We start from the raw sequence: 56417 nt of genomic DNA, 5'->3' as shown, positions 1-56417 counted from the left end.
GCGGCGAGTATGCGGAGACGCATGATCACTCCAAAGGGGGGATTTCACGTTACGGAATACTGGATGGTGAAGTCCGTTGCCGATGGAGTCGACCCTTTTCACGATAGCCGTCATATAGGTCGTATTGGTCGCAATCCCCCTCGCGCCCCCTCGCAACCCCCCTGTGACCTCGGCATGTTTCCATGGTGCGGTGAGACGGGTACGTGACGCCTCCCTCGGAACCCAGCTGTTCGTGCTCCAGATGGTCATCGTGCTGCTAGCCGTCGGAGGCACCGGAGGCGTGTGGGCCGAGCACACGCGCGCGCAACTGGACTCGCTGCACCAGCAGCGAGCGCTGGCGATCGCCCAGTCCGTGGCGGGTCTGCCTCAGGTCCGGGCCGCGTTCAATGTCAAGGATCCGCAAAATGTGCTGCAGCCGCTCGCGCTGAGCGTGCAGCAGTCGACCGGCGCCGATTATGTGGTCATCGCCAACCGCGAGCAGACCCGGTACGCCCACCCCAACGCCGCGCTGATCGGCAAGCGGCTGTCCACCGACGGCACCACGGTGCTGAACACCGGCAAGAGCTGGGTCGGCACCGAAACCGGCACGATCGGCACCACGGTCAGGGGCAAGGCGCCGATCTTCGACGAGTACGGCGACGTCATCGGCCTGGTCTCCGTCGGCGTGCTCCAGACCACGGTCACCGGCCAGCTGGCCGGCGCGCTGCCGCCGCTGGTGTGGACCGCGCTGGCCGTGTTGCTGTCCGGTCTGGCCGCCGCGGCGCTGATCACCGCGCGGGTGCGTCGGCAGACGTTCGGCCTGGAGCCGCGCGAGATCGCCGCGCTGCTGGAGCAGCGCGAGGGCGTGTTGCACGGAGTCAAGGAGGGCGTGCTCGCGCTCGACCTCGCGGGCCGGGTGACGCTGGTCAACGACTCCGCCCGCGAACTGCTCGGCGAGGTGGGAGAGGACCTCACCCAGATGCCGGTCTCCGAGCGGATGCGCGACGTGCTCGGCGGCGCCGACCCCGGGGAGGACCGGATCGTGCTGCACGGCGAGCGGGTGCTGGTTCTCAACCGCACCCCGGTCTCCGTACGCGGCCAGCACCGCGGCTGGGTGGTCACCCTCAGGGATCGCACCGAGCTCGTCCGGCTGGCTCGCGAGCTGGACGACACCAGCAGTGCCACCGGGGCGCTCAGGGCGCAGGCGCACGAGTTCGCCAACCGCATGCACACCGTCGTCGGCCTGCTCGAACTGGGAGAGCACGAGGCCGCGATCGGTTTCATCACCAGCACCACCCGCGGCACGTACATCACCGACCTGCGCGAGCGCGTCCAGTGCCCGACGCTGGCCGCGCTGCTGCTGGCCAAGTCGGCGGAGGCGGCCGAGCGCGGCGTCCTGCTGGTCCTGTCCGAGGATTCCGCCGTGGAGCAGGGCGCGCTGGGCGATCCGCAGGACGCGGTCCTGGTGGTCGGCAACCTGGTGGCCAACGCGATCGACGCGCTCGACGGGGCCACGGGCACGATTGAGGTGTCGGTGCTGACCGACGCCGACGGGCTGCACGTCCGGGTCGGGGACTCCGGTCCCGGGATCGCTCCGGACCTGGTCGAAGAGGTGTTCAGGGAGGGGTTCACCACCAAGGCCGCCCATTCGGGGCCACGCGGGCTCGGCCTGGCGCTGACCCGGCAGGCATGCCTGCGCAGGGGCGGCTGGGTGAAGGTGGGCAACGCGGACGGCGCGGTGTTCACGGCCCTGCTGCCGGCACCGGTTCGTGAGCGGGTGCGATGAGCGAGATCCGGGTGCTGGTCGTGGACGACGACTTCATGGTGGCGCGCATCCACAGCGGCTACGTGGCGCGGGTGCCCGGCTTCCGGGTGGTGGCCGCCGCGCACACGGGGGCCGCCGCGCTCGCCATGGCCGCCGAGCTCCGGCCCGACCTCGTCCTGCTCGACATCTACCTACCCGACATGTCGGGACTTGAGGTGCTCAAGGCGCTGCAGGACGTGGACGTCCTCATGATCAGCGCCGCACGCGACGTGTCCACGGTCAGGGAGGCGATGCGCGGCGGCGCGGTCAACTATTTGATCAAGCCGTTCACCGCCGCCGCGCTGACCGAGCGGCTCCAGCAGTACGTCGACACCCGCAAGCAGCTCACCGCCATCGGCGCGGAGGCCCGCCAGGACGACGTCGACCGGCTCTTCGGCACGCAGCCCGTCGCGGCGCCGCTGCCCAAGGGCCTGTCGTCGGCGACGTGCGCGCTGGTCGCCGACACCCTCCGGACCTGCGGTCGCGACCTGTCGGCGGCCGAGGCCGCCTCGCTCGCGGGACTGTCCCGCGTCAGTGCCCGCCGTTACCTCGAATACCTGTGCGTCGCCGGGCACGCCGAACTCAGGCCCCGGTACGGTACGGCCGGACGCCCCGAACATCGCTACCGGTGGCTAGGTTGACACACTTCCGTAGTCATTTCTCGTGACATATCCCAATGCGCGTGCCTTACTGTTGCCTGAGGATGTGGCTGCGGAGCGGGAGGAGATTGAGGCGTGCGTAACGCCGGACCGATCGAATCGCCGACCGACCCTTTCGCTTCAGTGCCTCTGCCCATGTCAGGCGGTAGCAAGAAGCCACGGGTCGAGGGCTTGCCCCCGGGAGTTTCCCGTGACATCTTCGGGCCGCCCGGTCAGCCGGAACCCCGGCCGGCGACTCCGAGCGTTGCGAACGGATCCAACGGGCAGAACGGCCAGAATGGCCAGAACGGCAGCGGCGCTCTGCCGCCGGTGGCGCCTCCGCCCCAGCCGTGGCCGGTGAACGAGGGGCGCTGGCAGGAACCGCCCGCCCCCGTGTTCGGTGTTTCCGGCTCCGAGCGGCTGCCCGCCTTCATCGACCCGGAGCCGCCCCGCCGCCGTCGCCTCCTGCCCGCGTTGGTGCTGCTCGTGGTGATCCTTGCCGTGCTGGCGTACCTGGTACCGGCCGTACTCATGTCGGGGTCCGTACTGCGAGGCACGCGCGTGGCCGGGGTGGACATCGGCGGGCTCACTGTGACGCAGGCGGCGGACAAGCTCCGCACCGAGCTCGCAGCCAAGCTGAACAAGCCCGTCGTCGTCGACATCGCCGGCCGCAAGGAGACCATCCAGGCCGACGAGGCCGGCCTTGAGCTCGACGTGGTGAGCACGATCGGGCAGGCGCCCAGCGGCTTCCCCGGCCCGGTCGAGGTGTGGAAGGGGCTCACCGGCACCACCGAGCTCCAGCCGAAGATGACCATCGACTCCTCCCAGCTGTCCAGGACCGTCGAGGGCCTGGCGGAGACCTACGACAAGAAGCCGCGCGACGGCCGGGTGGCCTTCAAGAACGGGCAGCCGGTCTCGTCGGAGCCGCGCGACGGCGTGGTGATCGATCGGCCCGACGCCGTCCGCGTGATCACCGACGCCTTCCTGCGCGGCGGCGACTCCGCCGTCCTCACGCTCAGGCCCGCCAAGCCCGACACCACGCCGACCGCCCTCAAGCAGGCCGAGGCCGCCGCCAAGCGGGCCGTCGCCGCGCCCCTCACGCTGAAGCTCGGCGCCAAGCAGGCCCAGCTGCTCCCGGCCGTGATCGCCGCCAACCTGACCTTCGTCTCCGACGACGAGGGCGGGCTGACCCCGCAGTTCAACGCCGCGGCGGCGCTCTCCTCGGTGGAGAGCAAGCTCGTCGACGCGGCGCAGGCGCCGCAGGACGCCACCTACCAGATCGTCAACGGCAAGCCAGTGCTGGTCCCCGCCCACCGCGGCAGGGGGATCGACGCCAAGCAGCTGGCCCGCGACGTGGCCAAGGTGGTCAGCGGCAACGGCGCGCGGATCATCCCCGTGACCCTGTCGGTGGTCCCGCCGAAGGTGACCACCGAAGAGGTGACGGGGCTCGGCATCAAGACGAACATCGCCGAGTTCACCACGACCTTCGACTGCTGCCTGCCCCGCGTGACGAACATCCAGCGGATGGCGGCCCAGGTCGACGGCTACCTGGTGAAGCCGGGGGAGACGTTCTCGCTCAACGAGGCCGTGGGCGAGCGCACCGTCGAGGGCGGCTACGTCCAGGCGGGGCAGATCGTCGGCGGCCGGATGGTGCCCATCGTCGGCGGCGGTGTCTCGCAGTTCGCCACCACGATGTACAACGCGGCCTTCTTCGGCGGGTTCGACGACGTCTCCCACACGCCGATGGACTACCACGCCGCCCGCTACCCGGCCGGTCGTGACGCCGCCCTGCTGTACCCGGACCTGGACCTCAAGTGGCGCAATGACTCCGACTTCGGCGTGCTGATCAAGACGGTGTCGACCGGGACCTCGGTCTCCGTGCAGCTGTGGAGCACCAAGCGGTACGACAAGATCGACGCTGTCGAGTCGGAGAAGCGGGACTTCACCCCCTTCCGCCGCGAGACCAGCTCCGCCCCCGGGTGCATGGCCACGGTCGGCGAGCAGGGGTTCACGATCGATGTGACCCGCGTGTTCATCAAGGACGGCAAGGAACTCAAGCGGGACAAGAAGCTGACCACGAAGTACCGGCCGCAGGCGCAGACCACGTGCGTCGCTGGTAACTAGCGCGGATACCCCCTTCGGGGGAGCGGATGAAGGCGGTCCGTCGTGGCTGGGTTGCCTGGGGGAACCTGGCGGCTAGGAGCGACTTGGGTTCACGGACAGGATGCGGTCGTCGCCGTCCCTGGGTTCACCCCGGCCATCCTTGTTGCTGGTGGACAGCCACAGCGTGCCGTCGGGGGCCGTGGCCAGGCCGCGGAGCCGGCCGTACGTGTCGGTGAAGTGGGCGACCGGCGTGCCGGGCGAGCCGTCCTGGCTGAGGGGGATCTGCCACAGGCGCTCCCCGCGCAGCGCGGCCACCCAGAGCGAGCCGGCCGCGTAGGCCGCGCCGGACGGTGAGGCCTCCGACGTGGGCCAGGTGATGATCGGGTTGACGAACCTCGGGTCGTCGCCCTTGCCCTCCACCTCGGGCCAGCCGTAGTTGGCGCCCGGCTTGATGAGGTTGACCTCGTCGAAGGCGTTCTGGCCGAACTCCGAGGCGTACAACCGGCCCGCCGGGTCCCAGGCCAAGCCCTGGACGTTGCGGTGGCCCAGGCTGTAGACGAGCGTGCCGAACGGGTTGCCGGGCGCGGGGGCGCCGTCCACCGTCATGCGCAGGATCTTGCCGCCGAGGGAGTCACGCCGCTGGGCGAGCTGCCGGTCGCCCGTCTCGCCCGTGGTGGCGTACAGGAAGCCGTCGGGCCCGAACGCCAGCCGGCCGCCGTTGTGGATGGCGCCCTTGGGGATGCCCCGCAGGATGACCTTCGGGTCGGACACGGTGTCGCCGGTGAAGCGGTAGCGGACGATCCGGTTGTCGTCGGCGGCGGTGAAGTAGACGAAGACCTGATCCCCCTTGACCGCCACGCCCATCAGCCCGCCCTCGCCGTCGGGGGTGACCCCGGCGATGCGGCCCACCTCGGCGACCTGGCCCGCCCGCGTCACGCGCAGCAGCCGGGCCGTGTCGCGCTCGGTCACCAGCGCGTCGCCGCCTGGGACGAAGGCGATCCCCCACGGCACCGCCAGATCACGCGCCACCGTCTTCGGCTCACCGGGCGGCGGCGCGGCGGCGACGGCCGCGTCCGGCACCGCCCCTCCGGCACTGGAGCAGGCGGTCAGCACAGCGGTCAGCAGGGCGAGCGGCATCAGGGTCATGAGCTTTCTCATGTGGTTCATACTTCCTCCCTAGCCGTAAGGTTCTCGGCATGAGGATCTGGGTCCCGTCTGATGCCGTTGCCAGGGTTTTGACCGATCTGCCCGGAGTGGAATGCGACATTTATGACGGTACGGGGCCAGTTCCCGAGGGTGTAGGCCAGGTGGAGGTGTGGATCCCGCCGCTGGTCACCGTGCCGGACGTGCCGGGCCTGCTGGCCGCGATGACCTCGCTGCGCCTCGTACAGACCGTGACCGCGGGCGTGGAACCGTACCGGCCCCACATGCCGGACGGCGCGGTGCTGTGCAACGCGCGCGGCGTGCACGACGCCGGGACTGCCGAGTGGGCGGTCGGCGCGATGATCGCGGTGCTGCGGGAGTTCCCGGGGTTCGTCGACGCGCAGCGCCAGGGGGAGTGGACCTACCACCACACGGACGTACTGGCCGATTCCACCGTGCTGATCGTGGGCTACGGCTCCATCGGGGCGGCGCTGGAGCGGCGGCTCGGCGGTTTTGAGGTCGAGGTCGTCCGGGTGGCCAGGAGCGCGCGTGACGGCGTGCATCCCCTCGACGAACTGCCCGCGCTGCTCCCGGCCGCCGACGTTGTGGTGCTCCTCGTGCCCGCCACCTCGGAGACCGCCGGGATGGTCGACGCCGGGTCCCTGGCCCGGATGAAGGACGGCGCGGTGCTGGTCAACGCGGCGCGCGGCGGCGTCGTCGACACCGACGCCCTCGTCGCGGAGCTGAAGACCGGCCGGCTGCGGGCGGCCCTGGACGTGACCGCCCCCGAACCCCTGCCGGCGGGCCATCCCCTGTGGAGCGCGCCCGGCCTCCTGATCACCCCGCACATCGCGGGCAGCACCCCCGCGTCGGGGCGGCGCATGCTGCGCCTGATGCGCTCGCAGCTCCTCCGCTACCTGTCCGGTGAGCAGCTGAACAACATCATCACCGACACGTATTGAGAGGATTCCGGAACGTGGCTGGCCCGTGACCTTCGGTGCGTACGGTTGCCTCTAATTGAGGATTCCTGACTCGCTGTCAAGTGAATCTTCGGGGCAATTGGTCTGTGTGGTTATCAGATCGGTGACGACATCGCTGTTGTCACCACCCGCACACCCGCAAACGCACACACTGGCGATGTGATCGACCGGACTTCGGCGATCACTGGACAGCGTTCGAGACGGGATGGGCTAACGACTGTGATCCGCTGGCGTGATCCACGGGCACCGCTGACCGCCGCGGCGGCGTTCGGTGCGGCGGGGTTCGCGGCTGCGCTCCTTGCGGGCGGCCCGGCTCTGCTCACCGGCGCGATCTCCGGACTCCTCGCGGCGGTGCTCGCCGCGATCTCCCTGCTCGTCGCCTCGGTCAAACTGAACGAGCACCGCTCGACCGCGATGGGCGCCCGCTGGATGGGCAGTGGCGCCATCGTCTGGGCCGCCGGAGTCGGGGTGCGTCCGATCGCCGACACCTCCAGCGTCGCGGTGAGTTTCGCGGACCTGCTCGTGCTGCTCGGCGTGGTGCTCACCGCGGGCGGCGTCCTCATCGCGGCCCGGCGCAGGCTGCCCGCCACCGTGGTGCTGCGCCACGTCACCGGCGCCTACCTGTGCGCCGCCTCACTCTTCGTGATCGCCTGGGTGGTGGCGCTGCGGCAGGTCTACGCCGAGGCCGCCGACCCGGCGATGTTCACCTTCGCCATGCTGCCACCGATGATCGCGCTGCTGGTGACCTGCGCCGTGATCCCCTCCGTGATCACCAGCAGGACCGCGGCCTGGCCGCTCGGCCTCGCGGGCACCGGCGTGCTCGCCACCACCTCGGTCGCCGGGGTGGCGGCCGCGACCGCGCGCCTCACCGGCGGTGTGCCGCCGACGTGGAGCATCATGATCGCGCCCGTCGCGTTCCTGCTCCTGGCCGCCGTGCCCTGGGGGCCGCGCCCCGCCGAGCCGCAGACCCGCGCGAGCGGCAGTGGCATCGGCAACCTGATCGCGACGGTGCCGATGGCGCTGGTCGCGGTCGCGACCTGCACGCTGCTCGTACACCTGGTGGGCGGCCAGCCACAGACGCCGGTCACCGGCGTCGTCGTGCTCATCGCCTCGGTGGTCCTGCTCCTGGTCGTACGCCTCTTCGTGCTCGCCGCCGCCAACATCCGGCTGCGCAGGAAGGTCTCGCTCGGCGACCGGCAGCTCCGGGAGCTGGCCGAGAGCACCGGCGACGTGGTGTTCATCTGCGACTACGACGGTCTCATGTACGAGATCGGCGCCGGGATGCAGGTGACCTACGGCTACCGCCCCGAAGATCTCGTCGGCGGGTCGATCTTCGACTACATCCACCCCGAAGACGTCCCCGGCATCCAGGCCGCGCTGAACGCGATGGGCCTCGACGACGAGGGCGCCACGTCCGGCGCCTGTCTGATCGCCTGCCGCGTGCGCGCGGCCGACGGCACCTGGCGGCCCACCGAGTCCGTCGCCACCCGCCATGTGGGCGGTGAGGACCAGCTGCTGGTGACCACCCGGGACGTGAGCGACGAGGAGGCCCTGCGCAACCAGGTCGCCCACCTGACCTTCCACGATGGCGTCACCGGGCTGCCCAACCGCTCCTACTTCGAGGAGCGCACGCGCGAGGTGCTGTCCGGCCGGATGTCCGGCCACGTGGCGGTGATCTTCCTCGACCTCGACGGGTTCACCTCCGTCAACGACTCCGTGGGCCATGCCAGCGGCGACTACCTGCTCGGGCAGGCCGCGCGTAGGCTGCGCGGGGCCGTACGCCCCGACGACACGCTCGCCCGGTGGGGCGGCGACGAGTTCGCGGTGCTGCTGGAGACCGGCGGTGAGGCGCAACCGGCGGTCGACCTGGCCGAGCGGTTGGTCAGGGCGGTCTCGCAGGAGCCGTTCCGGGTGGCCGACCGTGACGTGGCGCTGACCGCGAGCGTAGGGGTGGCCTTCGTCGAGGAGGACATGCCCTCCGGCGATCTCATCCGCAACGCCGACGTGGCCATGGCCAGGGCCAAGGAGCTGGGCGGGCGCCGGGTGGAGGTGTTCGCCGCGCAGATGCACGCCGACGTGGTGCGCAGGCTGGAGCTGGCGGCCGACCTGCAGCGGGCGCTGATCGAGCACCAGTTCGCCATCGAATACCAGCCGGTCGTCGACCTGGCCACCTCCCGGGTGACCGCGGTGGAGGCGCTGGTGCGGTGGTGGCGCGGCTCGGAGTTCGTCCCGCCGGACCAGTTCCTCGGCCCGGCCGAGGACACCGGCCTGATCGTGCCGCTGGGCGAGTGGATCCTGCACGAGGCGTGCCGCGAGGTGGCCGCCTGGCGGGCCTCCTCCTGGGACATCGGGCTGTCGCTCAACCTGTCGGCCCGCCAGATCACCGCGCCGCGCTTCGTCGAGACGGTCGAGGAGGCGCTCGCCGAGAGCGGGCTGCCCGCCTCCGCCCTCACCCTTGAGGTGATCGAGGAGATGCTCGTCGAGGACGCCGAGGAGACGGTCAAGCGGCTGTCCGAGCTGCGCGCTCTGGGCGTACGCCTGGCCATCGACGACTTCGGCACCGGCTACGCCTCGCTGGCGTTCCTCAGGCAGCTCCCGGTCGACATGATCAAGATCGACCCGTCGTTCGTGTCCGGGCTGGGCCGCGACGAGACCCTGACCCTGCTCACCCGCACGATCGTCCGGCTCGGCCACGACCTGGGCCTCATCGTGGTGGCCGAGGGCATCGAACGCCCCGAGCAGCTCGAACTCCTGCGGGAAATGGGCTGCACCAGGGGCCAGGGTTTCCTGGTGGCGCGCCCGATGGCGGCTCGCGGAGTGGACTCGCTGATGAGGACCAGTCTCACGGTTTGAGACATCTGTCCCAAGAAGTTGACATCAGGGCCCGCACAGGGGCTAAGGTGTGGCCATGCTTCGCAGTGAGATCCTCGTAGTACTTCGCCGGCGCGCAGGCCGATAGCGAAGCACTACAGCCTGCGCGCCGCCCCACTCCCACCCTCGGGTGGATGGGGCATTTTTTATGTCCTTAAGGTGTAGCCACGCAAGGAACGAGCCGATGACCGAACGGATGACAGGTGCACAGGCCCTGGTCAGGGCGCTGGAGCACGTGGGAGTCGACACTGTGTTCGGGATCCCCGGCGGCGCCATCCTGCCCGCCTACGATCCCCTGTACGACTCGACCAAGGTCCGGCACGTGCTCGTACGGCACGAGCAGGGCGCGGGCCACGCGGCCGAGGGATACGCTCAGGCCACGGGCAGGGTCGGGGTCTGCATGGCGACCAGCGGACCGGGTGCGACGAACCTGGTCACGCCCATCGCCGACGCCTACATGGACTCGGTGCCGATCGTGGCGATCACCGGCCAGGTGGCCAGCGCGGCCATCGGCACGGACGCCTTCCAGGAAGCCGACATCTCCGGCATCACCATGCCGATCACCAAGCACAACTTCCTGGTCACCGATCCGCTGGACATCCCCCGCACGATCATGGAGGCCTTCCACATCGCCTCCACGGGCCGTCCCGGTCCGGTGCTGGTCGACATCTCCAAGGACGCGCTGCAGGCCGACACCACCTTCAGCTGGCCGCCGACCATGCAGTTGCCCGGCTATCGCCCCGTGACCAGGCCGCACTCCAAGCAGATCCGCGAGGCCGCGAAGCTGATCGCCGAGGCCAGGCGCCCGGTGCTCTACGTGGGCGGCGGCGTGCACAAGGCGGGCGCCTCGCCCGAACTCCTCAGGCTGGCCGAGCTCGCCAACATTCCGGTCGTCACCACGCTGATGGCGCGCGGAACGTTCCCCGACAGCCATCCCCAGCACATGGGCATGCCGGGCATGCACGGCAGCGTCACGGCCGTCGGCGCGCTGCAGAAGTCCGACCTGCTCATCGGCCTGGGCGTGCGCTTCGACGACCGGGTGACCGGCCAGCTCTCGACGTTCGCGCCGCACGCGAAGGTCGTCCACGCCGACATCGACCCGGCGGAGATCTCCAAGAACCGCCACGCGGACGTGCCGATCGTGGGCGACTGCAAGGAGGTCATCGCCGACCTGATCGCCGCCGTCGAGGCCAGTGGCCAGCAGGGCGACTACGCCGACTGGTGGAAGCTGCTCAACGGCATGAAGGAGACCTACCCGCTCGGCTACGAGGAGTTCGAGGACGGGTCGCTGGCCCCCCAGTACGTCATGGAGCGGCTCAGCGCCATCGCCGGGCCCGACACCTACTACGTGGCGGGCGTGGGACAGCACCAGATGTGGGCCTCGCAGTTCATCGACTACGAGAACCCCGGCACATTCATCAACTCCGGCGGCCTCGGCACGATGGGTTTCGCCGTGCCGGCCGCGATGGGCGCCAAGATGGGGCAGCCGGGCAGCACGGTGTGGGCCATCGACGGCGACGGCTGCTTCCAGATGACCAACCAGGAGCTCGCCACCTGCGCCCTGGAGGGGGTGCCGATCAAGGTCGCGGTCATCAACAACGGTAATCTCGGCATGGTCCGCCAATGGCAGACGCTCTTCTACGACGAGCGCTACTCCAACACCAACCTCCAGTCGAAGCGCCGCATCCCTGACTTCGTCAAGCTGGCGGAAGCCTATGGTTGTGTCGGTCTGCGCTGCGAGCGGCCGGAAGACGTCGACGAGACCATCAAGAAGGCCATGGAGATCAACGACGTGCCCGTCGTGGTCGACTTCGTGGTCCACCAGGACGCGATGGTCTGGCCGATGGTCGCGGCGGGCACGAGCAACGACAGCATCAAGATCGCCCGTGACATGGCGCCGAAGTGGGAGAGCGAAGAATGAGCAGGCATACGCTTTCTGTGCTTGTCGAGAACAAGCCGGGCGTCCTCGCGCGGGTGTCCGCGCTGTTCAGCAGGCGCGGCTTCAACATCGACTCGCTGGCCGTCGGGCAGACCGAGCACGACGACATCTCACGCATGACCATCGTCGTGAGTGTCGAGGAGCTGCCGCTGGAGCAGGTCACCAAGCAGCTCAACAAGCTGGTGAACGTCCTCAAGATCGTCGAGCTCGACCCGACCCAGTCCGTGCAGCGCGAGCTCATGCTGGTGAAGGTCAAGGCCGACGCCGACAGCCGCTCGCACGTGCTGGAGCTCGTCCAGCTCTTCCGCGCCCGCTGCATCGACGTGGCGGCCGACGCCGTGACCATCGAGGTCACCGGCACTCCCGACAAGCTCGAGGCCTTCGTCAAGGTGCTCGAACCGTTCGGGATCAAGGAGCTCGTCCAATCGGGCATGGTGGCCATCGGCCGCGGCGCCCGTTCCATCACCGACCGGTCCCTCAGGGCACTGGACCGTACCGCCTGAAAGGTTTATGCAAGTGACCGAGATTTACTACGACGACCAGGCCGACCTCTCGATCATCCAGGGGCGTCACGTGGCCGTGCTGGGGTACGGCAGCCAGGGCCACGCCCACGCGCTCTCCCTGCGTGACTCGGGTGTCGACGTGCGCGTCGGCCTGCCGGAAGGTTCCAAGAGCCGGGAGAAGGCCGAGAACGACGGTCTGCGCGTCCTGACGCCTTCGGAGGCGGTCGAGGAGGCGAACCTCACGATGATCCTGGCGCCGGACCACATCCAGCGTCACCTGTACGCCGAGCACGTCGCGCCGAACCTGGTCGAGGGTGACGCGCTGTTCTTCGGCCACGGCCTGAACATCCGCTACGGCCTCATCGAGGCTCCTGAGGGTGTCGATGTGTGCATGGTCGCGCCCAAGGGTCCGGGTCATCTGGTGCGGCGGCAGTTCGAGGCCGGGCGCGGTGTGCCGGTTCTGGTGGCGGTGGAGAAGGACGCCTCGGGCAAGGCGCTGGATCTGGCTCTGTCGTACGCCAAGGGCATCGGTGGCACCCGGGCCGGGGCGCTGCGCACCACGTTCACCGAGGAGACCGAGACCGACCTGTTCGGTGAGCAGGCCGTGCTGTGCGGCGGCGTGTCGGAGCTGATCAAGGCCGGGTTCGAGACGCTCATCGAGGCCGGCTACCAGCCCGAGGTGGCCTACTTCGAGTGCCTGCACGAGATGAAGCTGATCGTCGACCTCATGTACGAGGGCGGCATCTCGAAGATGTACTGGTCGGTGTCGGACACGGCGGAGTACGGCGGCTACACCCGCGGCCCGCGCGTCATCACCGACGAGACCCGCGCCGAGATGCGCCGCATCCTGGGCGAGATCCAGGACGGCACGTTCGCCCGGCAGCTGGTGGAGGAGTTCGACGGCGGCCAGAAGGAGTTCACGCGTCACCGCGAGGAGCTGGCCGAGAACCCGATCGAGAAGACCGGCGCCAAGCTGCGCCCGATGATGAGCTGGCTCAAGGCCTGACAAGCTCGCTTTCCGAGCCCGTGGCGCTTCGCGCCACGGGCTCGGCCTGTGCTTGGCCGGAAGTTGCTGAGAAGAGTTACGGAAGCCTCCGGTGCGACGCTCTTCGCGTAACCAAGCGAAGGCAGGTTCTCCATGCGGAACAAGGTCATGAGCGTGGTGGTGTCAGCGGCCACCCTGACGATGGCGGCGACACTCGGCACCAGCGTGTCCGCGAGCGCGGATGTCGGCTACATCAGGAGCATCCACAGGAACCTCGCGGAGTGCGAGGAAGCAGGCTACGACTACTCCGGGGACCACGAATACTGGGACTGCGATTGGGACAGCCCGTTCTGGGCGCTCTGGGTCCTGAAGTAACGCGGCGGACCTTCCTTTGTGTCATGCGGGAGAGGGCGGCCGCAAGGGCGATAGCTGCCGAGATTGACTAGATCACTTGATATGTCTTGCCGCTCACTCGGCTCGTTCGCCCCTGGGATGATCTTCGTGCATTGCCCCAGTGGTGAAAGGGAGTCAAGAATGCGTGTACGGACTGCAATAGCGGGCGCGGGAATCGCCGTCCTGGCGGTCGTCGGACTCGGCTTGCCCGCACAAGCGGCCGACTGGGTGTCCTACGGGCAGTTCCCCACTAAGAAGAAGTGTGTCGACGCAGGCCAGCAGTATGTGCGTGAGAACTTCAACGCGTACAAGTGCACCGAGATACCCGGCGCCTGGGTCCTCTGGCTCAAGTAGGCCCGAGTGCCGGTCCCCTGCTCGCCGGGGACCGGCACTCGTTCGCCGCCGGTTGGCAAGGCAGGCGCCGGTCGGCGAGGCAGGCGCCTGTCAGCGAGGCAGGCGCAGGTCAATAGGGTAGGCACATGTCGCCGCTCCGGACCCGCATGGCCGCTCGCGATCTGACAGAGCCGCATCGTGTCTCGAGCCCGCTCGAGCTGCTCTTCGATCTCACCTTCGTCGCCGCCGCGTCCCAGATCGTGGGCCGGCTCGCCCACGCCACCGAGCAGGGGCACGGCCTCGAAGCGGTCGGGCCCTTCCTGATGGTCTTCTTCGCCATCTGGTGGGCGTGGATGAACTTCACCTGGTTCGCCTCCGCGTACGACACCGACGACGTCCCGTACCGCGTCATGACGCTCCTGCAGATGGCCGGCGTGCTGGTGCTCGCCGCCGGGGTGCCCACGGCGTTCGAGGGTGACTTCACCGTCGTGACGATCGGCTACCTCGTCATGCGCGTCGGGCTCGTGAGCCTGTGGCTGCGCGCGGCGGTCGCCCACCCCGAGGGACGGGCGACGGCGCTGCGCTACGCGATCGGCATCTCGTTCGTTCAGGTGCTCTGGGTGTCCAAGCTCGCGCTGCCGGGGGGCGGGCCGGTCTGGTTGTTCATCGTGTGCGCGGTCCTTGACCTCGCGGTGCCGCCGATCGCGGAGCGTACGGGCTCGACGAGCTGGCACCCGCACCACATCGCCGAGCGCTACGGGCTGTTCACGATCATCCTGCTCGGCGAGAGCGTGCTCGCGGCGACGAACGCGGTGCAGGGCGCGGTCGCCCACGGGCTGAGCGTCGATCTCGTCGTCATCGCGATGACCGGCCTGGTCATCCTTTTCGCACTGTGGTGGATCTACTTCTCCGAGCCCGCCGGCGACGGACTTGAAGAGCGACGGGAACAGTCCTTCGTCTGGGGATACGGGCATTATTTGATCTTCGCGGCGCTGGCCGCGCTCGGTGCCGGGCTCGAGGTCGCGGTGGCGTCGGCAGGGGAGGGGGAGCATCACATCGCGGCGGATGCGCGGGCCGTGGTGGCCTCGGTCGCCATTCCGGTCGTCGTCATGCTCGTCCTGCTGTGGGCGCTGCATGCCCCCTTGGTGAGCAGGACCGTCGTGCGGCCGGAGGCGATTGGTGTGGCGGCGGTGCTCGTGGTGCTCACCGTGTTCGCGGCGCCCAGCGTGGGGGTGGCCGCGGGACTCACCGTCATCGCCGCGGTGCTCGTACTCCTGCTCGTGACGACACTCGCGCGCGAGGGGCGCAGGCCGCTCCCCTAGCGCATGTGCGTGCCCCCGCCCAGGCCGCGCAGCAGGAGGGCGAGCCCGCCCCGGAACTCCTCGTCCGTGGTGACGTCGTGGGCGTGCCTGGCGGTCTCGGACAGGTAGGGGAGCTCGGCCCGGTCCGCGATGACCTGGGTGCCCGCTCCGGCCAGCGGTCCGAGCTGTTCGAGCTGGATCGCCCCCACCACGTACGCGAGCAGGGAGCGCAGCGCGATCACCCGCTCGCGCCCGTCCAGCCCGGCCTCGGCAAGGATGGCGGCCAAGGGCTCTGACCAGCGCAGTATGGCCACCGACCGGTGCCGATGGGCGATGATCAGCGGCACGAGCCACGGGTGGGAGCTCACCACGTCGCGCAGTCGCTCGACCATGACCTCGATCCGCTCGTACCAGGTCCGGTCCTTGTCGGGCGGCATGGTGTCGACGGTGTCGAGGACGCGGTCGATGACGAGTTGTTCGAGCTCGCCGCGGTCGTCGACGTAGCGGTAGAGGCCCATGGTGCTCATGCCGATCTCCTGCGCGACCGCGCGCATCGACAGCCCGGGGAGTCCGTCGCGGTCGATGACGGCGAGGGCGGCCGTGGCCAGCTGGTCGGGAGTGAGTGAACGGGGTCGCGGCATGACAGTTGACAGCGTACGGCATACGCCTATCATCGTAAGCGTATGCCGTACGCCTAAAGGGGGTTCACATGCGTGTCGTCGATGCCAGAGAGCTGAGCGCGGTGTCCGGTGAGGCCGTCGCCATCCCTGACCCGGAGCGGCTGGTCCACCTGCAGTTCCGGCGGTTCGCCGGGTGCCCGGTCTGCAACCTGCACCTGCGCTCCATCGTGCGCAGGTATGACGAGATCGAGGCGGCGGGCGTCCGCGAGGTCGTGGTCTTCCACTCACCGGCAGAAGAGCTGGCCGAGCACACGCCCGGCCTGCCGTTCCCGGTGATCGCCGACCCGGACAAGCTGCTGTACGTCGAGTTCGGTGTGGAGTCGGCGGCCCGCTCGCTGCTCGACCCGCGCGTGTGGGGGACGATCCTCCGCGTGGTCGCCGTGACCACGTGGCGGGTCCTGCGGGGTCGCGAACGCGGCCCGGCGACCAAGCCGCACGGCGGCCGGTTGGGCCTGCCCGCCGACTTCCTGATCGGGCGGGACGGCCGGGTGCTCGCCGCCAAGTACGGCGAGCACGCCTACGACCAGTGGTCGGTCGACGAGGTCCTCGACCTGGCGTCCCACGCGCCGAAACCCGTCCAGAAATAGCCTGGTCAAGGCGCCCCCGTCCAGCAGTAGCTCGGTCAAGGCGCCACGGCTTGCTACAGCCCCACCACCGTGAGCACCCCGTCGCCGACCTCGTGCAGCTGTACGGCGAACCGCCCGTCCGCCGTCACCAGGTCGCGAAAGGCCGCCACCTGTTCCTGATGGCTGAGCGCGTTGTCCACGGCGATCACACCCCGAGGGGTGAGCACCCGCTGCAACTGCGGCCAGTAACCCACGTACGCGGGCCGTTCCGCGTCGAGCACCACCAGGTCGACCGACCCGTCCGGGCTGGCCGCCAGCACCTCCCCGCCATCGGCATGGATCACGGTCACCTGGTCGGCCACTTCGGCCGCCGCGATGTTGGCCCGAGCTTGGGCGACCCGTGAGGCGTCGATTTCCACGGTCTCCAGGTGGCCGCCGGTGTCCCGTACGGCGTCGCCGAACCAGATGGCCGAATAGCCGTTGGACGTACCGATCTCCAGCACCCGCCGGCTCCCCTGGACGCGGATCAGCAGCGCGACGAGACCCGCCGCGCCCGGGGTCATGTTGCGCAGCCGCAGCAGCCGGTCGGCCAGGGGCGCGTCGTGGTCGCGGCCCAGCTGGTAGAGGCTGTCGAGGTAGTCGGCCAAGGATGTGTTCACCTGCTCACCTTCCTTCTCCTACCGAACCTAGAGTCAGCTCATCCGGCGCCGTCATCCGCCCCGCGGTTTCGGGTCCCCGATCACATCAGCTCGTCCAGCGAGGCGAGGCCCTTGCGGATGCGCAGTTCGCCTTATTGGCCGGCTGACGGAACCTCGACGAACGACGCCGCGAAGGAGTTGCGGGCGATCTCATCCAGCTGCGTCTCCGTCATGCCCAGCTCGTCGCGCAGCGCCCGGTAGTTGTCCTCGACATACCCGCCGAAGTACGCCGGATCATCGGAGTTGACCGTCACCATTAGGCCCTCGTCCAGCATCGCGGGCAGGATGTGGTCCCGCAGCGACGGTACCGTGCGCAGCCGGACGTTCGACAGCGGGCACACCGTCAGCGGGATCCGCTCCTCCCGCAGGCGGGCGACCAGCGAGGGGTCCTCCATGGCGCGGATGCCGTGGTCCACCCGCTCCACCTTGAGCACGTCCAGGGCCTCCCACACGTAGTCGGGGCCGCCCTCCTCGCCGGCGTGCGCGACCCGGCGCAGGCCCTCCGCGGCCGCCATGTCGAACACCCGGCGGAACAGCGCCGGCGGATGACCGACCTCCGCCGAGTCCAGCCCGACGCCGATGAAGTGGTCCCGGTACGGCAGCGCGGCCCGCAGCACCTGCTCGGCCTCCTCGGCCCCCCGGTCACGCAGGAAGCACATGATCAGGGCCGCTGAGACGTCGCTGTCCTTGAGGGCGGCCGACAGCCCGCCGAACACCGCCTCCAGTGACACGCCCCTGCTCAGATGCGCCTGCGGGTCGAAGAAGATCTCGGCATGCCGTACGCCCTGTGCCTGGGCCCGCCCCAGGTAGGCGGTGGCGAGGTCGTAGAAGTCCCGATCGGTGCGGAGGACCGCCATGTTCTCGTAGTAGATGTCCAGGAACGACTGGAGATCGGCGAAGTCGTAGCGCGCCCTGATGGCCTCCGCGTCGAAGGTCGGCAGGTCGATCCCGTTGCGCCTGGCCAGCTCGACGACGAGCTCGGGTTCGAGGGTGCCTTCGATGTGCAGATGGAGTTCGGCTTTGGGACGCATGTGATCGAGTAAACCTGACAAGACGCCGGCCACGGTATCGTGCGAACCTCCGAACTCTCGCCCGATGACCTGGCATAACATCACATTCATGAGGCTGGCGGATCTGGTGGCGCGCGAAGACCTGAGTCTCGTGCCGGTGACCGGACATGACGGGCTCGGCAGGGAGGTGGGGCGAGCCTATCCGACGGATCTGCCCGACCCGCGACGCTACCTGCGCCCCGGCGACCTCGTCCTGACCAGCGGGGTCTGGTACACCCAGCCGTCCGACTGCGAGACGTTCGCCGACGCGCTGTGGACGAGCGACGCCGCCGGGTTGATCGTCGGGCTTGTCGTGCTGGGGGAGCTGCCGGAAGCACTGGTCAAGGCGTGCGAACGCCGGCGGTTGCCGCTGCTCCTGGCCGCGCCCGATCAGTCGTTCGGCGCGATCACCGAGGTGGTGATCGAGGAGGCGTTCGCGGCCGAGCGGCGCCGGGACGAGCGGGCTCGGGCGCAGACGCTGCTCGACCTCTTGGGCACGCAGCGGATCGCGCCCGGTGAGGTGTCGGCCCACCTGCGGCTGCTCGGGGCCGATCCGGGGCTGCCGACCACGGCCATGGTGGTGGCCAGGACGGGCGGGTCGGACGACGACGACGTGCCCGCGATCATGTACGCGCTGGCCAGGAGAGGGCGGCAGCTGGTCGTCGGCGGACGGTCCGACGAGGGGATCGTGCTGGTCAACGGTAAGGTGTCGCGCCAGGCGCTGACCGACGAGTTGCGCGCGCTGGTGGCCAACCGGCCGGGGATGCGGGTGGCGGTCGGGATCAGCGATGCGACCGCCAGTGTGTCGCAGCTCGGCGAGGCGCTGGAGTCCGCGCGGCGGGGCATGGAGTCGGCCCGCTACGGCGAGGGGCCGGTGTCGGTCATGTCGGTCGCCGACGTGGACAGCCACGAACTCCTGCTGGCCCAGCTGCCCGTGAGCGTGCGGCGCTCGTTCAGGGAGCACCTGCTCGGACCGATCATCGAGTACGACGCGCGGCACGGCTCCGAGCTGCTGCGCACGCTCGGCGTCTTCCTGGAGACGTGCGGCTCCTGGCAGCGGACGGCCGACGAGCTGTATGTGCACGTCAACACGTTGCGCTACCGCATGCAGCGGATCGAGGAGCTGACCGGGCGGCGGATGTCGTCGATGCGCGACCGTACGGACCTCTATCTGGCCCTCAGGTCAGCTCAGCCGTCCGAAGGGGAGGGGCCGGGGTAGCGTCGACCGAAGGGTCAGCTCCGTCGTCCGAAGGGTCAGGGCAGCTCGCCCGCGACGAGACGTCCTCGTGAGACCACGGCGACGATGTTCTCCACGGCCAGGTCCGCGATCCGCTCCCACGGGCGCCCGCGCAGCACGATGAAGTCCGCCCCGAGTCCGGGCTGGATCCGGCCCACCGGCACGCCGATCGAGTCGGCGGCGTCCGAGGTGGCCGCGCGCAGCGCCTCCGAGGCGGACATGCCCAGGATCTCGGTCATGTGGACCACCTCGGCGAGCTGGTCGCCGAACTGGACGTGGTGCCCGTTGGCATCGGTACCCAGGACGAAGCGGACACCCAGCCGCGCCGCCTCGGCGAGCAGCACGTTGCGCGTGGCCACGAGCTCGGCGGCCTTGGCCATCGACTCCGCGGTGACCGGGACCCGGCCTTCGGCGATGGCCTCGTTGATCAGCAGGGTCGGCGCGACGGGCGTGCGGCGGGCCGCGAGCACCTCGGCGAGATCCGCGCTCAGCAGCGTGCCGTGCTCGATCGAGTCGACGCGCTCCTCGACGGCGACGCGGATGCCCTCCTCGGAGTGGGCGTGGGAGGCCACCAGCATGCCGAGCGCGTGCGCCTCGTCGACGACGGCCCTGATCTCCTCGCGCGTGTAGTTGCGCCAGCCGTTCTTGTCGCCGATCGACAGCACGCCGCCGCTGGTGGTGAGCTTGATGCCGTCCATCCCGGCGCGGGCCCAGGTGCGTACCAGCTTGCGGCACTCGTCGGGCCCGTCGGCGGTGGGCTTGCGCTGCGGGATCGCCGGCGGCACGAACAGGTCGTTGTGCCCGGCGGTCATGCCGACCACGCCGTGGACCTGGACGCGCGGGCCGGGCAGCACGCCCGCGTCGAAGGCGCGGCGCAGTGCGATCTGTGCCTCGTCCCCGGCCAGGTCGCGCAGGGTCGTCACGCCGTGGCGCATGGCCCGCTGGGCGTGGGCGACGCCGTGCAGCACCTGCTCGTCGCGGGTCGTGACGAGCGGCCAGGTGGCGAAGTCGGGCATCGGGCCCGAACCGGCGTAGCCGATCAGGTGCACGTGCGTGTCGACCAGGCCGGGCAGCACGCACAGCTCGTCATACCGCTGCGTGGCGGGCCGCACCTCGCCGATCCGGTCCGGTTCCCAGCTCAGCTCGACCGGGCCGCGGAATTCGGTGCCGTCCCAAAGGGGGATTCCGTCCAGTTTCATGTCAGCCAAAACGCTACCGGACGCCTTCTCTCGCTGGAGGGATCTACGGACCTCGCCGAGCGCTCTCGTAGGGACCTACAGGGTCTGAAGCGCCGGTGCTGGGCTTTTCCACATCCGGGCCCTGCACCCCATGCGATGTCCGATTTTTCGTCACACGATGGTAATAATCAGTGTATAGCTTCCTGACCTGCAGGTTCACGGCTCTTCCAAGGAGAATTATGGCTACCCTCGACCGTCGCGCGTTCCTGCGGACGACGGGAATGGCCGGACTGGCGCTCGGCCTGGCCGCCTGTGGCGACAGCGGGACGTCCGGCGCGGGCGGAAGCGGGTTCGGCGCGGTCAAGATCCAGCTCTCCTGGAAGAAGAACGTCGAGTTCGCCGGCGAGTACTTCGCCGACAGCAAGGGCTACTACAAGGCCGCCGGGTTCTCGCAGGTGGAGCTGCTGTCGGGCGGCGGCTCCGGAACCTCGGTCGAGTCGGGCCTGACCACCGGCCGCTGCTGGATCGGCCTGTCGACGCCGACGATCACCGCGCCCGCCGTGCTCCAGGGCGCGCCGCTCAAGATCGTGGGCGCGACCTTCCAGAAGAACCCCTTCGCCATCGTCTCCCTCGGCAAGAACCCGATCAAGGACCCCAAGGACCTGGCCGGTAAGAAGATCGGCGTCCAGGACTCCAACGAGCTGGTCTGGAACGCGCTGCTCAAGTCCAACGGCATCGACCCGTCGAGCGTGACGCGGGTGCCGTTCCAGTCCGACCCGTCGATGCTGACCTCCGGCCAGCTCGATGGCTATGTCGGCTTCGTCACCAGCGGCCCGGTGCGGCTGAAGATGCAGGGCGTGGACGCGGCGCACATGCTGTTCGCCGACCACGGCCTGCCGCTGGTCGCCGAGACGTTCACGGTGACGCAGGAGACGATCGACAAGGAACGCGACAAGCTCAAGGCGTTCCTCACGGCGGAGATCAAGGGCTGGAGGGACGCCGTCGCGGACCCGGCCAAGGCGGCCGAGCTGGCCGCGAAGACGTACGGCAAGGATCAGAACCTCGACGTCGCCGAGCAGACCGAGGAGGCCAAGATGCAGAACGAACTCGTCGTCACCCCCGACGCCAAGGCCAACGGCCTGTTCACGATGACCTCCGAGCTGATCGAGCAGAACATCGCCTCCCTCGCCAAGGCCGGGCTGACCGTCAAGGCCGAGAACCTCTTCGACCTGTCGATCCTGGACGAGATCTACAAGGCCGACGCGAGCCTCAAGCTCTCATGACCGGCATCGGCATCACGGGGCTGAGCAAGACGTTCGGCAGCGGGCTGACCGCGGTCGAGCACGTCGACCTGGAGACGCCGAAGGGCTCCTTCCTATCCCTGCTCGGCCCCTCGGGCTGCGGCAAGTCGACCGTGCTGCGCATCCTGGCCGGGCTCGAAAAGCCCACCACCGGCGAGATCCGGGTGAACGGCGAGACCCCCGAGGAGCTCCGCAGGAGCCACCACCTCGGCATCGCCTTCCAGGACTCGGCGCTGCTGGCCTGGCGCAGCGTCGCGGCCAACATCCGGCTGCCGCTGGAGGTCGCCGGGATCAAGCCGGAGCCCGGCGTGATCGACGACCTGATCAAGCTGGTCGGCCTGCAGGGCTTCGAGAAGGCGCGGCCCGCCGAGCTGTCGGGCGGCATGCGGCAGCGCGTGTCGATCGCCCGCGCGCTGGTGGTCAAGCCCAGCGTGCTGCTGCTCGACGAGCCGTTCGGCGCGCTGGACGACATGACCCGCCAGCGGCTCAACCTGGAACTTCTGCGCATCTGGACCGAGAAGCCCGCCACCACGCTGATGGTCACCCACGGCATCGGCGAGGCGATCTTCCTGTCGGACGTGGTGGCCGTCATGAGCCCGCGTCCTGGCCGCATCGAAGAGATGGTCCCGATCGACCTGCCGCGCCCCCGGGTGCCCGAGATGATGCGTACACCGGAGTTCCATGCCATCCACGACCACCTCAGCGACCTGCTGTTCGGGCACGGCTCGTGAAGCGGATCCACGGCCTGCTCGGCGTCGTCGCCCTGATCGCCCTGTGGTGGCTGCTCGCCGTGACGGTCTTCGCGGACGGCGGCGCGGTCCCGACGCCGTGGGCGGTCCTGGCCGGGATGGGCCACGACGGCTGGGGCTTCTACGGCCCCAACACGACCGCCACCGTCAGCGCCGCGCTCCAGGGCTTCCTCTGGGGCAACGGCCTGGCCATCGGGGTGGCGCTGGTCGTCCTGCTCGTCCCGCGCCTGGAGGCCGTGGCGACCCAGCTCGCGGTGATCAGCTACTGCATCCCGCTGCTGGCCATCGGCCCGATCGTCCTGGTCGTCTTCGGCGGTGAGGCCGCCGTGGTGTTCCTGGCCGCCGTCTCCGTCTTCTTCACCACGCTCATCGGCGCGCTGCTCGGGCTGCGCTCCGCCGACCGGACCAGCCTCGACCTCATCGCGGTGTACGGCGGCGGCCGCCTGGCCAAACTGCGGCACGTCCAGGTCATCGCGGCGCTGCCGAGCACGTTCGCCGGGCTGAAGATCTCGGCCCCCGGCGCACTGCTGGGCGCGATCATCGGCGAATACCTCGGCAGCAACGACCAGGGCCTCGGCGTCTCCCTGATGATCTCCCAGCAGCAGTTCCAGGTCCCGCGCACGTGGGGGCTGGCGCTCGTGGCCGGCCTGGTCGCGGGCCTCGGCTACGCGATCGTCGCGCTGGTCGCCCGCGTGGTGACACCCTGGTCGTACGGCAGAGCGAGGTCCTCCTCATGATCGGCCGCATCGTGTCGCGCGTCGTCGGCCCGCTGCTGCCCTCCGTGGTCATCGTGGTGGCCCTCTGGTGGCTGTCCCTGGAGGCGTTCGGCATCAGCCCGCTGGTGGGCAAGCGGCCCCCGCAGGTCTGGGAGTACCTGTTCGGCTCGTCCCCGGCCCATCGCGACGCGGTCTTCGCCGCCCTGGGCATCACGATCAGGGACGCGGCCATCGGCTTCGTCAGCGGGATGGTCGCGGCGGTGGTCGTGGCGATGGCGTTCGTGCTGTTCAGGACCGTCGAGCAGACGTTCATGCCGGTCGCGATGCTGCTGCGCTCGGTGCCGCTCGTGGTGATGACGCCGCTGATCACGCTCGTCTTCGGCCGCGAGCTCCTCGGCGTCGCGGTCATCGGCGGCATCGTGGTGTTCTTCCCCGCCCTGGTCAACGTCGCCTTCGGGCTGCGCTCCGCCTCACCGCAGGCCACCGACCTGATCATGGCGTACGGGGGCGGGCGGCTGACCGTGCTGCGCAAGGTGGCCGTGCCGACGGCGATGCCCTCGGTGTTCGCCTCCATGCGGATCTCCGTGCCCGCCTCGATCATCGGCGCGCTCATCGCCGAATGGCTGGCGACCGGGCAGGGGATCGGCGCCGGGATCCTGCGGGCCATCGGCGGGTTCCGGTATGACGAGGTGTGGGCGGACATCGTGGTGGTCACCGCCGTGTCGATCCTGGCGTACGCGGTCGTGGGCGTCGTCGAGTCCCTGGTCCTGGCCCGCTTCTCGGACAACCGCCCCTGACCCGCGCCCGCGAGTCAGGGGCGGCGGAAGCTGGCGCGGATCCGGGAGGCCGGTCGGGCCAGCCAGTCGCCGGTGCGCATCGGCGGAAGGAGTGAACCGGCGAAGTCGGGCGAACCCGGACGCCGCTCGTCCTCCCTTTCCCGCTCCTCGCCGCTGCCCATCCACGTGTACGCGTGCCAATGCATGAGATCCCCACAGTTCGGTTGCCCCGTACAGGGTCATTCCCGGAAAAGGGTGCGGGCCCGGTCGCGGTCCGCTGTGCGGGGGGAGGCGCGACCGGGCCCGCCGGATGGGAGCGCCGTGGCGTTGCGGTGGGAACCGGCGCGGTGGCGCGCCTGGTGGAGGCCCGACGCTCCCTGGCTGGGTGGGGTTCTGTGGTCTAGTGGGCGGCGAAGTCCTGGGTCCAGTAGGGGCCCTTCGTGGACTGGCCGACGCCGATATGGGTGAAGGAGCAGTTCATGATGTTGGCCCGGTGTCCGGGGCTGTCGAGCCAGGCTCGTACGACCGCGGCGGCCGTCGGCTGGCCCATGGCGATGTTCTCGCCCCAGGTGCTGACCGGCGCGAAGCCGGCCGTCGATATGCGGTCACCCGGAGTCCGGCCGTCCTTGGAGTCGTGGTCGAAGTAGTCGCGCGCGGCCATGTCGGCGGAGTGCCGCTCGGCCGCCGCGTGGAGCTTGGGATCGTGGGTGAGCGGGCGGCAGCCCTTCTTGGCCCGCGCCTGGTTGGTGAGGCTGACGACCTGGTCCTCGGCGGCCGAGGCGGTGCCGGTCTTCGCCGGCGTCCGGGTCCCGCAGGACAGGGCCACCGGCCGTGACCGGCTCGGCTTGCCCTGATAGTCCATGGCCAGGACGTAGTAGCGCCCGGGAGCCGCGCAGCCGGCGCGGACGCTGATCCGGCCGTTCAGCACGGGCTTGGCGCCGCTCTTCAGCGTACGGTCGGGACGACCGGCCACGTCCCGGACGATCCGGACCCTGAGCGTGGCCTTGGTGTCGCAGCCGATCCTGCTTGCCGAGCCGACGATCACGCCCTTGGACAGGGACGGCTTGGCGGCCACGACCCGGCACGGAGCCTTCGTGGTCGCCGCCTGGGCGGCGGGCGTGGGGATGCTCAGTGCGGCCAGACTTCCGAGGCAAACGAGTGCCTGGAGTTGCCTGCGCATCCTGTCCCTCCGCTGCTGCTAGATACGGCGTCGATCCCGCATTCTGGTGTGCCCGCAACGGCCATGTCCCGAAAAACACCGCTATATCTGGAGTACCAGGTGACCCAATCGTAACGATTGCCCCATCGACCTCGGTAAACCTTCTCTGTCACCTGCGCGTCTTGTGCGAAAAAAATAGGGCCGTGCGGCGAAATGCCGCACGGCCAGGGGTGGAACTCGGAGCGGATGGGTGGGAGCCGTCAGCTCCCAAGCGGACCGGAAGGCGTCAGCACGCGGTAGGCGTCAGCACGTGGCGGGCTTGAGCCAGGAGCACTCGAGGTCACCGGTCGCGCTGTCATCCGCCGCGCGGAGCTGCGACACGGCGTCCACCGGCGCGGTCCGCGAGAACTGGGCGAGTCGGATGGCGATCTTGTCCTCGATGTCCTTCGGCGAGCCCGACAGGAACTGGTTGAGCATGATGGAGAACACCAGCGGCTCGCCCTCGGCGCTGTTCACGTAGCCCGACAGCGACGTGACGCCGGTCAGCGACCCGGTCTTGGCGTGCACGTTGTTGGCGGCGGCGGTGTTGCGCATCCGGCTGCGCAGCGTGCCACCGGTGAACCGGTCGGCGTTGCCCGCGATGGGCAGCGCGTCGTACCAGGTCTTGAACCACGGCTTGGCGCGTACGGCGCTGAGCAACTGGACGATCGAGCCCGGGGCGAAGCCGTCGCGGCGCGAGAGTCCGGAGCCGTCCCGCATGTTGAGCACCTGCACGCCGTTGGCCTTGGCGAAGTCGGTGCTCACCTTGAGCCCGGCCGCCCAGGTGCCCTGGCCGGAGACCTTGCGGCCCATCGCCTTGGTCAGGATCTCGGCGTGGATGTTGTTGCTCAGCTTGAGGAAGGGCACCAGCAGCTCGCTCAGCGGCATCGACTGGTGTTCGGCCAGCGTGGTCGCGCCGGCCGGGGCCGCGCCGGTGACGGTCGGGCCCGCCACGCGGACGCCGTGCTTGGCCAGCGACTTGCGGAACAGCGACGCCACATAGCGGGTGGGGTCGTCCACGGCCACCCACTCCTGGTACGGGTCGGCCACGGTGCCGGTGATGACCACGGTGTTCGTGGAGTGCTGCCGTTCGATGAGCACGTCGGTCGTGGTGCCCACGGTGGCCTTGTTGACGATCTTCAGGTAGTCGGTCTCGGGCGTCGTCGACACCTTGACCTCGTTGCCGGCGGCCGCCACGGAGACGATCACCGAACCGGCGTCGTAGTCCCGGTCCGGGGAGGCGGTCAGCGCGGAGATCTGCGCCGCGTAGTAGGCCGTCTCGTCGTCCCAGGCCCAGTCGTTGCCGAGCCGTACGGAGTCGAACCACGTGTCGTCGGCGACCAGCTTGCCCGCGACCAGCTTGACGCCCGCGGCGGCGACCTTGGCGGCCAGCGCGTCGTAGTCCTCGGCCAGCATCGTCGGGTCGCCGGTGCCGCGCAGGACCAGGTCGCCGGTCAGCACGGAGCCGAGCTTGCGCCCGCCGCTCAGCACGGTGGTGGGGAAGCGGTAGTCCAGGCCGAGCGTGTCGACGGCGGCGGCGGAGGTGAACAGCTTGGTGTTGGAGGCCGGGATCATCAGCTTGCCGGCGTCCGTGGCGTACAGCTCGTCGCCGTTGGCCACGCTCTTGACGACCACGCCGGCCCGCCCGACCGTGAGCCGCGAGTCGGCGAGTATCTGGTTGATGTCCTGGGTCAGGTCCGCGACGCCCGCCGTGGGTTCGAGCGCGACGGCGGGGGAGGAGGGGCTGGATGCCCACGCGAGGGCCGCGACGAGCGCGCCCGCGACGAGGGATGCTGAGGTGCGCCGCATGGGGTCTCCAATGAGGACTGGGGGTCTCGCCTGGGATCATGCGGCAGCGCACGCAGCCTGTAATCCGCAAATATCCGTATTTCTTGGGTCAGTCGTACGGCGGGCACGCCGTTACGAAGGCGAGCCCGTACCCAGGAAAGTACTCAGGAGAGCTGGCCGGCGCTCACCATGAAGCCGCAGTCGCCGAAAGAGACCTCGTCGCCCGATTTGATCTTGGCGGGTCCCACCAGTCGCCAGCCGTTCAGCCGTGTGCCGTTGAGCGAGCCCAGGTCGACCAGCATCCATCCGCCGTCGTCCTCGCGCCGCAGCTCGGCGTGCACCCGCGAGACCGTCAGATCGGACAGCACTAGGTCGCAGGCCGACCCGCGACCGACCACGTAGCGCACGCGGTGGTCGTCGGGCAGGGCCAGCCTGGGCAGGCGCGGCCGGCGCCAGGCCGCCTGGAGGCGGGTGGTGAAGTCGGAGACGTTCGACACCGCGTCGGTCACCCGCTGGCGGAACGTCCGGCGGCGGGGCAGATCGGCGACCAGCTCGTCGAGCTCGTGGCGGTTGCGCGCCCGCAGGGCCTGATCCACCCGGCCGACGAAGGTGTCGTGGGAGATCCGGCCTTCGACGGCGCGGTCGCGGAGCTCGTCGATCGCGCGATCGCGTTCCCCGTCGGACGCGCGGAACGGTGGATGCGTCGAGCTCATGCCCCGAGTATCGGCCTGAACGGCGTTCCCTGTCCAGAATATGCGAATCAGTTGCGTTGAGCATACTCAGTATGCATACTCAGTATCCATGTCGATCAGACACGGACTGCTCGCGTTGCTGAGCAGGGGGCCGCGTTACGGCTACCAGCTCCGGGTGGAATTCGAGGCGTCGACGGGGGCGACCTGGCCGCTCAATATCGGCCAGGTCTACACGACGCTCGCCCGGATGGAACGTGACGGCCTTGTCGAGCCCGGAGGGGCCGACGAACAGGGGAGGGCCGTCTACACGGTCACCGAGGCCGGTCGGGCCGAACTGGAGCGATGGTTCAGCACCCCCGTCGACCAGACCGACCGGCCTCGGGACGAACTGGTCATCAAACTCGCCATGGCCGTCGCCGCCGGGGACGTCGACGTGTCAGCGGTGATCCTGGCCCAGCGCACCGCCACCATGCGGGCGCTGCAGGAGCTGACCAAGGCGAAACGGGCGAACACGGATGGGCTCGCGCAGCGGCTCGTCCTCGATTCATTGATCTTTCAGGCCGAGGCGGAACAGCGCTGGCTGGACCACTGCGAGGCCGTACTCAAGGAGAAGAACACATCAACTACCACTGGCTGAAGCTGATCGTGGTTTGCTCTCGCGGTCCCGTCTGGCTGAAAGGAGGCCGGTAGCGTGTGGCTGGTTGATGACAGCCCAGCCCGCGACGCCGCGTGTGGCGATGTTGCGGGCCGCGATGTGGTCGGCGTGCCCAGCGAGGCCGCACCGGGTGCAGACGAAGCGACCCCGTGCCGGCCGGTTCGCCCTGGACACGCACCCGCACTCCGGACACTCCTGCGACGTATACGCAGGGTCGACCAGCAGGAAGGCGACCCCGGCTCGGGCGGCCTTGTAGCGGGTGAACGCGATTTGCTGGGCGAAGGCCCAGGTGTGCAGGGTGCGTCGCTGGAGCCGATGAGCCCTTACCCGGCCGCGGATGCCCTGCAGATCCTCCAGGGCGATGCCGCGGCCGGTGCGTTCGGCTTCGCGCACCACGTACGTGCTGATTTGGTGGTTGAGGTCGGTCATCATCCGGTGCTCACGACCGGACAGGCGGCGCAGCACCCGCCGCGCCGCAGGCGTGCCCTTCTGCTGCAGCCGCCGGCGTTGACGGTGCCGCCGCTGCCGCAGGGTGCGGACGTGGCCGTTGCCGCCGATCGGCCCCGGCAGGGCGGGGCCGGGCAGCACCGCGCCGTCGGAGGTGACTGCCAGGTTCGCCACTCCTTGATCCACCCCCACGAAGCCGTGAACCGGCTCACGCACCACCGGCTTGGGCAGGGTGAGAGCGACCTGCAGCAGCCACACGCCGCGCCGGCAGATCAGGTCGGCCTCGCCGAGCGGCAGTGCCTCGATGGCTTTGAGGTCTTCTGGTCGGCCGGTGTAGGGGACGGTGACGCGGCCGGTGGGGGTCCACAAAGATACGGTCCGGGCGTCACGGTTGAAGCTCATCAGCCGGGCGTCGTAGGGGACGGCGCCGTGCGGGCGGAAGATGTGGGCGCGTTTCTTGCCGGCGCGCCGGTTGGCGTAGGCGCCGGCGACCCGGGCGATCGCCCGCACGGCCGCTTGCGCGCCGAGCCCGGCCACCTGCGCCCGCACCTCGTAATAGGCCAGCCGGTGCAACTCCACCACAGCGAACGTGCGGTGTTGCCAGGCCAGGCGGGAGACGACGGTGGCCGCCTGATTACACAACAGCACCGCCGCCGCCAGCGCCTCGGCCTGGGCCGGGGCGGGCGCGAGCCGCAGTTGCACGATCGAGGGCAGACCGTGCCGCTTGGTGGCCGAGCGGCGAATCGCCATCGGACACACCTCCTGTCACAGCGCCCTCACCCACCGCACACATTACCGAACGTGACCGAGCTTTTCCATGCTGTTTTCGAAAGGAGGGGTGGCGCTTCCTCCCGGCCCTGAAGGACCGGATTTCCGCGCCACCATACAGATGACTGTGATGAGACTGGACAAGGTGACGCGCGCGCACGGCCAGGTGCACGCGCTCAAAGGGGTGAGCCTCGAGGTCTCCAGCGGCGAGCTGGTCGCCGTCATGGGCCCGTCGGGCTCCGGCAAGTCGACCCTGCTCAACTTAGCGGGCGGCCTCGACCGGCCGACCTCGGGCAGCGTGACGATCGAGGGCACGGACCTGGCCGGCGTGACGGACCTGGCGGCGCTGCGGCGCGGCAGCGTCGGGTACGTCTTCCAGGACCTGAACCTGATCCCGTCACTCACGGCCGCCGAGAACGTGATGCTGCCGAGGGAGCTCGACGGCGTCCGCTCCCGGCAGGCCCGTGAGGAGGCGCTGGCCGTACTGGCCTCGGTGGGGGTGGACCATGTCGCCGACCGCTTTCCCGGGGAGCTGTCCGGCGGGCAGCGGCAGCGCGCGGCGATCGCCAGGGCGCTGGTCGGCGAGCGGCGTCTGGTGCTGGCCGACGAGCCCACGGGGGCGCTCGACACGGCGAGCGGCGACGAGATCCTGCGACTGCTGCGCGAGCGCTGCGACGAGGGCGCGGCGGTGCTGCTGGTCACCCACGAGCCCCGCTACGCCGGATGGGCCGACCGCGTGGTGTTCCTGCGCGACGGGGAGATCGCCGACTCGACGGCCGTGCCTCTGGAGAGCGCCCGATGAGCGCCTTCGCCGCCGCGCTGCGGATCTCCCGCAGGGACGCGCTGCGGTTCAAGGGACGTACGGCGCTGATCATGGTGATGATCGGCCTGCCGGTGCTGCTCATCACCGGCGTGCTCACGGGGTACGCCACGCTCCACGTGGACATGCGGGAGGGACTGACCGCCGAGCTGGGCAGCGCGGACGCGCGGATCGCCACTTCGTCGGCGGGGCAGAGCCGGATCGAGCAGGACGTCTCGGGCAGGGGCTGGACTGGCCGGGGAAACCCGTCCGAGGCCCCGCCGTGGACGACCGCGAGGGTGGCCGCGCTGGTCGACGGCCGGCTCATCCCGTACGACAAAGGCACCGTGGTGTTCGTGGGCAAGGACGGCTACCAGGTGGGGGACGCCAGTGAGGTGGATCTGCGGGACCCGATGACGCGGGGGATGCGGCGCCTGATGGGGGGCAGGCTCCCGGCCGCTCCCGGCGAGGTCGTGGTGACACCCGCGGTCGTAGAGCAGGGAGTCAAGGTCGGCGACACCGTCAATGTGATCCGGGCGAACAAGCGGGTGCGTGTGGTCGGCGTGATCGAGTTTCCGAACTGGCCGGGTATATCGGAGTTCGTCGGACTCCAAGGCGCGCTCCTGGCGGACAAGAACGACGGCAACGGCACCGGCTGGCTCGCCGACACCGCCGCGCCGTTCGGCTGGTCGCGGGTGGAGGCGCTGAACGCCCAAGGGCTGCTGGTCCAGTCCAGAGCCGTCATCGAGGATCCGCCCGCCGATGTCCCCCAAGGTGCCCCGGACAGAGACCAGCTGATCGCGATCGCGCTCGCCGTCGTCTTCATCGTCATGGAGACGGTCCTGCTGGCCGGACCCGCGTTCGCCGTGGGACTGCGGCGCCGCCGGCGGGAACTGGCCGTGATCGCGGCGCAGGGCGGCTCGGGGGCGCACCTGCGGACCATCGTGCTCGCCGACGGGCTGGTGCTCGGCGGCGCGGCGGCGCTGGCCGGGACGGCCCTTGGCGTCGGAGGCGCCTTGGCGGCGGTGCCGTTGGCCGAGCGGCTGATCGGTTCGCTCGGCCCGCGCGAGGTGCCGTGGGCGAGTGTCGCGGGCGTAGCCGCGCTGGGCGTGGTGAGCGGGCTGATCGCCGCCCTGGTGCCCGCCGTGCAGGCCGCGCGGCAGAGCCCTGCCCAGGTGCTGGCGGGCCGTGAAGGCGAACTCCGTGACCGCGCGGGTCGTCCGGTGCTCGGTCTGCTGCTGGTGGTGGCCGGACTGGTCCTCCTCTGGCTGGCCCTGGTCAGGCTGAGCACGCGTGGCCAGGAGTTGCCGCTCGTCGCGGCCTTGGGGCTGGTCGTGCTGGGGCTGGTCGCGTTGATGCCGTGGCTGGTGCGCCGGACGAGCCGGTTCGCCGCCCGGCTGCCGCTCCCGCTGCGCCTGTCGGTCCGCGACGCCTCGCGCCACCGGTCCCGTACGGCCTCCGCGACGGCCGCCGTCATGGCGGCCACCACGGCGGCGGTCGCGTTCGGCACCGGGCTCGCCAGCTCCGATGCGGCCTATGACGCCGCCTACCATCCCTACGCCCCGACGGGCAGCATCAAGATCGAAGCCGTCAAGCTGGACGACAGCGGCTGGGCCAGGCTGCGGGCGGCGGTCGAGCGCGAGTTGCCGAAGACCCAGCTGCTTCCGGCTTCGAGCCCGGTGGACTCACAGGGCCGTAAGGCGTGGATCGACCTCGACCGGCGCTGCGGAGGGCGGTGCGAGGACTCCTCTTACGGAGGTGATCTTCCGGTCGGTGACGCGCAATTGCTCGCGTTCATCCAGGGACGTCAGGATCCGCAGGCCGCCGCGGCTCTGGCCGCGGGCAAGATCGTGGTGTTCGATCCGGTGCTGATCAAGGACGGCCTGGCCACCCTGAAGTCCTACGGGGAGAATGGCAAGATCGGCCGCAAGCAGGTTCCCGCCGTGCTGGCGAGCGCCGCCGATCCGCGGGTCGGTGGCGGGGTCGTTCCACAGGCGGTGCTGCGGGCCGTCGGACTGCAGGTGAAGGAGCGGCGGCTGTACGCCATGCACCAGCCGGCGAATCAGGACCGCTTGAGACAGTACCTCTCGGTGGTCGGGAACGAGACCGACCTCTACGTCGAGAACCCCAGGGAAGGCTCGTTCTCGCAGGTGTTCTGGATCCTGCTGGGCGCCGCCATGGTGCTGGTGCTCGGCGGTACGTTCGCGGCCACCGGGCTCGCCGCGGCCGACATGCGCCACGACCTGAACACCATGTCGGCGGTCGGCGCGCCGCCGCGCGTCCGGCGGCTGGTGGTGGCCGGCCAGGCGGGTTACATAGCCGGGCTGGGCGCGCTGGTCGGCGTCGTGGCCGGGGTTGTGGGCGGAATCGCGCTGTCGTGGCCGATGAGCCGCCACAACGGGGTCCAGGGGGCGAGTTGGTTCACTCCCGGGCCCACGACGATCTCCATCCCCTGGCTGTTCCTCGTCGCGTTCGCGGTGGGACTGCCGCTGCTGGCGGCGCTGGTGGCCTGGGCGTTCGCCAGGACGCGGCTGGAGCTGACCCGCCGCCTGGCGTAAGCCGTACCCGCGTGCTCGTGACCGCGGTCCGCTCGATGCGGGCCGCGGTCACAAGCGCGGCTAGTCGATCACGTCGGCGCAGACCACATGCGCGCCGATCTCGATCATCCGGCGTTCGCTGCGCGAGTCCGCCACCCTGGCCATCAGGATGGGCGCCCCGCTCGCCGCGAACTGCGGCAGCCGGGCGCGGGCCCCGCGGTGCAGGTCGCGGACCACGTCCTCGGCGGCCGACATGTGCACCTTCACGTGCAGCATGATCCCCGGCGCCCCCGAGGCGGTGCGCGCCTCGGAGATCCAGACGTGGTGCACGAGCGGGTAGTCCATGAGCAGGTTCCCGATGGCCCGCCGCAGGGCGGGCAGGATCGGGTGGGCGCACCGGCGGTAGCCGGGGTCGACCTGCTGCATGGGCCCCGACAGGTGCGGTCGCGGCGCCGGTATCCACGGCAGCGCGGGCGCGTCCGGCGAGGGCGGCGCCACCTGGGCGAGCGCGGCTCCCCGTGACACCGTGGCCATCGCGCCCGTCGCGTACGCGGCGGGGACGGCGCCCGACAGCACTGGATGAGGCCCCGATCGCGTCGAGGCGAGGAAGCGCTGGAGGTCGTCGATGGGCACGGCCGCCGCTGCGGGCCCCGCCGCGTCGATCACGATCTCCCGCACACCCGTGACGCGCTGGATGTCGAGGATCGTGTCCGGATCGCAGGCGGAGAGGGAGTGACTGCCGCGGTGCCGGGCGTACGTTGCCGCGCCCGTGTATCCGAGCAGCACTCTGTCGCCGGCCTGGGTCGTACCCAGGACGACTGATCGGTCTGGTCGCACTGCCACCAGAACCCCACCGTCAGCGAGCGCCGCCAGCAGGCGATGTGGGCTGCCATGCTGGGCGAGCACGTCGGCAAGCGCAGGATTCCCGATGCTCATATGACGAACCATAGGTAGTCGGTCACGGCTTATCAGGCTAATAGCCAAGAAATCCCCCCAGCAAGACAAAGATGAGAGCAGTGTGGATGAGTTTGCGGGAGCCGGGGTACGGAGGCGCTGTCTCAGATCCTGGGTCACTCGTGAACACGTTCACAAGCGCGGATAGACTCGGGGGGTCCGAGGGGCCCTCTGAGGTGTCCCTCAACGCCCGCCCGCATGCCCCTAAGGATTCACTTCCATGAGCAAGCCCGTCGTACTGGTCGCAGAGGAGCTGTCCGAGGCAGGCCTCGCCGTACTCGCCAACGATTTCGAGGTCCGCCACACCGACGGCGCCGACCGCTCGCAGCTGCTGCCCGCGCTCGCCGACGTGGACGCGCTCATCGTCCGCTCCGCCACGCAGGTCGATGCCGAGGCCATCGCCGCGGCGCCGAAGCTGCGCGTGGTCGCACGGGCCGGCGTCGGGCTCGACAACGTCGACGTCGAGGCGGCCACCAAGGCCGGTGTGATGGTGGTCAACGCCCCGACCTCCAACATCACCAGCGCCGCCGAGCAGACCGTCGCGCTCATCCTGGCCAGCGCCCGCAACACGGCCCAGGCGCACGCCGCGCTGAAGAACGGCGAGTGGAAGCGGTCCAAGTACACCGGTGTCGAGCTCGACGAGAAGGTCGTCGGCATCCTCGGCCTGGGCAAGATCGGTCAGCTCGTGGCGCAGCGCCTGCAGCCGTTCGGCGTCGAGCTGATCGCCTACGACCCCTACCTGCCGCCGGCCCGCGCCGACCAGATGGGCGTCAAGCTGGTCAGCCTCGAAGAGGTCATCAAGCAGGCCGACTTCATCACCGTGCACCTGCCCAAGTCCAAGGAGACGCTCGGGCTGATCGGTGACAAGGAGCTGCACGAGGTCAAGCCGTCGGTGCGGATCGTCAACGTGGCCCGCGGCGGCATCGTCGACGAGGCCGCGCTCTACTCGGCGATCAAGGAGGGCCGCGTCGCCGGGGCGGGCATCGACGTGTTCTCCAAGGAGCCCTGCACCGACAGCCCGCTGTTCGAGCTCGACCAGGTCGTCGTCACGCCGCACCTGGGCGCCTCCACGCACGAGGCCCAGGAGAAGGCCGGCACCCAGGTCGCGCGGAGCGTCAAGCTCGCCCTCGCCGGTGAGTTCGTGCCCGACGCGGTCAACGTCCAGGGCGGAGCGGTCGCCGAGGACGTCAAGCCGGGCCTGCCGCTGGCCGAGAAGCTGGGCCGCGTCTTCACCGCGCTGGCGGGCGAGGTCGCCACGAAGCTCGACGTCGAGGTGCGCGGCGAGATCGCCTCGCAGGACGTCCGGGTGATCGAACTGGCCGCGCTCAAGGGCATCTTCGCCGACGTGGTCGAGGACTCGGTCACGTACGTGAACGCGCCGCTCCTGGCCAAGGACCGCGGGATCTCCGTCAACCTGGTGACCAGCTCCGACAGCCCCGACTGGCGCAACGTGGTCACCGTACGCGGCGTGCTCGCCGACGGCCGCCGCGTCTCGGTCTCGGGCACGCTGTCGGGCCCGCGCCAGATCACGAAGATCGTCGAGGTCAACGGCTACGAGATGGAGATCGAGCCGACCGCGCACCTGTCGTTCTTCACCTACACCGACCGGCCCGGCATCGTCGGCGTCGTCGGCCGCCTGCTCGGCGAGCACGGCGTCAACATCGCCTCGATGCAGGTGGCCCGTGACGCCAAGGGTGGCAAGGCGCTGATCGCGCTGACGGTCGACTCCGCCATCCCGGCCGACGTGGTCGAGCAGATCGGCACCGAGATCGGCGCCGAGAGCGGCCGCTCGGTCGACCTGGAGGACTGACCCCTTCTTCAGAGCGTTCCAGGATCAACGGCTGTCGCGTCCGCGGCAGCCGTTTTTCTGTCTCAGGATGCGAGATAGTAGGACGTCCAACGAGACAGCCAAACTACCGCCAGGTATTCTTTCGGAAGATGCGCCAGGTTCTCGTACTTATTACCTGCCGCGGCGGGGCCTGTTAGGGCAGGTCGACGACCCGCCGTGGTGTGCGGCGTTGCGTCGACCGGTAAGCCCCATCGTTCCGGTCCGCGATCCGGACCCCACGAGCTCAGGCCCGGTCGGATTCGTGACCGGAGTCCGACCGCACAGCACACGACGCCCCGCGAAATGAGATGAGACACATGTACGAGATGTATGCCTGGAACTCCACCGACGAGACCGCTGACGAGGCGACCGAGGCCCTGCAGACCGCCCTGGACCGCAGGGACAACGGCGGCGCCCCGCAGAACACCAGCCGGTAACGCTTAGAACTCCAACCGGTAGAAGGCCGCCATCCTCCTGAATCCGGGCACGGCCTTGGCGAGCCCGACCGAGATCCGGTGCGACGCCGACAGGCGGCCGTAGCCGGGCAGGTCGAAGGCGCTCATCGCGGTGACCAGGCGTAGCTTCGGACTGATCGACAGCAGGTCGGCCGGGCCGTCCATGCCCCAGTGCATCGTGGCCTCGGCCTTCCTGACCGGTTTGTTGAGCTTCTGCAGGCGCAGCCCGAAGGGGCTCAGCGCGTCGAAGACGAACTGGCCGCCGGGGAACCGGTCGACGATCGCCCTGACCAGCGCGCGGCCCTCCGCCGGGTCGAGGTAGTAGAACAGGCCCTCGGCGATGACCAGCACCGGCTTGCCCGCGGTCACTTGGTCCAGCCAGCCGAGGTCGGTGACCGAGGTGCCGATCGTCCGGTGCTCTTCCGGATACAGCCGCCGCCGTAGGTCGATGACGTCTGGATAGTCCACGTCGTACCAGTCGACGCTCGGCGGCGGGTCCAGGCGGTGGGCCCGCGTGTCGAGACCGCAGCCCAGGTGCAGCACGGTCGCCTCGGCGTGCCGGGCGAGGAACTCCCTGGCCCAGCCGTCCAGGAAGCGGGCCCGGATCGCGACCGAGCCGGCCATGCGCTGGTCCATACCGGTGTCGCTGAAGTCGTGGTCGATGCGCTCGACGGTCGCGGCCGCCAGGCGGTCGTCGAGTATGGGGTGTGGTGAGCGGGCGTCCAGTGCCCTGCCGTACAGGGTGGCGAGGAGCGTGGCCTTCTCGGCGGCCAGCCGCACCTTTTCAGGAGCCATGCCGTCGAAGCTACACCCGTTTCACGAACTTATGAAGTCTGTGAAGCGGCGTGGGCGAGAGCCAGCGCGCCGAGCAGCGGGGCGTCGTCGGCGAACCGCGCCGGGCGTACCTCGGGCGGGAAGGGTACGGACCGCCGCAGCTCGGCTGTCAGGCGAGGCATGATCAGGTCGGCCGCGCCCATCATGCCGCCGCCGACCACCAGGCACTCGGGGTCGAAGGTCGCGCACAGGTTCGCCGCGTTCATGGCCAGCAGCCCGAGCGCCTCGTCCACCAGCTCCGCGACCGCCGAGCCGGGGGCAGAGACGGACAGGGCGAACAGGTCGGCCGCCGTGGTCTCGCGGCCCAGCAGGGCCGTGCCCCGGGCCGCGAGCGCGCCGCCCGAGACCCGCTCCTCCAGGGGAACGTGCCCGTCGGCGAAGGCGGGCTCTCCCGGAACGGCCTGCAGGTAGCCGATCTCGCCGGCCGCGCCGTGCGCCCCGGACACCACCTGGCCGTTCACCACCAGCGCCGCCGCCAGCCCGGTGCCCAGGTTCAGGTAGACACCCGCCGACACACCGCGCAGCGCTCCCCAGCGCAGCTCGGCCGCGGCAGCAGCCTTCACGTCGTTGTCGATCGCCACCGGGATCGCGCCGTACTCCTCCCGCAGCAGCCGGGGCAGCTCCAACCCCTCCCAGCCGGGCACATTGGGGGCCAGCCAGATCCGGCCGTCGCGGATGACGCCGCAGGTCGAGAAGCCCACGGCGGCCGGCGCGCCGTCCAGGTCCCGGGCCGCCGCCAGGGCCCGTTCCAGGGTGCCGGCGCCGGTGTCGAGCCGGATCCGCTCGACGATCTCCGGCCCGTCGGAGCTGGACACGCCGACGGCGACCTTCGTGCCGCCCACATCGATGCCCAGCACGCGGCTCACTGGGCGGCTCCCCGGCGGGCCAGCGAGTCGATCGCCACGGCCAGGGCCAGCACCGCGGCCGTCACCATGAAACGTACGGAGGAGTCGACGCTGAGCAGGTACATGCCGCTGGTGATCGACTGGATCACCAGCACCCCGAGCAGCGCGTCATAGGCCCGCCCCCGGCCGCCGAACAGCGAGGTGCCGCCGATGACCGCCGCGGCGATCGCCATGAGCAGGATGTCGCTGCCACCCGACTGCTGGTTGACCGCCGACAGCCGGCTGGCCGCCAGGATGCCCCCGGCCGCCGCCAGCGTGGAGGCCAGCATGAACGCCAGGATCCTGATGCGCGTCACGTTGATCCCGGCCCGCCTGGCCGCCTCCGCGTTGCCCCCCACGGCGTACACATGCCTGCCGAACGCGGTATGCCTGAGCACGAGATCGAACACCACCACCAGCGCCCCGAAGATGATCAGCAGCAGCGGCACGCCCCGGTCGGCCGACATGATGACCACGCCCGCCGCGAGCAGCACGGCCAGGCCGCCCGTTCTGACCAGCAGCCACCACAGCGGGGTGACGGGCAGCCCGGCGGCCAGCCTGAGACGCCGGGTGAGCAGCGCCGCGCCGCCCGAGACGAGCACCAGAGCCGCCACCAGCAGCCACGACAGCCAGGACGGCAACCAGGTGTCGCTCAGCTTCGAGATGAACCCGGTGAACGGCAGGTTGATCGTGCCGCCCTGCCGCAGCAGGAAGAGCAGCAGCCCGAGCCAGCCCATCAGCCCGGCCAGCGTGACCACGAACGACGGCATCCGCAGCTTGGTGAACATCAGCCCGTGGATCAGCCCGATCCCCGCCCCCGCGGCGAGGGCGATCAAGATGGCCGCCAGCGGGTTCCAGCCCTGCTTGACGTGCATGATGGTCATGATCGTCGCGCACAGGCCGCTGACCGAGCCGGCAGACAGGTCGATCTCGCCGAGCAACAGCACCATGATGATGCCCAGCGAGATCGTGCCCGTCGCGGCCATCTGCAGGGCCAGGTTCGTGAGGTTCTCCGGCGCGAGGAAGCGGTCGTTGAGCGCGCTGAAGACGATCGCGATCGCCACCAGCCCGCCGACGACCGGCCACGCGCCGACGTCGCCCTGTCTCAGCCGCTCGACGGCGACCTTCGGCGTGTACGGCTTGCGCGCCAGCGTGTCGGTCATCGCCCTGCCCCCGTGATCGCGGCCACGATCTCCTCCTGCGTGGTGTCGGCTGTACCGAAGTCGCCGGCGTTGCGTCCCAGACGCAGCACCACCACGCGGTCGCTCACCTCCCGGACGTCGGCCAGGTTGTGCGAGATGACCAGGACCGCGAGCCCGCGGTCGCGCAGCCGCCCGATCAGCGCGAGCACCTGGGCGGTCTGCTCCACGCCCAGCGCGGCGGTGGGCTCGTCCAGGATGACCAGGCGCGGCTCGCCGATCAGCGCCCTGGCGATCGCCACGGACTGGCGCTGTCCGCCCGACAGCATGGCGACGGGCACCCTGATGTCCCTGATACGTACGTCGAGCTGCTGGAGCAGATCACGGGTGGCGCGTTCCATCGCGATGTGGCGCAGCAGCGACCAGCGGCGGCGTTCCGTACCGAGGAACAGGTTGGCCACCACGTCCAGGTTCTCGCAGAGCGCGAGGTCCTGGTAGACGGTCGAGACGCCGAGCGCCTGCGCGTCGTGCGGGTTGGCGATTTTGACCGGCGTGCCGTCGAGCGTGATCGTGCCCTCGTCCGGGACGACCACCCCCGAGATGGCCTTGACCAGCGTGGACTTGCCCGCGCCGTTGTCGCCCATGAGGGCGGTGACCTCGCCGGGACGCAGGTGGAGGCTCGCGCCGTCGAGAGCCTGGACCGCGCCGTAGCGCTTGGAGATGCCTGTCGCGGAGAGCACTACTGGATGCCCGCCTTCGCGCAGGCTGCCTTGACCTCGGCGGTGCAGATCTGGTCGGCCGTGTAGAACTTGTCCTTCACGATCGTGTCCTTGACCTTGTCCGCGGTGACGGCGATGGGGTCGAGGAGGAAAGCCGGGATGTCCACGGTGCCGTTGTTGACCTTGCTGGTCGCGGCGGGCTGCTCGCCCTTGGCCACGGCCACGGCCAGCTCGGCGGACTTCTCCGCCTCAGCCCTGATGTCCAGATATATGGTCATGTACTGCTCGCCGGTGAGGATGCGCTGCACGGCGGCCAGTTCGGCGTCCTGCCCGGTGATCGGCGGCAGCTGCTTGTAGCCCGCGCGCTTCATGGCCGCGATCGCGCCGCCCGCCATGCCGTCGTTGGCCGACAGCACGCCCACGATGTTGTCCCGGCCGATGGCGGTGATTGCCTGCTCCATCTGCTGCTGGGCCTTGTCGGGACTCCAGTCGGGCGTGTCGAACTCCCTGCCGACCTTGACCTTGCCGTCCAGGACGCTCTTGGCGCCCTTCTTGTAGTCGGCCGAGCTGGGGTCGGTCGGGGCGCCGTGGATCTCCACGATCTGTCCTTTGGCCGTCGTACCCTTGGCGTTCATCGCGTCGAGCAGGGCCTGGCCCTGCATCTCGCCGACCCGGACGTTGTTGAACGAGACGTAGTACGCGTAGTCGATGCCGGAGATCAGCCGGTCGTAGGCGATCACCGGGATCTTCTTCTGCTTGGCCTGGTTGACCAGCGGCGCGACCGCGTTGGCGTCGACGGCGTCCAGCACGAGGACGTTCGCGCCCTGGGTGAGGGCCGCCTCGACCTGTTGCTGCTGCTTGGCCGCGTCCTGCTCGGCGTTGCTGTAGAGGATCTTGCAGTCGGCGCAGAGCGACTTCACCTTCGCCTCGAACAGCGGGCGGTCGAACGCCTCATACCGCGTGGTCTTGGACTCGGGCAGGAAGAGGGCGATCGTCTTGGATGCCGCCCCGGCGCTCGCGCTCGCGCTCGCCGTGCTGCCGCCGGTGCCGGCGGAGTTTCCGCAGGCGGCGGCGGTCAGCAAGAGCGCTGCGGCCGGAATCAGTCGCCATGCTCGGTCCATCGCACATCGTCCTCTCGAGTGGCCCCGCCCGGCTGTTCGTTGTTTGGTAAGAAAGCTAGTTTACTACCAGGGTCGTTGGCTAGAGTTTGGCGCGAGGAGGGCTGAAGATGCGAGGTGGGCTGGGAAATCCGCGGCTGCTGCGGGTGCTGAACGAGCGTCGGTTGCTCGACCAGCTGCACGCGAACGGTCCGGCGTCACGGGCCGATCTGGCCAAGATCACCGGGCTGTCGAAGCCGACGGTCTCGGCGGCGCTCGCCGGGCTGGAGGAAGACGGGCTGGTGCACCTGGTCGGCGAGGTGTCGGGCCGGCCGGGCCCGGTGACCTCGCTCTACGACATGAACGCGGCCTCCACCCACGTGGCGGGCATCGACATCGGCCGCGACTGGATCCGCGTCGCCGTGGCCGACCTGCGCGGCACGTTCGCGGGCCGGACCGACGGGCGCAACACCGCCCGCGACTCCGCCGAGCTCGCGGTCCTCGTGGGCGACCTCTGCCGCGCCGCGGCCAGGGAGGCCGAGCTCGACTGGTCGGTGATCGCCTGCGCGGTGGTCGGCTCGCCCGGCGTCTACGACCCGGCCCAGGGCCGCCTGGACTTCGCGCCCAACCTGCCGGGCCCGCCCGACCTGGCGGGTCGCCTCCGGTCGGCGCTCGACGTGGAGCTGACCATCGAGAACGACATCAACCTGGCGGCGGTCGGCGAGCACACGTACGGGGAGGGGCGCGGCAAGGCCAACTTCGCCCTGGTCTCCATCGGTACGGGCGTCGGGATGGGCATCGTCATCAACGGCGAGCTGTATGTCGGAGCCAGGGGAGCGGCGGGAGAGGTCTCCTATGTCCCCACGGACTCGCCCCCTTACGTCCCACCCTTTACGGACGAAGCCCTGGCCCACGGCGCCACGGAGACGGTGACCTCGGCTCCCGGCGTGGTCAGGGCGGCCAGGGCGGCCGGGCTGGACCTTGAGACGGCCAAGGAGGTCTTCGCGGTGGCGGCGGCCGGTGACCCGGCGGCCCGCTCGGTGGTGGAGGCCGAAGGGCGCCGCATCGGCGGTCTTCTGGTGGCGGTGGCGGCGGTCCTGGATCCGGAGATCATCGTCCTGAGCGGCGGGGTGGGCCGCAACCTGGACCTGCTGGGCGCGGCGATAGAGGATCGAATCGCGGAGCTGGGCCCCCTGCGGCCGATGGTGGTCGCCAGCGCTTTGGGGGACAGTGGAGTATTGCTGGGCGCGGTCGCCCACGCCCGAACCAGGGCATGGGACCTGATCTTCGACGCCAGACAGGGCTGAAAGGTCTTGTCCAAGACGTGAGATGTCGTGCTCGTCAGACGAGACAAGCGGGTAAGGTACGCACATGGAGTCGCGGAATATTCGCCTGGCCGTCATCCCCGGAGACGGCATCGGCGCCGAGGTCGTCGCCGAAGGGCTGAAGGTCCTGGAGGCCGTCGGGACCAAGATCGAGGCCACCCACTACGACCTGGGTGCCGCCCGCTATCACCGTACCGGTGAGACGCTGCCCGACGCCGTGCTCGAAGAGCTGCGCGGCTATGACGCGATTCTGCTCGGCGCCGTGGGCGATCCCAGCGTGCCGCCCGGCATCCTGGAGCGCGACCTGCTGCTCCGCCTCCGCTTCGTCTTCGACCACTACGTCAACCTGCGCCCGGTCAAGCTCTTCCCCGGCGTCGAGACCCGGCTGGCCGACACCCCCACCGAGAACATCGACATGGTCGTCGTCCGCGAGGGCACCGAGGGCCTCTACGCGGGCACCGGTGGCGTGATGCGCCGTGGCACGCCGTACGAGATCGCCACCCAGGAGTCGCTCAACACCGCCTACGGCGTGGAGCGGGTCGTCCGCTACGCGTTCGAGAAGGCCAAGTCCCGCCCGCGCAAGAAGCTGACGCTCGTCCACAAGACCAACGTCCTGACCTACGCCGGCGACCTCTGGCAGCGCACGGTCAACCGCGTCGGGGAGGAATACCCCGAGGTCACCACCGACTACTGCCACATCGACGCGGCCTCGATGTTCTTCGTGAGCCAGCCCGAGCGGTTCGACGTGATCGTCACCGACAACCTCTTCGGCGACATCATCACCGACCTCGGCGCGGCGATCGCGGGCGGCATCGGCCTGGCGGCCAGCGGCAACATCAACCCGGAGCGCACCGCGCCCAGCATGTTCGAGCCGGTGCACGGCAGCGCCCCCGACATCGCCGGGCAGGGCAAGGCCGACCCGACCGCCACGATCCTTTCGGTCGCCATGCTCCTGGAGCACCTCGGCCTGACCGCCGAGGCGGCCAGGGTCGAGCAGGCCGTCGCCGACGACATCGTCGAGCGCCTGGCCGGCTGGGCGGGCCGCACCACAAACGAGATCGGTGACGACATCACCGCGCGAGTATCGAGCTAGGGCCGCCCAGCTCCCCAAGCGCCTGGCGGTCCACATAAGGACCGCCAGGCGCTTTTTCGCGTCTAAAGGGCCAAAGCACCCCATTGGCCGCTTGCAATCCCAAATAGCGAGACAATAGGAAGTACAGGCTGCTCTAAGCAGTGGCTGCCCCGAACCGTAGAGTTTGTCCAGAACCGTAGAGAGAAGGACCTCCGTCATGACCATCGCTCAGAAGCTCAGCTTCGACGTGCAGCTATCCGACCACGCTCGCACTGCGGCCGAGCGGGAGCAGGTACTGGCGAACCCCGGGTTCGGACAGACCTTCACCGACCACATGATCTCGATCGACTACACCGAGGGCGAGGGCTGGCACGACGCCCGGCTTGAGCCGTACGGGCCGCTGTCGCTCGACCCGGCAACCTCGGTGTTCCACTACGCGCAGGAGCTGTTCGAGGGGCTCAAGGCGTACCGCCAGGCCAACGGCTCGATCGCGACCTTCCGCCCGTACGCCAACGCGGCCCGCTTCAACACCTCGGCCGAGCGCATGGCGATGCCGTCGCTTCCGGAAGAGGTGTTCGTCGAATCGCTCGAACTCCTCGTCCAGACCGACAAGGACTGGGTCCCCACGACCGAGGGCCACAGCCTCTACCTGCGCCCGTTCATCATCGCGACCCAGGTCGGCCTCGGCGTCAACTACCCGTCCCGCACCTACCGGTACATGGTCATCGCCTCCCCGGCGGCCTCCTACTTCACCGGCGGCGTCAAGCCCGTCTCCGTCTGGCTCTCCACCGAGTACACCCGCGCCGCCCCCGGCGGCACCGGCTTCGCCAAGTGCGGCGGCAACTACGCGGCCGCCTTCGTCGCCCAGCGGCAGGCCGTCGAGCAGGGCTGCGACCAGGTGGTGTGGCTGGATGCGCACGAGCACCGGTACGTGGAGGAGATGGGCGGGATGAACCTGTTCTTCGTCTTCGGCGACAAACTGGTCACCCCCGCGCTGACCGGCACCCTGCTGCCCGGCATCACCCGCGACTCCATCCTGTCCCTGGCCGCCGACCTGGGCCTGGAGGCGTCGGAACGCCTCATCTCGACGGAGGAGTGGCAGGCAGGCTGCGAGTCGGGCGAGCTCACGGAGGTGTTCGCCTGCGGGACGGCGGCAGTGGTGACCCCGGTGGGCTCGGTCAAGGGCACGGACCGCGCGTGGACCGTGGGCGACGGCACCCCTGGGGAAGTGACGATGCGCATCCGGGAGGAACTGGTGGGCATCCAGTACGGCTCCCGCCCCGACACCCACAGCTGGGTCCACAAGATCAGCTAACACGCCTTCACCGGGCGTCTTTCGCCATCCCACCCGTTACCCGTTTGGGTGGTTGGCCGTTTGACGCCCACCCTTCCACAAAGGGCTCACAATCGGCGCTTCGCACTCTGGAAGCCCGGCGCTCTTCCTTTGGCGCTTACGCGCACTGCAAGGGCCTCCGCTTCGCTCCGGACGTTCTCCCAGGCGGGCTACCACCCGCCCCCCGAAGGACCTCGCTCTGCTCGGACGGCCTTCCCTGCGCTTCGCCGGGTTGGCCGGTTGGACTATGCGAGATGCCTGGTCGGAGGCCCATTGCGCGGTGATGCCGGACCTACCGTGCCTCGCCGCACAGCAGCGCGGCCCACACGTCGTGGGCCTGGCGTAGCCGGCCAGCGAAAGGTCTCCTTGATCTCATGCTGGGGCTCGCATTGCAGCGTTCGGCGGATGAAGGACTGGCCGCCTGCCTGGCACAGCTCGTAGAACGTCGCGCGGCATTCACAGGTCCAGGCCAGGACGCGGACCCGGCTCACCCCGCAGAACGGCGGGTGCCAGACCAACTGCATGTGGTCTTGTTGCGGCAGAGGGGGGTGCGGACTCAGGCATGCTGAGTCGATCACGATGGGTGGCCCATCAACAGCGCGGACAGTGGATGATTCTGGCGGAGGTCTTTGTAGCGAAGAGCGACTCGGCGAGCAGTGGTTACCGGGTCGTCGACCGGAGCCAGCGCGTAGACCCATCGCCCACTGCGCGCAGATTTCCGCCCACACCACCAGCGGTAGCACCAGCCGTCGGTCCAGACAACCAGATCGACCCATACGGACACCAGAGCAAGCCCGTGTCCTTCCTGGATATCGGTTCGGATTCCCAGTGCCGCCAATTCATCGCTCAATCGCTCAGCGGCGCGCGACGGCGTGACCGGTGATTTCCCGTGTGCGTTGATGGGACGGGAACCCATGGAGGCCGGATGCATACTGCCAACGCTATGAGCAGGACAAATAGGCTCGGAAGTGCGATTTCGTGTCACTTCCTGATGGCCTCCAACGGAAGTGACACGAGCGGTGCCATAACTCAGTATTCAAGTCGCACAAAGTCTGCGAGATCACACATTTCATCGGTGAGAGTGCGCCGCCTGCCGATGATCCCCTTCAGGATGTCTCTGGCATAGCTCTGGTTCGTCATCCACTCCGGGGCATCGTGCCGAACACCCTGCAAGATCTCAAAGGCCTCACTCTGCCGATGCATGCGGCGGTGTGCCTCGGCCACGTCGAGGAGATGCCGGTTCCGGTTGTTCGAGGTGGGACGCAGGTCGGTGAGGGGGATCGTCTGGGAGAGCTGGAGGACCTTGTCCGGCCGGTCCTCGATCATGGCGTTCTCCACCCGCTTCATCGCGACGGTCACTGGCCCAAAGGTGCGAAGGAAGTCATCGCCCGGCGTCAGGTCACGGCCCATGGCCACGGCCGCGGTGCGCGCGAGGCGGATCGTGTCGTCCGCCTCCCCGGGCCGGTTGTCGCGGATGGCAGCGGCAGAGGCCCGCAGCAGCAGCCAGCCCCAGGCGGACAGCTGGTGCGGGGTCGCGCGGGAGATGCGAGGTTCCACGTCATCGGACCAGCGCGTCGCCATCTGGCGGGCTTCGTCGAGGCGGCCCTGACGCAGAAGAAGCCAGCAATGCGTGCTGATCGTCGCCGCCGCGTCCAGGGAGTCGTTCATGTCGTCCATGGCCCGGGACAGTGCGAACTCTGCCTGGTCGAACTCGCGTGTCTGCGTCATCAGCCAGCCGACGAGGTGTAGCAACCTGCCTCGTACGTGACGCTGTGACAGGTCCACCTCTACCAGCGCGTCCGCGTCCCTGATCATCACGGGCAGCATGGCGGCGATCTGCGAGTAGCGGTCCTGTTTCCACAGCGGCATGGACGCTTCCAGGGCGTCGCCCAGGCCCTCTCGCGTCGGCGCCTCTGTGGGCTGACCGTCGAGTCTGTGGAGTGCCCGCCGTACCGGCGCCCACAGGTCGAGTGTCTCTTCGTGCGCCGACTCGGCGTCCAGTCGGGTCATGAGTGACGTCGTCGGCACCTTGAGGGCCACCGCGACCTTGCGCAGCGTCTCCAGTCGCACGTTTTTTCGTGCGTCCTGTTCCAGCTTGCGGATAAGCGAGGCGGATACGCCGGCGAGGTCGGCCAGGCCCTGCTGAGTCAGGCCCTGGCGCTTCCGGACACTGCGAATGCGTTCGCCTATCGTGGCCATGAATCCATGCTAAAGACGGGCCGCCGAGCGGTGGGCTAACAATGACGAGGAGATGCCGAGTGACAGCTCTGCTGGATGACAGTTGGCTTCTCAACATCAGTCCTCAGCCTACGCCGGTCACCGCCGAGGAGTATGACGCGCTCCCGGAGGAGATCGCCAACACCATCGAGATCGTCGACGGCTACGTGGCCCACCGCGCGACACCTACGCCGGATCATCAGACCGCCGGTCGGCGGCTGGCCAACATGCTCGAACGCCATGCTCGCGAGGCGATGAGCAAAGGCCACGAGTGTGTCACCGTGAACACCAGCGTGGATCTGCGCCTGGTAGATCGGCCGTTGCTCAACCGGCGACCCGATGTCGCCCTCTATCGGTGCCTGGACCGCGAGCGGGGCGAACGGCTCCGCGCCGAGCACGCGCTGCTCGTCGTGGAGATCGTTTCTCCGGGATCCGAGACACAGGACACGACCGATAAGCTCGGGGAGTACGCCAAGGCTGGCATTCCGCACTACTGGATCGTCTGGCTTGACCGCTCTGGTGTGTCGATCATCGAACGCTACCGGCTGGACCGGGCGGCCATGCTTTACAAGCACATCGGTACGTTCATGAAGGACGAATCGGGTGGCGCTCCCAGTGTCAGCAACCCGATCCCCATGGTGATCGACTGGTCAGAACTGCAGTTCTGAGCAAAGCCGCCAACCTGATCCTTGCCGGGGTCCAGCCTTCCCGATGCATCGCCGGTTGGACTGCGCGAGATGCCTGGCCGGAGGCCATGGCGCGGTGAAGCCGGACCTACCGTGCCTCGCCGCACAGCAGCGCGGCCCACACATACTCCGTGTAGTACGCCACGAGCCGATCGAGTTCGGTCGTGGAACCGGCGGCCATGGCTGTCGTGATGGACCGTGAATAAGAATCGGGGGTTCGCCGAACTATGGGTGTTGCGCCGTAACCGACTGAAAGGCCGACATACATGACAGCGCCCCCCAAAGATTCGGCACCGCCCAGCGAGGATACCGACGCACAGGTGATAGAGGCGTCGCGGAGTCATCCTGATCGCTTCGGCGCCGTCTACGATCGCTATTTCGCCTCCATCCACCGCTATGTTCACCTGCGCTTGGGTGAGACGGCCGCGGATGACCTCGCCGCGGAGACCTTACTCCGCGCCTTCCGCGACCGGGACCGCTTTGACCCCGCCTGTCCCAGCGCCCGCCCCTGGCTGTACGGCATCGCCTCCAACCTGGTCGCCGAGCATCGTCGCAGCGAGGCGCGCAGGTACAGGGCGCTGGCGAGAAGCGCCGACGCCGCGGAGATCGCCAGTCACGACGAGCGCGTGGTGCAACGAGTCTCGGCGGCGGTCATGCAGCCGCGGTTGGCCGCTGGCCTCGTCCGACTTTCTGCCGGGGACAGGGAAGTCCTGCTGCTGGTCGCCTGTGCCCAGCTCAGCTACGAGGAGGTGGCCGAGGCCCTCGGCATACCTCGGGGAACGGTGGGATCGCGTCTCAACCGCGCCCGCAAGAAGCTCCGCAAGATCATCGGCTCCGCCGAGGAGGGACTGTGATGAACGAACTCGACGCGATCAAGGACTACCACGACAGCCTGCCCGGACCCGCACCCCAGGTGAGCGCGCGTGCATGGGTGCTGCTGGTCGAAGAGGTCGAGGCCGAGCGGGCCGGGAACGGCCACCCTCGGCCGACGCGGTCACGTCGGCTGCCTCTTCGCGCTTTCCCCGGCGGCCGGTGGGGGATGAGGGCCGGCGTGGCGGTGGGCCTCGCGGCCGCGGTGACTGCGGGACTGGTCCTGGTGCGTGGCGGTCACGACTCCGCTCCATTCGGGACGCCGCCGGCAAGCGCCGCCGAGTTGCTCCGGCATGCGGCCTCTGCCGCGGCGCGGGAGAACCTACGACCTGGGCCGGGGCAGTTCGTCTACATCGACCAGAAGAACGTCACATTCGCCATCGGTTCCGAGGGCGAGTACACCCAGGACGTGCGCCGCGAGGTATGGATGCCCGCCGGGGATTCCAGCAAGTCCCTGACACGCTCGACGTACGGGCAGACACACATCACCAGCGGACGAAGCCCGGAGCACGTCCAATCCCCCGGAACGGTGGAGTACCAGCGTGCGGGACAGTGCCACGACAACCGCTTGGGCCTGCCCACCCAGGCCACCGATCTTCCCGCCGATCCTGACCAGGTTCTAGCGAGGATCCGCCGCGACGCGACGGCGTTCGTCCAGTCGGACCAGCGCAGACGAGGAGAGACGAACCTGAGCCAGAACGAGATCAACATGCGGGTCGAGAAGGTCGTCGCGAGCTCGTTGCTCAGACTGGCGCAGGACCCGCTCACCCCCTCCCAGACCAGGGCCACGGTCTTCGGCTCACTGTCCAAGATGCCGATCGCGACCATCATCGCGGACCTCATCGACCCTGCCGGACGACACGGCATGGGCGCCTCGCTCAGGTTCGAGACCCCTGACGGCGGATGGGAACGCGGGGAACTCATCTTCGAGCCGACAACGTACCGGTTCCTCGGCTACCAGAGCTGGATCGGACGGCCAGAGGGCGGACAGGTCAAGGAGACTCCGAGCGCCAGTATGGCGGTGATGACAGTGAAGGTCGTCGACTCCATGCCGGAGGTTCCCAAGGACACCGGCAAGCCGATGTTCTGCTAACTCGATCATCAAGTTGCGGTTTGTGGAGTAACCCCATGCGATCGACGAGATAGCCCTTGGCTGCGGCCCTTCTCGTCGAAGGAAGAAGATCGGCCAAGGGCTGTCTGAATGACCGGGGTCCGCTATAGCGGCGTTGGGAGGCATTTCAGCTGATCCCGCACGTTCTGCGTCAACAGCGTTTCCTTGTCGGCCATACCGGCCGGTGAACCGCGCAGGGGGCACACCACGATCTTGGGCGAGCGCCGTCCTGTGCTCAGCCACCCTCGACTAATCAGCGACCGCCGAACCCTTCGTCAGCAGGCCCTTGGCGGCGCGCGACGGCGTGACCGGTGATTTCCCATGTGCGTTGATGGGACGGGAACCCATGGAGGCCGGATGCGTACTGCAGCGCTATGATCAGGCCAAATGGGCTCGGAAGTGCGATTTCGTGTCACTTCCTGATGGCCTCCAACGGAAGTGACACGAGCGGTGCCATAACTCAGTATTCAAGTCGCACAAAGTCTGCGAGCCTGCTCGACACCGCCCGTCTCATCCGGCACCTTCGGCCGGGCATCAAGCGCTGGAACCTGACTACCTTGCTCGACGAGCTCGGGCTGAACGATGAGGCCAAAGCGCTCGTCCCGCACGGGCAGCCCCACCGCGCGCTATGGGACGCGGTCAGTGCTGCGCTGCTCCTGGGCGAACTTGTCAGCCATCTTCCCGACAAGGCAGACACGACGCTGGCCACGCTCATTCGCGTGGCAGGGCGCCCCCTCAGGCCCGAGCCGGATGGCGCTGATCAGCTCACCCTCGACCCATAACCCGACAGCGGAGGCACCTGATGGTGCTGCCACGCGATCACGCCACCATCGGTTCGACGTCGATCGCCCGCGCTCAGCCGTTCATGCCTTGACCAGGCCCTCAGACCTCTGCTGAGCGTTACATCCGTCGTCAAACGTCGGTAGGTGGCCCGTGGTCTGTCGGTTTTTCGCCCCGTCAAATGTCGGTTGGCCGCCTGCAGTCTGTCGGTTTTTTACACCGTCAAATGTCGGTTGGGCTTCACACTGATGTCGATCATCGCAGGTCGGAGCCGCCATGTCCGAGTTGGTCTCACGCCGGGTGACCGGCCATGCCGAGGAGTTCCTCGGCGCCTTCAGGATCGTGATCGTCAATGGACCGACGCCCGCGCCGAGCACTCAACGTCTCGCGCGGGCTTGGCCGATCGTCACGGCAGTACCCAGCAGCGGCTAGAACGAGGTCGTATGGTGGCGGGCCCGGAACTCCGCCAAGAGCTCATCGGTCACGTCCGCACCGCCCGCCACGGCCGCATGCACCTCGCGGAAGTAATCCTCGTACCCGGCCGGCGTGTACAGGCACAATGCCTGGACCGGCTCGGTGCCGGCGTTGCGGAAGCCGCGCGGCGCGGCGAGCAGGTGCCCGGGGCCGACCGTCACCTCCCCGTCGCCGTGGTGCAGAGTCAGGTCGCCCCGCAGGACGTAGAAATATTCGTCGTGCTCTTCATGTACGTGCGGGCGGGCCCCCATCGCGCCTCCCGCCAGGGTGAACTCCTCGAACGCGAAGCGGCCGCCCGTGTGCTCACCCGTCAGCCGGAAGAAGTGCGCCACTCCAGCCACGTCGATCAGCTCGCCGTCCTCGGGGCGGCGCAGTAGAGGGCGCGGCCCCGGCATCTGCTTATCGATCATCTCAGCATTATCGGCTGATGGCATCGGAGCGGCCCGCACGCGCCGATGAGTTTCCTGTGGGGGAGTGGTCTCACTCTCGAAGCGACGACGGGAAGGAGCGGCTCCGGTGGACTTGTACAGCGTGGTGTGCGTGCGTGACCTGGCGACATCGCAGAAGTGGTTCGAGGTGTTCTTCGGGCGGCTGGCGGACGAGGCCATCGGCGAGGAGCTCCTGTGGCAGGTTGGTGAGAACGCGTGGGTGGTCATCGACGACCGGCACATGCGGGCGGCGCGGGTGGGCGGCACCATGATCACGTTCGGCGTGACCGACCTCGACGACATCCTGGCCCGGCTGGCCGCGCACGGCATCACGCACGAGCCCGTGGAGACCTACGTCAACGGCGTGCGCCATGTGGATGTCCTCGACCCGGACGGCAACAGCCTGTCGCTCGCGCAGGCACCCGCCCAGACCCTCCCCTCCAGCACTGGGACGTGATCGCGCCGTTGCCGACCGGCGCACACCGGGTCATCGCCATGGACCTGCGCGGCCACGGGCCCTCACCACCGACCGGCCGCACCTGCGCGTGCTCGAACGGACGCCAGCCACAACATGGTCGCCGAGCAGCCCGAGAAGCTTGTGACGTGACACGGATAATGTCGCTGTCTCTGCCGCGCTCTTGTCGTGTTGGTTCGGCAGTTGGTTGATGCGCTGGCGGCGTTGTGCGGGTGCCACACTGGCAGAAACGGGCCGCGTAGCTAGATAATCGCTGGTCAGCGCTGTGTGAGTACTGCGTAGGCGGTGGATCTTGAGATCTTCTGCGTGCGGGCCGCCTCGGTGCGGCCAGGACCGCGAACATGAAGCGGCCTTCCTTGGTGTCCAGGTCGAAGTCTTATATGCGCAGCTTTGTCAGCCGGTCGGCGGCCTCGTGTGGTGTCATGTCGGCACCGCGTCGGTAGGCGGTGTCGTAGCCGTTACGGCCGAGCCGTTCCACGAGTGCCTGCGCCAGGGAGCGCAGTTCGGTGTCGCCGTGGTCGAAGGTGCCGCGGATGGCCTGGCTCAGGCCGAGCGCGGTGGCGGCGCCGGTTGGGTCGTTTTCCAGGAGCAGCAGCCGTGCCAGGAGTTGGGCGGCCGAGTGGGCGTCCATGTTCGCTTGGGCCGCGTGGATGGCGCGGGGTAGCAGTTCGCGGGCTCGTACGGTGTCCCCAGCGGCGAGAAGATTGGCCATCCGGGCGGGGAGCAGCCGGCTCTGCATCGTCTCGGCCGGAAGGGGTAGCTTCCGGGCGATCGCTTCCATGCGGTCGAGTTCTTGCTCGGAGCGTTCGATGTCGCCGGAGCGGCGACGCAGCTCCGCCAGACAGCCGAGAACGTCGATCTCGAGCATGGGCTGGCCGCGCTGCCAGGCCGCTCGTTCGGCGGTTTCGACGTCGTGCCGGGCGCCGGTCAGGTCGCCGCCGCGCATGCGTGCGGTGGCGAGTGCGAGCCAGGTGGAGACCTCGTCTTGGGAGCCGAGGTCGGCGGCGATCGCGATGGCGCGCTTGTAGACGATGATCGCCCGCTCGTGGTCACCGCCGAGAGCGTGGATCTGCGCCAGGCCGTTCAGTGTCTTGGCCGTCCACCAGCGATCGCCCGCTTCCTCGAAGGCGCGCATGGCCTGCATCATCGCGGCCACCCCGCCCTCGCCATCGACCCGGTCGCGGTAGCGCATGGCTTCGATCACGTAGGTGCAGGCGATCGCCCAGCGGTCCGAGCCGCCGCGCACCCGTGCGATCTCTCGATCGACCAGCTCGTCCAGCCCGAGGATCGCGGCCACCAGAAGCGCCGTCGGCAGCAGCATTGGGTAACGCCGCAGTGCGCCGGTGTGTGTGCACTCGTCGATGAGCGCGCGCAACCGCTCGGGGTCTATGCCCGATCCTTCCTCGCCGGCCACCACGCGGATCGTGGTGAACGCGGCCCGGGCATCGGCGGGCAGCGCACTGCCGAACTCCGCGACCCTGGTCACGTACACGTCAGCGCGTGCGTCGTAGCGGACCATGACCCAGTACCAATACAGCGGGGCCAGGATCGCTGCTGCCGTCTGGGCGTCGCCGCCGTCGATGGCCGATTGAAGGGCGAAGACCAGGTTGTCGTACTCGGCGTCGAACAGCTGCAGCGATTGTGCCTGTTCCTTGGCGCGCAGCAGCGGCTCGTGCTGCTCGGCCAGGTCGGCGAAATGCCGCGTGAGCCTGCCCAGCACGGCTTCGCCTTCGCCTTCGCGGTGGAGCTTGTCCGCTGCGTAGGTTCGGATGGTCTCCAGCATCCGGTAGCCGTCGCCGGTCCGCTCCACGATCGACTTGTCGACCAGAGACTCCAGCACGTACAGGATCTCGAGTGTGGGGAGCGTCTCATCAGCGCAGGCGGCCTCGATCGCGTCGATGCTCGTTCTGGCCGGAAAGATCGCGATGCGGCGGGCCAGCATCCGCTCCTGGTCGGTGAGCAGGTCCCAGCTCCATTCGATGACCGCAAGGAGGGTCTGCTGGCGGGGCTGGGCGGCCCGGTTGCCGGTGCTGAGCAGCCGGAAGCGGTCATCCAGGCGCTGGGCGACCTGGTCGACGCTCATGGTGCGCAGCCGTGCCGCGGCCAGTTCTAGCGCGAGCGGTAGCCCGTCGAGCCGGCGTGCGATGTCCACGACCGCGCCTGTCGTCGCCGCGTCGAGGGCGAAGCCGGGCCGCACGGCTGCCGCCCGATCGGCAAACAGGCGCACCGCCGCCGACTCACCGGCCCGAGCCCAGTGCGCGTGCGCCGGCGGCAGCTCAAGCGGGCCCAGCCGGCACAGCGCTTCGCCCATGACCTCCAGCGGCTCGCGGCTGGTGGCCAGGATGGTCAGGTACGGCTGGCGCTCCAGCAGTTGCCCGGCGAACTCCGCCACCGGGCCGGAGATCTGCTCGCAGTTGTCCATGACCAGCACGCCTTCGCCCCCGGCCAGCAGCGTGGCCGCCCGCTCCAGCGGCGTACCCGACGGCGGCGCGTCTGCGACGCAGAGCGTGCCCAGCACCGCCTCGGTCAACCCCTCCGGTGTGGTCACGCCGGCCAGGGAGACCAGCCACGCCCGGCCGCGCCGGTGGGCCCGGTGCCGGCTCACCGCCTCGACGGCCAGCCGGGTCTTGCCCACGCCCCCCGGACCCACGACGGTGACCAGCCTGGAGCTCTCCAGCAGCCGGGCCAGCAGCCGCAGTCCGTCTTGCCGGCCGACGAAGCTGGTCAGCTGGGCCGGCAGACGTCCCGGTGCCGCCTGCGGCCGAGCCGGTGCAGCCTCGGGGCGGCTGTCCAACTCGCCCCGCAGCATGGCCAGGTGCGTCTTGCGCAGTTCCTCGGACGGGTCGACGCCCAGTTCCTCGGCGAGCATGCCGCGGACCTGCTCGAACAGGGCCAGCGCGTCGGACTGGCGGCCGGCCGCGTACAAGGCCCGCATGCGCAGCCCGGCCAGCCGTTCGCGCAACGGGTGGCCAGCGGCCACCGCTGTCATGTCGGCCAGGATCTCGTCATGGTGGCCCAGACGCAGCTCCGCCTCGAAGCGGTCTTCGATGGCTGCGACGCGCAGCTCCTCCAGACGCGCGGCAGCCGTACCAGCAAAAGGAGCGTCGCGCACGTCGGCCAGCGCGTCGGCCCGCCATAGCGCCAGCGCGTCCCCCAGCAGCGCGGCCGCCCTCCTCGCAGCGCCCGCGGCCAGTTCGCGGCCGCCGCGTTTGGCCAGCTCCTCGAACCGATAGGCATCGATGTTCCCGGCGTGCACGTGTAGGCGGTACCCGGCGGCGGTCCTCTCCACGACCCCGGCCTCGCCCAGAGCCTTGCGTAGCCGATGCACCAGCCCGTGCAGCGTGTTGACGGTGCCCCCGCGCGGATTTTCTGCCCACAGGCCGTCGACGAGCGCGTTGGCCGAGACCATCTCGCCTCCGGCCAGTGCCAGCCGGGCCAGCAGCGCGCGCACCATGACACCGCCCACTTCGATCGGCACGCCATCGCCGGCATAGGCCCGGACCGGCCCCAGCACCTCAACCCGCATGCTCACCAGGCTATGAGGACCAGGACTCGATGAGCGCCGGCTCAAAGCGCGTTCGAAGAGGTTTGTAAGGGCTGCTGGACAGGGTGGAGAGCGTACCGAAAAGACACCCGAAAGGCAGTGCAATGGCAGCGCAGGAGAACGTGCAGCAGGTACTCGACTGGGCCGTGGCCGAGGTCGGCGTCCCGGGGATCGTCGCTGACGTCAAGGACGGGAACCGAACCTGGTTCGCCACCGCCGGCGTGGCCGACATCGAGACCGGCACCCCGCGTCAGCCGTGGGAATACCTGCACACTGGCAGCAGCGGCAAGGCCTTCACAGCCGCCGTACTTCTGGCCCTGGAGGCCGAGGGCCGGCTGAGCCTTGACGACACGGTGAACACGTGGCTGCCCGGTGTGCTGGACGCGGGCGGCTACGACGGCAACAAGATCACCATCAGGCACCTGCTCAGCAACACCAGCGGCCTGTTTTCCACCGGGCTGGCGCCGGAGGTGGCCCAGCGCTACGCCACCCGCGCCGGGTTCCTGCAGCATCGCTTCGACACCTACACTCTCGAAGACATGCTGAGCCTGGCGGTCTCCCAGCCGCCGGTCGGTGCGCCCGGCGAACGCTTCGAGTACTCCAACGGCGGCTTCCACGTCGCCGGCGCGATCATCGAGAAGATCACCGGCAACAGCTACGCCGATGAGGTCGAGCGCAGGGTCATCCAGCCGCTCGGCTTGGCCGACACCTACGTGCGCCCCGTCCAGGACCTGGCATACCCCGATCCGTACCCGCGGGCGTACTCCAAGATGTTCTTCAAGGACGGCACCGACCTGGCGACGCTCACCCCGGAGAACTGGGAATCGCTGATGGAAGACCCCAGTATGCCGCCCCTGGACGTGACCCAGGTCAACTCGTCCGGCGCCTGGTCGGCCGGCAACGTCGTCTCCACCACCGGCGACATGATCCGCTTCGTCAGCGCGTTGGCCAGCGGCACACTGCTGCCGCCCGCTCAGCACCGCCAGATGTGGACCACGGTCTCCACCGAGGGCAGTTACTGGATGCCGCACGCCCGCTACGGCCTGGGCATGTTCGAGTTCGACAAGCAGGTCACCGGCGGCCGGCCGCTGCGCGGCGTGGGCGGCAGCCTGTGGGGATCGTGGCTCTTCACGGTCGGCACCCCCGACGGCGGGCACACCATCGCCGTCCACACCAACACCGAGTGGAAATCCTGGGACGTCCTGTTCAAGGTCATCGAAGCGGAGTTCGGCATCTCCGTCGGCGCCTAAGCGCCCGCTCCATCGCCACAGCGACCATGATGGTCGGTCGATCGCACAGCGGGCGATGCTACCCCCCGGCGGGCCCCCCCCCGACACCCCCCCCCACCACCCCCCACCCAACCCCCCCCACCGGGACCGGGCGGCC

At 69.3% G+C, this 56417-nt stretch carries 51 protein-coding genes (1 of these 51 running past the window's edge); 31 read left to right on the top strand and 20 right to left on the bottom strand.

Annotation, left to right across the window (positions count from 1 at the left end; genetic code table 11):
• Positions 1-23, bottom strand: the 5' portion of a protein-coding gene (locus AB0L53_RS19990; RefSeq protein WP_363995624.1) for a tripartite tricarboxylate transporter substrate binding protein. 952 nt of this gene lie to the left of the window's left edge; only the first 23 of its 975 coding nucleotides appear in the window; it begins with the start codon at positions 21-23; its stop codon lies off the left edge, out of view.
• A gap of 167 nt (positions 24-190) precedes the next feature.
• On the opposite strand from AB0L53_RS19990, the gene AB0L53_RS19985 reads away from it, so the two are divergent.
• The 3 genes from AB0L53_RS19985 (at position 191) to AB0L53_RS19975 (ending at position 4545) form a co-directional block, all read left to right on the top strand.
• Positions 191-1765, top strand: coding sequence for a sensor histidine kinase (locus AB0L53_RS19985; protein ID WP_363995621.1), 1575 nt, complete (start codon positions 191-193; stop codon positions 1763-1765).
• Positions 1762-2424: a response regulator gene (locus AB0L53_RS19980; protein ID WP_358178501.1), complete on the top strand. Its 663-nt coding sequence runs from the start codon at positions 1762-1764 to the stop codon at positions 2422-2424. Before AB0L53_RS19985 ends, AB0L53_RS19980 begins: the two co-directional genes overlap by 4 nt.
• Positions 2425-2778: 354 nt before the next feature.
• Positions 2779-4545, top strand: coding sequence for a VanW family protein (locus AB0L53_RS19975; RefSeq protein WP_363995617.1), 1767 nt, complete (start codon positions 2779-2781; stop codon positions 4543-4545).
• A gap of 72 nt (positions 4546-4617) precedes the next feature.
• On the opposite strand, the gene AB0L53_RS19970 is transcribed toward AB0L53_RS19975, so the two are convergent.
• Entirely contained in the window at positions 4618-5691 is a 1074-nt protein-coding gene (locus tag AB0L53_RS19970; protein WP_363995614.1) for a PQQ-dependent sugar dehydrogenase, read from the bottom strand.
• Between the two features lie 140 nt (positions 5692-5831).
• Between AB0L53_RS19970 and AB0L53_RS19965 the strand changes: the two genes are divergently transcribed.
• The 8 genes from AB0L53_RS19965 to AB0L53_RS19930 all read left to right on the top strand — a co-directional run bounded on the left by AB0L53_RS19965 (position 5832) and on the right by AB0L53_RS19930 (position 14993).
• Positions 5832-6629: a 2-hydroxyacid dehydrogenase gene (locus AB0L53_RS19965; protein ID WP_363995611.1), complete on the top strand. Its 798-nt coding sequence runs from the start codon at positions 5832-5834 to the stop codon at positions 6627-6629.
• A gap of 237 nt (positions 6630-6866) precedes the next feature.
• Complete coding sequence (locus tag AB0L53_RS19960; RefSeq protein ID WP_363995608.1) at positions 6867-9500, top strand: EAL domain-containing protein; 2634 nt, start codon at positions 6867-6869, stop codon at positions 9498-9500.
• 202 nt (positions 9501-9702) lie between these two features.
• Positions 9703-11439 (top strand): acetolactate synthase large subunit, encoded by a 1737-nt coding sequence (locus AB0L53_RS19955; protein ID WP_363995605.1) that lies wholly within the window; start codon positions 9703-9705, stop codon positions 11437-11439.
• A complete protein-coding gene (gene ilvN / locus AB0L53_RS19950) occupies positions 11436-11960 on the top strand; it encodes an acetolactate synthase small subunit (protein ID WP_225292071.1) in 525 nt (174 codons plus the stop codon). The genes AB0L53_RS19955 and ilvN overlap by 4 nt, the downstream gene beginning before the upstream one ends.
• Positions 11961-11982: 22 nt before the next feature.
• The gene (gene ilvC, locus AB0L53_RS19945) at positions 11983-12966 is read left to right on the top strand and encodes a ketol-acid reductoisomerase (RefSeq protein WP_357950756.1); all 984 of its coding nucleotides are present in this window, start codon (positions 11983-11985) and stop codon (positions 12964-12966) included.
• Between the two features lie 132 nt (positions 12967-13098).
• Positions 13099-13320, top strand: coding sequence for a hypothetical protein (locus AB0L53_RS19940; RefSeq protein ID WP_363995602.1), 222 nt, complete (start codon positions 13099-13101; stop codon positions 13318-13320).
• A 159-nt stretch (positions 13321-13479) separates the two neighbouring features.
• On the top strand, positions 13480-13692 hold the full coding sequence (locus AB0L53_RS19935) for a hypothetical protein (protein ID WP_358539403.1): 213 nt from the start codon (positions 13480-13482) through the stop codon (positions 13690-13692).
• A gap of 125 nt (positions 13693-13817) precedes the next feature.
• Positions 13818-14993 (top strand): low temperature requirement protein A, encoded by a 1176-nt coding sequence (locus AB0L53_RS19930; RefSeq protein ID WP_363995599.1) that lies wholly within the window; start codon positions 13818-13820, stop codon positions 14991-14993.
• On the opposite strand, the gene AB0L53_RS19925 is transcribed toward AB0L53_RS19930, so the two are convergent.
• On the bottom strand, positions 14990-15613 hold the full coding sequence (locus tag AB0L53_RS19925; RefSeq protein WP_363995596.1) for a TetR/AcrR family transcriptional regulator C-terminal domain-containing protein: 624 nt from the start codon (positions 15611-15613) through the stop codon (positions 14990-14992). The two genes, AB0L53_RS19930 and AB0L53_RS19925, sit on opposite strands and share 4 nt — an antisense overlap.
• Positions 15614-15681: 68 nt before the next feature.
• Here AB0L53_RS19925 and AB0L53_RS19920 point away from each other — a divergent pair, with 68 nt between their 5' ends.
• Positions 15682-16239, top strand: a complete 558-nt coding sequence (locus AB0L53_RS19920) for a peroxiredoxin-like family protein (protein WP_363995593.1) — start codon at positions 15682-15684, stop codon at positions 16237-16239.
• Positions 16240-16292: 53 nt separating this feature from the next.
• On the opposite strand, the gene AB0L53_RS19915 is transcribed toward AB0L53_RS19920, so the two are convergent.
• Together AB0L53_RS19915 and AB0L53_RS19910 are read right to left on the bottom strand one after the other, a co-directional pair.
• Entirely contained in the window at positions 16293-16877 is a 585-nt protein-coding gene (locus AB0L53_RS19915) for a class I SAM-dependent methyltransferase (protein ID WP_363995590.1), read from the bottom strand.
• A gap of 131 nt (positions 16878-17008) precedes the next feature.
• Entirely contained in the window at positions 17009-17947 is a 939-nt protein-coding gene (locus AB0L53_RS19910) for an adenosine deaminase (RefSeq protein WP_363995587.1), read from the bottom strand.
• Between the two features lie 88 nt (positions 17948-18035).
• On the opposite strand from AB0L53_RS19910, the gene AB0L53_RS19905 reads away from it, so the two are divergent.
• The gene (locus AB0L53_RS19905) at positions 18036-19184 is read left to right on the top strand and encodes a helix-turn-helix domain-containing protein (RefSeq protein ID WP_363995584.1); all 1149 of its coding nucleotides are present in this window, start codon (positions 18036-18038) and stop codon (positions 19182-19184) included.
• Between the two features lie 35 nt (positions 19185-19219).
• Here AB0L53_RS19905 and AB0L53_RS19900 read toward each other — a convergent pair whose 3' ends face one another.
• Entirely contained in the window at positions 19220-20401 is a 1182-nt protein-coding gene (locus AB0L53_RS19900; RefSeq protein WP_363995581.1) for an amidohydrolase family protein, read from the bottom strand.
• A 218-nt stretch (positions 20402-20619) separates the two neighbouring features.
• Between AB0L53_RS19900 and AB0L53_RS19895 the strand changes: the two genes are divergently transcribed.
• From AB0L53_RS19895 to AB0L53_RS19880, 4 genes are read left to right on the top strand one after another with little or no spacing between them, the layout of a single operon-like run.
• Complete coding sequence (locus AB0L53_RS19895; RefSeq protein ID WP_363995578.1) at positions 20620-21663, top strand: ABC transporter substrate-binding protein; 1044 nt, start codon at positions 20620-20622, stop codon at positions 21661-21663.
• The gene (locus AB0L53_RS19890; RefSeq protein ID WP_363995575.1) at positions 21660-22412 is read left to right on the top strand and encodes an ABC transporter ATP-binding protein; all 753 of its coding nucleotides are present in this window, start codon (positions 21660-21662) and stop codon (positions 22410-22412) included. The genes AB0L53_RS19895 and AB0L53_RS19890 overlap by 4 nt, the downstream gene beginning before the upstream one ends.
• Positions 22409-23167: an ABC transporter permease subunit gene (locus AB0L53_RS19885; RefSeq protein WP_363995572.1), complete on the top strand. Its 759-nt coding sequence runs from the start codon at positions 22409-22411 to the stop codon at positions 23165-23167. The genes AB0L53_RS19890 and AB0L53_RS19885 overlap by 4 nt, the downstream gene beginning before the upstream one ends.
• Positions 23164-23943, top strand: coding sequence for an ABC transporter permease subunit (locus AB0L53_RS19880; protein WP_363995569.1), 780 nt, complete (start codon positions 23164-23166; stop codon positions 23941-23943). Before AB0L53_RS19885 ends, AB0L53_RS19880 begins: the two co-directional genes overlap by 4 nt.
• 14 nt (positions 23944-23957) lie before the next feature.
• On the opposite strand, the gene AB0L53_RS19875 is transcribed toward AB0L53_RS19880, so the two are convergent.
• The 4 genes from AB0L53_RS19875 to AB0L53_RS19860 all read right to left on the bottom strand — a co-directional run bounded on the left by AB0L53_RS19875 (position 23958) and on the right by AB0L53_RS19860 (position 27621).
• Positions 23958-24128 (bottom strand): hypothetical protein, encoded by a 171-nt coding sequence (locus tag AB0L53_RS19875; RefSeq protein ID WP_363995567.1) that lies wholly within the window; start codon positions 24126-24128, stop codon positions 23958-23960.
• 194 nt (positions 24129-24322) lie between these two features.
• Positions 24323-25102 carry a CAP domain-containing protein gene (locus AB0L53_RS19870; RefSeq protein ID WP_363995564.1) on the bottom strand — a complete coding sequence of 260 codons (780 nt, stop codon included), beginning with the start codon at positions 25100-25102 and terminating at the stop codon, positions 24323-24325.
• Positions 25103-25384: 282 nt separating this feature from the next.
• Entirely contained in the window at positions 25385-26929 is a 1545-nt protein-coding gene (dacB, locus tag AB0L53_RS19865) for a D-alanyl-D-alanine carboxypeptidase/D-alanyl-D-alanine-endopeptidase (RefSeq protein ID WP_363995561.1), read from the bottom strand.
• Positions 26930-27072: 143 nt separating this feature from the next.
• The gene (locus AB0L53_RS19860) at positions 27073-27621 is read right to left on the bottom strand and encodes a DUF1707 and FHA domain-containing protein (protein WP_363995558.1); all 549 of its coding nucleotides are present in this window, start codon (positions 27619-27621) and stop codon (positions 27073-27075) included.
• 88 nt (positions 27622-27709) lie between these two features.
• Here AB0L53_RS19860 and AB0L53_RS19855 point away from each other — a divergent pair, with 88 nt between their 5' ends.
• Positions 27710-28237 (top strand): PadR family transcriptional regulator, encoded by a 528-nt coding sequence (locus tag AB0L53_RS19855; RefSeq protein ID WP_363995555.1) that lies wholly within the window; start codon positions 27710-27712, stop codon positions 28235-28237.
• On the opposite strand, the gene AB0L53_RS19850 is transcribed toward AB0L53_RS19855, so the two are convergent.
• Complete coding sequence (locus tag AB0L53_RS19850; protein WP_363995552.1) at positions 28220-29452, bottom strand: transposase; 1233 nt, start codon at positions 29450-29452, stop codon at positions 28220-28222. The genes AB0L53_RS19855 and AB0L53_RS19850 overlap by 18 nt on opposite strands.
• Positions 29453-29591: 139 nt before the next feature.
• Here AB0L53_RS19850 and AB0L53_RS19845 point away from each other — a divergent pair, with 139 nt between their 5' ends.
• Positions 29592-30272: an ABC transporter ATP-binding protein gene (locus AB0L53_RS19845; protein ID WP_363995549.1), complete on the top strand. Its 681-nt coding sequence runs from the start codon at positions 29592-29594 to the stop codon at positions 30270-30272.
• The gene (locus AB0L53_RS19840) at positions 30269-32827 is read left to right on the top strand and encodes an FtsX-like permease family protein (RefSeq protein WP_363995546.1); all 2559 of its coding nucleotides are present in this window, start codon (positions 30269-30271) and stop codon (positions 32825-32827) included. Before AB0L53_RS19845 ends, AB0L53_RS19840 begins: the two co-directional genes overlap by 4 nt.
• 60 nt (positions 32828-32887) lie before the next feature.
• Here AB0L53_RS19840 and AB0L53_RS19835 read toward each other — a convergent pair whose 3' ends face one another.
• Entirely contained in the window at positions 32888-33742 is an 855-nt protein-coding gene (locus AB0L53_RS19835) for a hypothetical protein (protein ID WP_363995543.1), read from the bottom strand.
• Between the two features lie 238 nt (positions 33743-33980).
• Between AB0L53_RS19835 and serA the strand changes: the two genes are divergently transcribed.
• On the top strand, positions 33981-35570 hold the full coding sequence (gene serA / locus AB0L53_RS19830) for a phosphoglycerate dehydrogenase (RefSeq protein ID WP_357950263.1): 1590 nt from the start codon (positions 33981-33983) through the stop codon (positions 35568-35570).
• A gap of 458 nt (positions 35571-36028) precedes the next feature.
• Here serA and AB0L53_RS19825 read toward each other — a convergent pair whose 3' ends face one another.
• From AB0L53_RS19825 to AB0L53_RS19805, 5 genes are read right to left on the bottom strand one after another with little or no spacing between them, the layout of a single operon-like run.
• On the bottom strand, positions 36029-36838 hold the full coding sequence (locus AB0L53_RS19825) for a class I SAM-dependent methyltransferase (RefSeq protein WP_363995540.1): 810 nt from the start codon (positions 36836-36838) through the stop codon (positions 36029-36031).
• A 29-nt stretch (positions 36839-36867) separates the two neighbouring features.
• Positions 36868-37743, bottom strand: a complete 876-nt coding sequence (locus AB0L53_RS19820) for an ROK family protein (protein ID WP_363995537.1) — start codon at positions 37741-37743, stop codon at positions 36868-36870.
• Entirely contained in the window at positions 37740-38924 is a 1185-nt protein-coding gene (locus AB0L53_RS19815) for a sugar ABC transporter permease (protein WP_363995534.1), read from the bottom strand. Before AB0L53_RS19815 ends, AB0L53_RS19820 begins: the two co-directional genes overlap by 4 nt.
• Positions 38921-39640, bottom strand: coding sequence for an ATP-binding cassette domain-containing protein (locus tag AB0L53_RS19810; protein ID WP_357950274.1), 720 nt, complete (start codon positions 39638-39640; stop codon positions 38921-38923). Before AB0L53_RS19810 ends, AB0L53_RS19815 begins: the two co-directional genes overlap by 4 nt.
• Entirely contained in the window at positions 39640-40740 is a 1101-nt protein-coding gene (locus tag AB0L53_RS19805) for a sugar ABC transporter substrate-binding protein (RefSeq protein ID WP_357950277.1), read from the bottom strand. Before AB0L53_RS19805 ends, AB0L53_RS19810 begins: the two co-directional genes overlap by 1 nt.
• A gap of 107 nt (positions 40741-40847) precedes the next feature.
• On the opposite strand from AB0L53_RS19805, the gene AB0L53_RS19800 reads away from it, so the two are divergent.
• The 3 genes from AB0L53_RS19800 to AB0L53_RS19790 all read left to right on the top strand — a co-directional run bounded on the left by AB0L53_RS19800 (position 40848) and on the right by AB0L53_RS19790 (position 44428).
• Positions 40848-42023 carry an ROK family transcriptional regulator gene (locus tag AB0L53_RS19800; RefSeq protein ID WP_363995530.1) on the top strand — a complete coding sequence of 392 codons (1176 nt, stop codon included), beginning with the start codon at positions 40848-40850 and terminating at the stop codon, positions 42021-42023.
• Between the two features lie 64 nt (positions 42024-42087).
• Complete coding sequence (locus AB0L53_RS19795) at positions 42088-43134, top strand: 3-isopropylmalate dehydrogenase (RefSeq protein ID WP_363995527.1); 1047 nt, start codon at positions 42088-42090, stop codon at positions 43132-43134.
• Between the two features lie 196 nt (positions 43135-43330).
• On the top strand, positions 43331-44428 hold the full coding sequence (locus tag AB0L53_RS19790; protein ID WP_363995524.1) for a branched-chain amino acid aminotransferase: 1098 nt from the start codon (positions 43331-43333) through the stop codon (positions 44426-44428).
• Between the two features lie 1047 nt (positions 44429-45475).
• On the opposite strand, the gene AB0L53_RS19785 is transcribed toward AB0L53_RS19790, so the two are convergent.
• A complete protein-coding gene (locus AB0L53_RS19785) occupies positions 45476-46645 on the bottom strand; it encodes a helix-turn-helix domain-containing protein (protein ID WP_363995521.1) in 1170 nt (389 codons plus the stop codon).
• Positions 46646-46704: 59 nt separating this feature from the next.
• Here AB0L53_RS19785 and AB0L53_RS19780 point away from each other — a divergent pair, with 59 nt between their 5' ends.
• From AB0L53_RS19780 to AB0L53_RS19760, 5 genes are all read left to right on the top strand, one after another.
• On the top strand, positions 46705-47331 hold the full coding sequence (locus AB0L53_RS19780) for a Uma2 family endonuclease (protein ID WP_363995518.1): 627 nt from the start codon (positions 46705-46707) through the stop codon (positions 47329-47331).
• Between the two features lie 284 nt (positions 47332-47615).
• Positions 47616-48203 carry an RNA polymerase sigma factor gene (locus AB0L53_RS19775; protein WP_363995515.1) on the top strand — a complete coding sequence of 196 codons (588 nt, stop codon included), beginning with the start codon at positions 47616-47618 and terminating at the stop codon, positions 48201-48203.
• Positions 48203-49312: a CU044_5270 family protein gene (locus tag AB0L53_RS19770; protein WP_363995512.1), complete on the top strand. Its 1110-nt coding sequence runs from the start codon at positions 48203-48205 to the stop codon at positions 49310-49312. The genes AB0L53_RS19775 and AB0L53_RS19770 overlap by 1 nt, the downstream gene beginning before the upstream one ends.
• Positions 49313-49887: 575 nt before the next feature.
• Complete coding sequence (locus AB0L53_RS19765; protein ID WP_363995510.1) at positions 49888-50112, top strand: hypothetical protein; 225 nt, start codon at positions 49888-49890, stop codon at positions 50110-50112.
• 274 nt (positions 50113-50386) lie between these two features.
• Positions 50387-50542, top strand: coding sequence for a hypothetical protein (locus tag AB0L53_RS19760; protein WP_363995507.1), 156 nt, complete (start codon positions 50387-50389; stop codon positions 50540-50542).
• On the opposite strand, the gene AB0L53_RS19755 is transcribed toward AB0L53_RS19760, so the two are convergent.
• A complete protein-coding gene (locus AB0L53_RS19755; RefSeq protein WP_363995504.1) occupies positions 50539-50994 on the bottom strand; it encodes a cupin domain-containing protein in 456 nt (151 codons plus the stop codon). The genes AB0L53_RS19760 and AB0L53_RS19755 overlap by 4 nt on opposite strands.
• Positions 50995-51100: 106 nt before the next feature.
• Between AB0L53_RS19755 and AB0L53_RS19750 the strand changes: the two genes are divergently transcribed.
• A complete protein-coding gene (locus tag AB0L53_RS19750) occupies positions 51101-51469 on the top strand; it encodes a VOC family protein (protein WP_363995501.1) in 369 nt (122 codons plus the stop codon).
• A 394-nt stretch (positions 51470-51863) separates the two neighbouring features.
• Here AB0L53_RS19750 and AB0L53_RS19745 read toward each other — a convergent pair whose 3' ends face one another.
• Complete coding sequence (locus tag AB0L53_RS19745) at positions 51864-55013, bottom strand: BTAD domain-containing putative transcriptional regulator (RefSeq protein WP_363995498.1); 3150 nt, start codon at positions 55011-55013, stop codon at positions 51864-51866.
• A 122-nt stretch (positions 55014-55135) separates the two neighbouring features.
• Here AB0L53_RS19745 and AB0L53_RS19740 point away from each other — a divergent pair, with 122 nt between their 5' ends.
• Positions 55136-56281, top strand: coding sequence for a serine hydrolase domain-containing protein (locus AB0L53_RS19740; protein ID WP_363995495.1), 1146 nt, complete (start codon positions 55136-55138; stop codon positions 56279-56281).
• The last annotated feature ends 136 nt before the right edge of the window (positions 56282-56417 follow it).

The sequence above is a fragment of the Nonomuraea sp. NPDC052129 genome, assembly GCF_040680095.1.
Classification (GTDB): domain Bacteria; phylum Actinomycetota; class Actinomycetes; order Streptosporangiales; family Streptosporangiaceae; genus Nonomuraea.
Note: the sequence above shows the minus strand (reverse complement) of the source record. Positions and strands in the feature narration are given on the sequence as shown.

Excerpts from the sequence above, each read along its gene's own strand:
- AB0L53_RS19980 (WP_358178501.1), top strand. The coding sequence starts at position 1,762 with ATGAGCGAGATCCGGGTGCTGGTCGTGGACGACGACTTCATGGTGGCG.
- AB0L53_RS19970 (WP_363995614.1), bottom strand. The coding sequence starts at position 5,691 with ATGAACCACATGAGAAAGCTCATGACCCTGATGCCGCTCGCCCTGCTG.
- AB0L53_RS19955 (WP_363995605.1), top strand. The coding sequence starts at position 9,703 with ATGACCGAACGGATGACAGGTGCACAGGCCCTGGTCAGGGCGCTGGAG.
- ilvN (WP_225292071.1), top strand. The coding sequence starts at position 11,436 with ATGAGCAGGCATACGCTTTCTGTGCTTGTCGAGAACAAGCCGGGCGTC.
- AB0L53_RS19940 (WP_363995602.1), top strand. The coding sequence starts at position 13,099 with ATGCGGAACAAGGTCATGAGCGTGGTGGTGTCAGCGGCCACCCTGACG.
- AB0L53_RS19935 (WP_358539403.1), top strand. The coding sequence starts at position 13,480 with ATGCGTGTACGGACTGCAATAGCGGGCGCGGGAATCGCCGTCCTGGCG.
- AB0L53_RS19930 (WP_363995599.1), top strand. The coding sequence starts at position 13,818 with ATGTCGCCGCTCCGGACCCGCATGGCCGCTCGCGATCTGACAGAGCCG.
- AB0L53_RS19925 (WP_363995596.1), bottom strand. The coding sequence starts at position 15,613 with ATGCCGCGACCCCGTTCACTCACTCCCGACCAGCTGGCCACGGCCGCC.
- AB0L53_RS19920 (WP_363995593.1), top strand. The coding sequence starts at position 15,682 with ATGCGTGTCGTCGATGCCAGAGAGCTGAGCGCGGTGTCCGGTGAGGCC.
- AB0L53_RS19910 (WP_363995587.1), bottom strand. The coding sequence starts at position 17,947 with ATGCGTCCCAAAGCCGAACTCCATCTGCACATCGAAGGCACCCTCGAA.
- AB0L53_RS19905 (WP_363995584.1), top strand. The coding sequence starts at position 18,036 with ATGAGGCTGGCGGATCTGGTGGCGCGCGAAGACCTGAGTCTCGTGCCG.
- AB0L53_RS19900 (WP_363995581.1), bottom strand. The coding sequence starts at position 20,401 with ATGAAACTGGACGGAATCCCCCTTTGGGACGGCACCGAATTCCGCGGC.
- AB0L53_RS19895 (WP_363995578.1), top strand. The coding sequence starts at position 20,620 with ATGGCTACCCTCGACCGTCGCGCGTTCCTGCGGACGACGGGAATGGCC.
- AB0L53_RS19890 (WP_363995575.1), top strand. The coding sequence starts at position 21,660 with ATGACCGGCATCGGCATCACGGGGCTGAGCAAGACGTTCGGCAGCGGG.
- AB0L53_RS19880 (WP_363995569.1), top strand. The coding sequence starts at position 23,164 with ATGATCGGCCGCATCGTGTCGCGCGTCGTCGGCCCGCTGCTGCCCTCC.
- AB0L53_RS19875 (WP_363995567.1), bottom strand. The coding sequence starts at position 24,128 with ATGCATTGGCACGCGTACACGTGGATGGGCAGCGGCGAGGAGCGGGAA.
- AB0L53_RS19870 (WP_363995564.1), bottom strand. The coding sequence starts at position 25,102 with ATGCGCAGGCAACTCCAGGCACTCGTTTGCCTCGGAAGTCTGGCCGCA.
- dacB (WP_363995561.1), bottom strand. The coding sequence starts at position 26,929 with ATGCGGCGCACCTCAGCATCCCTCGTCGCGGGCGCGCTCGTCGCGGCC.
- AB0L53_RS19860 (WP_363995558.1), bottom strand. The coding sequence starts at position 27,621 with ATGAGCTCGACGCATCCACCGTTCCGCGCGTCCGACGGGGAACGCGAT.
- AB0L53_RS19855 (WP_363995555.1), top strand. The coding sequence starts at position 27,710 with ATGTCGATCAGACACGGACTGCTCGCGTTGCTGAGCAGGGGGCCGCGT.
- AB0L53_RS19850 (WP_363995552.1), bottom strand. The coding sequence starts at position 29,452 with ATGGCGATTCGCCGCTCGGCCACCAAGCGGCACGGTCTGCCCTCGATC.
- AB0L53_RS19845 (WP_363995549.1), top strand. The coding sequence starts at position 29,592 with ATGACTGTGATGAGACTGGACAAGGTGACGCGCGCGCACGGCCAGGTG.
- AB0L53_RS19840 (WP_363995546.1), top strand. The coding sequence starts at position 30,269 with ATGAGCGCCTTCGCCGCCGCGCTGCGGATCTCCCGCAGGGACGCGCTG.
- AB0L53_RS19835 (WP_363995543.1), bottom strand. The coding sequence starts at position 33,742 with ATGAGCATCGGGAATCCTGCGCTTGCCGACGTGCTCGCCCAGCATGGC.
- serA (WP_357950263.1), top strand. The coding sequence starts at position 33,981 with ATGAGCAAGCCCGTCGTACTGGTCGCAGAGGAGCTGTCCGAGGCAGGC.
- AB0L53_RS19825 (WP_363995540.1), bottom strand. The coding sequence starts at position 36,838 with ATGGCTCCTGAAAAGGTGCGGCTGGCCGCCGAGAAGGCCACGCTCCTC.
- AB0L53_RS19815 (WP_363995534.1), bottom strand. The coding sequence starts at position 38,924 with ATGACCGACACGCTGGCGCGCAAGCCGTACACGCCGAAGGTCGCCGTC.
- AB0L53_RS19805 (WP_357950277.1), bottom strand. The coding sequence starts at position 40,740 with ATGGACCGAGCATGGCGACTGATTCCGGCCGCAGCGCTCTTGCTGACC.
- AB0L53_RS19800 (WP_363995530.1), top strand. The coding sequence starts at position 40,848 with ATGCGAGGTGGGCTGGGAAATCCGCGGCTGCTGCGGGTGCTGAACGAG.
- AB0L53_RS19795 (WP_363995527.1), top strand. The coding sequence starts at position 42,088 with ATGGAGTCGCGGAATATTCGCCTGGCCGTCATCCCCGGAGACGGCATC.
- AB0L53_RS19790 (WP_363995524.1), top strand. The coding sequence starts at position 43,331 with ATGACCATCGCTCAGAAGCTCAGCTTCGACGTGCAGCTATCCGACCAC.
- AB0L53_RS19785 (WP_363995521.1), bottom strand. The coding sequence starts at position 46,645 with ATGGCCACGATAGGCGAACGCATTCGCAGTGTCCGGAAGCGCCAGGGC.
- AB0L53_RS19775 (WP_363995515.1), top strand. The coding sequence starts at position 47,616 with ATGACAGCGCCCCCCAAAGATTCGGCACCGCCCAGCGAGGATACCGAC.
- AB0L53_RS19770 (WP_363995512.1), top strand. The coding sequence starts at position 48,203 with ATGAACGAACTCGACGCGATCAAGGACTACCACGACAGCCTGCCCGGA.
- AB0L53_RS19760 (WP_363995507.1), top strand. The coding sequence starts at position 50,387 with ATGTCCGAGTTGGTCTCACGCCGGGTGACCGGCCATGCCGAGGAGTTC.
- AB0L53_RS19755 (WP_363995504.1), bottom strand. The coding sequence starts at position 50,994 with ATGATCGATAAGCAGATGCCGGGGCCGCGCCCTCTACTGCGCCGCCCC.
- AB0L53_RS19745 (WP_363995498.1), bottom strand. The coding sequence starts at position 55,013 with ATGCGGGTTGAGGTGCTGGGGCCGGTCCGGGCCTATGCCGGCGATGGC.
- AB0L53_RS19740 (WP_363995495.1), top strand. The coding sequence starts at position 55,136 with ATGGCAGCGCAGGAGAACGTGCAGCAGGTACTCGACTGGGCCGTGGCC.